Here is a 54,837-nt window from a genome sequence, read left to right as displayed (position 1 = left end):
GCCCGGACAATGCGTATACGTCCGGGGCCTCGAGCGCCGCGTCAGAGAACTGAAAAACTTCCCAGTTACCGGGTGTTCCGTCACCGATTGCAGCGAGATTGACACCATTCATTACCGAGCTGCGAGGACGGGATTCCAACTGACCCGCAAGCAGTCTGACCTTCAAGGCAGGGCCCTCATCCCAGACACCGACACTGGCGCGCCTCAGCGGTGTTTCGGTTACGCCGACCACTGCCCGTTGGGCAATGACATCGCTCAGGCGATAGCTATCGTCACTGGACGAGGAATAGACCGTTGCAGCCCCAGGCCATGGGTCTCCGGTAACCGCCAGATAGGGCGCGTGAGGGGCCTCGGCCCCGGTGATCAAGGGCAGGTCCAGAAAGACCGGCAGCACGGGAACCGGCGCGGCATACGGTCTGACCGTTGCCGGGTCGTCATTCAATTCGGATGCCTTGTACACGCCCTGCTCGATCCGGACCGCTTCAACCAGTTGCAGGTCAGCGGATTCCAACCGGTCAATCCGGTACACCGGCCCGGTTTCAGCGTCTGTCAAACGAACCAGATCTCCTGCCCCCAGGTGCACTTGAGACGGCGGAAGCGCAAACCGAACCGTATCGCGGGAAACTCTGGCTTCGCTCAACCAACGTTCGGCGGTTTGCCGCCCTTCGGTGCGGGTCATGGACAGGGGCATCTCATTCACCGATACGGAATGGGTGCGATCATCGGGCAAAACCGCCTCTTCCGCGACGACATCATGATCCGCGTCCGACTGAACAAAACGCAGGCGAACGCGCCCGGTCATCTCGGCCTCGGCCTCGCGCCGGTATTCGAGCGAGCTTTCAAGATCGCTGCTGATCGCCAGATGATCGGGGTTCAAGGCAACTGCGCCGTACCCGTCGCGCATCTGGAACTTCAACACTCCATCCCTTTCGATCGCATCAAACCCATAGCGCAGCATCAGCGGCTGCAAGGCGGAACGGGCGTTTGTTACATCTTCGATGACATACCCGCGGACCACACCGTACAGACCAGAGACATCGATATCCGTGACACCTGCGCCGTGGCAGATCTCGGTCACCACGGATGCCAACGTACGAGACCCGGACCGACCGTTCAGCCAGTGCCCTCTGGGATAGTTCTCGCCATCGCCCCACTGGCTTCTCAGGTTTGGAAAGGTAGGAAATGGACGGGTATCCCATGCCCAGACATACGCGTTTGCCATATCCAGCATCGGCGCGTTGTAGATGTCCGAGATCGGATTGACCTTCGGATCGCTCCAATAGCCAAGCATCGCGGCCAGATACTGAACCTGGATGAAGTCGTCGCGCAGCCCGATTGAATACGCAGGCAACAGCGATTCCGATGACTTTGGGTCCAGGAATTTGTTCGGCTGGTTCGTGCCCTTGTCGATTGCCGCACACCCTAACTCGGTGAACCAGATCGGTTTCGAGCCGGGCACCCAATCGGTCGGGTTGGGTTGACGCACGCCTCCGATCCGTTCGTGATGCGGATTCGACCACCAGTTGCGCAGGTCCTTGTATCGCCAGATCCACGGCTCGTCATGCCCCTGATCTTCGATCGGAGTTCTGATCTGCGCTTCCGCCTCTTCCGGAGAGGCGTAATACCAGTCATATCCTTCACCGCCTTCAATGTTGCGGCGAAGATAACTCAGGTCGTAGATCGAAGGCGCGCCGGCCTCGGCGTCCAGATGGTGTTCACCATCACGCCAATCGGACAACGGCATGTAGTTGTCGATGCCGATGAAATCGATGTTGCCGTCCGCCCAAAGAGGGTCGAGGTGAAAATACCTGTCGCCGGTGCCTTCTGGCTGGTATCCAAAATACTCACTCCAGTCCGCTGCATAGCCGATTTTCGTGTCCGGCCCCAGAATCTGACGGATCTCGGCCGCCAAGACGCGAAGCTGCGCAACGGCCGGAAAGCCCGAAGCCCCCCTGATCTGGGTCAGGCCCCGCATCTCGGACGATATGCAGAATGACGAAACACCGCCGGCAGCCTTGCACAACATGGCATAGTGCAGAATGAAACGCCGCAGGCTCCATTCCTGAGGGCCGGTGTATTTGATGATTTCTTTGGCCGTGACGCCGCTGTCCCCCAGCAACCCGCCAAGGTTACCGCCCCCTGTTACCCAGGTTAAACCGGTATCGCCTCTGTCATCAGGTCGGCCACCCGGTCTGGGCCTGACCAGACCACCCGTGCCGCCGCCGGTACCGCCCGATCCGTTCGAATCCTGGTTGATCGCAAAATCCTGTGCACGTGCTGATCCAAAGAACGCAGCGACCTGTGCATCGGCCCATGCCGTCTGGTCCGAAGAACCCGGGTGCCCCGGCGCCACATCCAGGGTAATCCGCCCACGCCATGGCAGGTGAGGCTGACTTGAAGCATCCGACCAGGGATCAGGCAGCCCGTTCCCCGGCAATTGCTCCATCAGGATGAAAGGATAAAACATCACCCGTTTACCGGATTGGTTCAGATGGCGGATCGCCTGGACCACTGCCGCATCGGCCGGAGTCCCCCCATAGACCGGTCGGCCGTTCTGCCGAGCCACAAGCCCCGCGTCGCTTCGGGCCTGATCAGACACGATCCAGGGCATATCGTTGCTGTCTATCTCACGCTGTTCGATCTTGGGCCGAATTTTGCATTGCCCGCATCTCAGATCGTCGCCGAACCACGACACCACCAGTGATGCGGCATCACAATTGGGCAACTCGCTTTCCAGAGCACGGGTCGAGGATACAAGATCCGAGGCACCAGACGCGGAATGTGCGTTGGCTGTCCAGCTTTTACCAGATTGTGAGTAATTCACCTGAGAGCTGGCCAGAGCGTATTCTCCGGTCCCCGGTATCATGGCGACCCCGCGCACGATCTGAGACACCGCGCTGTCATGATCGGGCATGTCTCGCTGCGTGGGGCGAACAATTTCAAATGAAAACTGCGGCACCCGGTTGCCGAAAGCGCCGAGCGGGAAGTCCTCGATCACGACATAGGCCGTTCCGCGATATGCCGGAACTGTTCCAGCACCTTCAATTGCCTCGATCAGCGGATCCGGCAACTGATCCCGCGTGCCATGATAAACCCGCATGTTGAGGCCGGATCGATCTTGTTCTTCTCCATCCGCCCAAATGCGCGCGACATCGGCAATCTCACCGGCGCCAACCGCAATTGCCAGCGAAATCGAGTAACTGTACGTGACGGTAGTCACCTCAGGGGTCTTGGGTTTTCCTTTGCCACCCCCGCCACCACCCTCTGTGGTCGTCGTCTGGGTCTCCAAAAAGTCCGAAGCCCAAATGACCTGACCACCTACACGCATACGGCCAAACACGGTGGTCACCGGCGCGCCTTCGCCGGTTTCCGTCAACCGAAATCGATCCATGCGGCCGGTTTCGACGACTTCACTGCCACTGCCCATAACGGACTGGTTAAAGAACTTCTGATCAAGGACCCGCCCGACCGTCGCACCGACGGCCCGACCGATAACTGCGGTTGAAAGGCCCGCGACCGTGCCCCCAATCGAACCGCCCAGCGCAGCCCCGGCTGCAGAAAGAAGAATAGTGGCCATCAATACATCTCCATCGGGAATTCGAAACAGGAAACGATACGACGGTACCAAGGCCTGCTCAGTGCGTTTTCCACCACGCCATGGCCGGAATACGCGTGAATAAAGCGGGGCTCGGGTTGCGTGGTACAAACGATGCCCAAATGCTTGGCGACGCTTGTGTCGCGCATCCGAAACAACAGAACGTCCCCCGAAGCCATCTTGCCTATTGGTTTTTCGACCAGATGCCGCCTGGCAGCCACCCACATACGTTCCTCACCCTGCGGCTCGGACCAGTCCATGCTGTATGCCGGAACAGATTCAGGTTCCTGCCCGATCACAGCGCGCCAAACGCCCCGCAACAGGCCCAGACAATCCGCACCGGCACCCTTGAACGAGGCCTGATGCACATAGGGCGTTCCAAGCCAATTGCGCGCCTCGGCCACAATATCCTCTCTACACGTCGTCACCGTATGCTGCCTCCGCTATTGGCTTTGCTTTTCTTGGGAACAGCCATGACCCAGTCTTCGCTCGGAAGATCTGGGAACCCTTGAAAATTCAGAAAGTTGTCGAACTTGAACTGGCAGGTTTCCATGCGCTTGTCGCATCCTGCCCGCAGTTTAACACTGTCGCCAATCGCCAGGCTTGCCCCGAATCCGGACCAAAGTGTGATCTCTCGCCCTGTTGCAGTCTGCCTGTCGTTCTTGATCGACGACCACAACCCCTTGGCAGAACCGGAAACAACATCAACGCGACCCCGTTCGAACCAGCCTTCTTCAATGGTCTGACCCCCTGCAACATGCAGAAGGGTGCCGCCATCGAAACCCGAGATCACACCTTCGAACCAATAGCCCGGTGTGTCGGTGTTGAACCGGCAGGCCCGATCCCCCAACACAGCCGTGCAGGGCTTCTGGTAAACACGCCCCAAAGGGCGGTTCAGCAAGTCGGTCAGGCCACGCAATTCCGCATGGAAAGCGCCGCCAGAGCGGCGCAACTCACCAATTGAACCACGGAACTGAAGGACGCGCTGATCCAGATCGGCCCAGTTGACCAACCAGGCGCGCACCTCGGCCCCGTCAAAACGTCCTGCCTCGATATCCTCGTCGCGAATGGCCGCGTCAGACAGAGCGCCCATTGCTTCCGTGTTGTCGATGGACAGGCCCGTGGCCTGCTCGATGGCAGCGGCCGTCAGGCCGGTACTGGCCTTGAAGGTCAACCCGTCAAAACTCAGCTCCATGTCGTGGTCGGTAAAACCGTATTCCTGACCGTCCTTGCGTTTGATCGCCCAACAACGGCAGACCGTTGTCATCCCGCTCTGCAAATGCGTGTGCAGGCCCTGTATATCTTGAGCCATCAGATGCGCACCTCGATCACGGGAACGTTCGGTACATCACCGGCCTGAAAACTGGCGACACTGGTCTGGATTTTGTCGGTGTCAAAGCGCACCGGCACATCAAACTCAAAACCCGCGGTGATATCGATCTCTTCCGGCGGCGGGTCCGCAAACGTGACCTTGCCCGTCGGCAGTTCAACATCAAAATCCACGCCCTCGCGGACCTCATCCTGATCCAGACCCAGACGCACTGTACCCAATACCGGCTTTACGATAGGGCGCGCATAGCTGACCCCGCCCGAATGGTAGGTCTTGATCAACTGAAACTCGGTGCGTGTACCGTCGCCTTTGGCGATCACCTGATCTCCGAAACTGGTGTCCACCGTGGCCTTGCCGGATTTGAAATCCGACCAGTCTTTCCAGCGAAAGCCGAACATCTGACCCTGTCGTGCTTCGAAGAACGAAATCAGCGTCTCGATATCGTCCAGCGAACGCATCCCCAACCCCGCATCATATCGGCGGCGCGAATGGGCCCAGGGCGTGTTGCGCTCTTCAAAGCCATTGGCCAACGTCACAATGTCCGTCCGCCGTTCCGGGCCGCCGACCGAGCCAAAGCTTAGACTGGCGGGAAATCTCACCTCGTGGAAATTCATCAGCTTCTCCCTGATTTATCTATTGCGATTGCCACGCCCCAGCGCGCGGCTCATCTGGGCCGCTATCTGCCCCTGAGACCGGCGGAACCCTTGAACGTCCGGTGTTGAAATGTTCATCACCACATTCACAGCACGCCCAGCACCCTGCGTCCGCACGCCCAGCTTGCCATCGGCCCCACGCGTCAGCGGCATGATCGCCTCAGGCCCGGCTTCTCCCATCAGCCCGGTGCCGCCGCGCATGGGAAACGTTGTCGGGCCGCTGACCACACCACCATTGGCGAAGGGCATCACCCGGCCCTGGCTGAAGCTGCCGCCATCAGCAAAAGGCAGAATTCCCTTCACCAACCCGCCAACCGTGTTGGCTAGCATTCCGCCAAAGTGATCCGTCACCGGCTTGATCGCAGCCGCATAAGCCGTTTGGATCAAGGAGTTCTTCAGGACATCCAGCGCGCCGGAAAGACTCATCCCATCCAGAACGACACCATCGAAGGCCTTGCGCAATCCGCTGGACATGCCACGCTCCAGCGTGGCGACATCCTTGCCGGTCTCTTCAAATGCGGCACTGATGCGCTTCATCTGGCTGTCAAACGCCGCCGCCATAGTCGCAGCATCGCCGAGGGAATCGCCCAGCGCTTCTCCACGTTCTTGCAGGTCATCAAACCCGTCACGATCTGTCATCACGCTCTCCTTGTGTCTTGTCCGGATAAGCCGCCAGCAAAGCATCCAACCCCGCCCGGTTCATTGCGGACACGCCGGACCCCTGCCCCAGCATCAGCCGCAGCTCTGCCGGGGTCAGACGCCAGAATTGATCCGGCGTCAGTCGCAGCCCCAAAAATCCGGCCCCCATCAGGGCAGGCCAGTCGAACCCGCTCATATGCCCTCCGGCACCATGAAGGCGCGCGCCAACAATTCGGCTCCAGTTCTGGCTGCAGCCATGGGGCCGCCTTCGATCTCGGCATGCATCAGGTCGGCCCGGGCAACGTTCCAGCCACCGCCCCGCAGACCGGCAACGATGAGGGCCAAAACATCCGCACTGGAATACGCTCCGCCCTCAAACCGTTGCACCAGCTCAACCAGCGATCCTGCATTCAGCTCCTGCTCCAGCTCCGCCAAAGCACCAAGCGTCAGCTTGAGCACCCGCTGCTCGCCATCGATGGTCAGCGCCACCTCGCCTGTCCACGGATTGGCCATCGGATCAAAGCGCCGTAAAGGTCAGAGCACCGGCACTGGCCATGCTCATCTCATAGGTCGCCTCACCGTTGTGCGAACCTGCGTACTCAATGCTGGTGACCTGAAACCGACCTTCAACAACCCCAAAATCAGGGATGATGACCTGAAAGGCCGGAGTTTCACCATCGAAGAACAACTGCCGCGCACGCTCATCAGTGCCGGCATCCCTGAATACACCGGAACCGGAGATTGAAGCTGATTTGACCCCTGCCCCAGACAATAGCTCGCGCCATCCACCCTGACTTTCCAGGCTGGTGACATCCACACTTTCAGCATTGAAACTGATTCGCGTGGCCCGTAGCCCCGCGATCGTCTGGAACAGGCCGGTGCCGTTCATATCCACTTTGACCAAAAGGTCTTTTCCGTTCTGGGCAGCCATGTGCTCTCTCCGTTGATTGCTTAGTCATCTTCCACGCGAGCGCGGAATTTCAGGTCGATCTGGCGGATGGTGCCGCCGGTCCCGGTACGCCGGGCCGAAGCGCGCTCGAACCACAGTCCCACCAGCCGACCGCGATCCAGGTTAAGTGGCGCGTTTTCCAGCGCGTCACACACCGCGCCGGCCAGTGTCTTAGCAGCGCCAAATCCTGCCGACTCGGACACCACTGAAACGGTGAAACGGTGTATTGCGCCCGTGCCTGATCGGTCCGAGACGTCTCGCACCTCTTCCGGGCCCAGCATCACATAGGTCTGCGGCACGGTTCCTGCGGGTACTGCATCATAGATCGCGCCACCTGATTGACTGCTGACTGCTGCGTCCGCTGAAAGCTGCTGATACACGGCCGCCTGTAAAGCGGCAGAAACGCCATAGCTCATGCCGCCACCTCTTCATCTGCGAAACAGGTCAGGTACTTGCCGCGGGCGTCAAGTTCGGCCACGGCCCGGATTACAAAACGCCGATTGCCCTCGCGAAACCGCTGATCAGGCGCGGGACGCATCGAAGACCCCATGCGCGCCCCACGCACCACGATTCGATACCCGACACGCGACACGGATATTCCAGCGATCTGCCGTTCTGCTCCACTGCGCGCCGTCACTTCGGCCCACAGTGTCCCCATCGCAGCCCATGTTTCGGTATAACCCCCCGACCCATCAGCACTTCGCATTGGCGCCTCCAGCACCAGTTTACGGTTCAGATGCGGCGTTTTCATTGCGAAATCCCCGCCCCGAAACGCACCATGCGATAGCGCTGGATCAGGCTGGTGACACCAAAGGGCATACAACCCGCGCCCAATGAGGTTTCATCTCGGTATTCATAGTAATGCGCCGCCAGCAGTAATACCGCCTGCCCCAGATCAGCAGGCAACCCGCCCCAATCCTGAGCCATCCCCGCGACAAAAGAAATCTTAGCAGAACCACCCGTTTTGATGGCAGGCAGGCTGGATCCCATAGGACGCACCCGAGGCCGTTGGCTATCATGCTCCAGCCGATAAGTTGCGGCGTCTGCAACCGTTTCAGCGCCGCTCTTGTCGGTCAGCGTCAAAGCCAGCACTGAAACCACCGGGGCCACGGGCAACACCTCTCCCGATGGGTCGCGCCACCTGTACAAACTCCACGAGAAGTCCCGTGCGATCAGAACCGCGCCGGTGCATGCCTCGATCGCCGCAATGGCGGCTCGCAGGAACCCCTTCAACACTTCGTTCTGCACATCATCCTCGGCAAAACCCGTGCCCAATCTCAGATGCGCCTTGAACTGATCCACCGGCAGCGCCGCATCCGCGATGGCGGCCTCTTCGATCAACATCATCCACTCACTCCGCAATCTCGGACCCCTCCGGGGCCCCATCCTTGGAAAATGACGGGCACGCGCCGCCCCACGTTGCTCGGACGGAGGGGAGCAGCTAGACAACGCAGAGGATCTCACCCCGGCCCGCGCCCGCCGTCCGAGGGGCCAGCGCCCCCCGGATTCAGCCCGCGTTAGGCGGTGCCGAATTTCACCAGCTTGATCGCAGCGAAATCGCTGACATCGCCGCCGACGCGTTTGGTCGCATAGAACAGCACATGCGGCTTGGCGCTGAACGGATCGCGCAGCACGCGCAGATCAGGACGCTCGGCAATGGTGTAACCAGCCTGGAAGTCACCAAATGCAATTGAGAAACTGTCGGATGCCACATCCGGCATATCCTCGGCGATCAGTACCGGATACCCCATCAGACGCGCCGGCTCACCTGCGGCCAGACCATCGGACCACAGGAAGCGGCCATCGCTGTCTTTCAACTTGCGGATCAGACCTGCGGTCTTCGAATTCATCACGAAGGTGCCATTGACCCGGTATTGCGCGCCCAGTGCATAAACCACATCGACAATCGCATCCGCGTCAATACCTGCATCAATACCAGTCGCAACATAGCCCAGGCTGCCCCAGGACCACGCATCATTCGGTACGGCTCGGTGGATCATCAACCCTTTGGGCTTGTCGACGCCATCGCCGTTGATGAAAGCCGCCGCCTCAGCGCGTGCAAATTTGTCGGCAATGCGCCCGGCCAGCCAACCTTCGACATCGAAGGCGCTGTCATCCAGCAGACGCTGCGACGCCTTGGGCAGAGCGCTCAGCTCGTGCAGCTGGATCGAGATGCGATCGATCGACGGGGTTCCGGTTTCCGCCGTGGCCGAGTTTTCATCCGCCCAGCCCGCACCTACATCGGTGTGATCAATCAGCACGTCGAACGAATTTGCCTCGACATTCACAACCGATGCAATCGACCGGATAGATGCCGTCGAGTTCAAAACGGACTTGATCGTCTCGGCGGTCTGCGGATCAACCAGATAGCCACCATCGCTGTTGACCGCTGAGGACAGCGATTTGGCTTCCATCTCGAGGCCGCGCAGCCCGTCATCTTCGCCAGACCGCACATAGGCATCAAATGCCTTCTGATGTGGGGCTCCGTCCTCGATCGAAGCCGCAAGATGCGGGCGTGCCGCGATAGTTGATTTACGATCCAGCATGGTCAGTCGCTCTTCTGTCTGTTGCAGTTTGGTTTTAACTTCGGCTTTCAGGCCCTTGAATTCATTTACGAAGCCAGCCATCGCCTGCTTCACCTCCTGAACCAGGGGCGCACCCTCTCCGGTCGAGGCCGGGGTTTCGGTCTTGCTCATCAGCATGTCCTGTTCTGAGTGGTTTTGAGGCGCGCTAGTTCCGCGCCAGCTCCTGCCGGGCATCGTTGAATACGTCGGCAACACAGCGCAGGGCCTCCTCGGCGTCAGGGTTTCGCCCCTTCGCCGCCACCCGCGCACTGGGCAGCATCGGGAACGTCACCAAGGACACCTCCCACAGCTCCAGTTCGGTCAGGACCCGCTGGCCCTTGTCATTCTTCACCGCCCGCTTGGTGCGATAGCCAATCGACAGACCATCCATCGCGCCTGCCCGGATCAGCTCCGCCGCCTCGCGGCCCTTCTGCGTGCTTTCCAGCAGACGCCCCTTGACCCACAGGCCCCGGTTATCCTCACGCACCTCGTCCCACACGCCGATGGGCTGCGCCGGATCGTGCTGCCACAGCATCTTGACCCGCTGACCCGCCTTGACCAGCCCGTCAAGCGAGCTTTGATAGGCCCCGCGCTGCACCACATCGCTGCCCTGATCGACCTGACCGAACAGGCTGGCATAGCCCTCGATCACTGCGTCCTCGGACACCGACAACCCGTCGCCAAACCGCGCAAACTTATGCTCCAAATCCATGAACTTCTCCATGTAACCCATTGAACTTATGGCGCCACCACCAGCAGAGACTGAAACGCCTGTGCCAGGATCACCGCCGCCACGCCATAGACCGTCAGCCACAACCGGCGTTCCAGCCGCTCCATCATCTCTTCGATCTGATCCAGCCGCCGGCACAAATGCGCATGCTGAATCTCGGCCACCCGCTCATGCGCGGCCAGCCGCAGGCCCGGCGCGCACTCGAACGGAGGATACCCCTCAGCCATCAGCACGCTCCGGCAGGCCCAACAACACACGTTTTTCTGCGTCCGAGAGGAACTCAGCCCGACTGACCCGCGTCCATTGCGCATCGCGTTCCGCCGACAACGCAGGCACCTGATCCAGATCGGGCTTCAGCACCAGTTCCTCGCCGGTAAAGCCCTCCAGCCATTCCGACACCGCCGCCGCCACCCGCGTCACCAGAGGCAGCACGGTCAGGCGATAAAACGCCCGGTTGGCCTCCTGATAATTCGAATAGGTCGCGTCGCCCTGGATCCCCAGCAACATCGGCGGGACCCCAAAGGCCAGCGCAATCTCGCGGGCGGCGGCTTCTTTGGTCTTCTGAAATTCCATATCGGAGGGAGAGAAACCCATCGGCTTCCAATCCAGCCCCCCTTCCAAAACCATCGGTCGCCCGGCATTCCGCGCCCCGCGATAGTTCTGCTCAATCTCGTCCGAGAGACGCCGAAACTGATCCTCGGCCATCACCCCATGGCCATCACCGCCCTTCCAGACCAGCGCCCCCGAAGGCCGCGCCGCATTGTCCAGCAGTGATTTCGACCACCGAGACGCGCTGTTATGCACATCAATCGCCATCGCCGCCGCCTGCATGGGCGAGAACCCGTAATGATCATCCTGCGGGTGGAACGATTTGATATGACAGATATTTTCCGCCGCAAACCGGTGCTTCTTGCCGCCGACCGCGTAATCATACGCCTTAGGCCATCCATCCGCCCCCGGCACCACGCTCATCCGGTCCGATCGCAGTACGTGCATCTCAACCGGCAGCCCCGCGTCAGCCTGAACCGCCTCCACATAGGCATTGCCCGACAACAACAACTGCCCGAACAAAGCCTCCATCAACTCCGCCCGCCCCTGCGCCGCGTTCGGACGTCTCAACAGACTGAGGATTGGATGCGCATCAAACCGCTGCCCCTGATCCTGCAGCACCAGAGGCAGTGCCGCAGCCGCCTCGGCAATCAACTTGACCGAGCGAAACCCCACCGGGTTCCCCGAAAACCCCGTCCGCGTCAGCGACACCGTATCCCGAGGGCTCCACGCCACGCGCCCGCCCGTCTGCCACGCCACCACAGGCCCCGCCGCGCTCGCCTTCGCCTCGGGCGCTGCCTCAGCCGATCCACGACGCAAGAAATCGAATACCATCTGTGCTCCTTTCTGCCGCCGCTCTGCCCGGCTTGTTGAAAGGAGTTATGACGGAAAGAAGTTTAAGCCTCGGGAACGGGGCGTACGGCGGCAGGGCAACGGTCTAACTTCCGAGACTACAACGGATTGATTGCGCCACCATCAACCCAATGATATTAAAAGTCAATTTTAACGAAACCTTCAGCACCAACTTCCCTTTCCCAATTCAGAAATAGAATGAATACGATGCCTTGGATTTTGCACGAGAGTGTTTCGGACGACAAAGATGTGACTTGGGCTTTGCGCGATCTGACGACCGGCGCTGACAGAACAACCCCTAAAATTCACATTCCGACATTTGAAATTTCTGAAGATCAAAACCCATTGGACTTCCAGCAAACCTCATCGCACACAGAGTTAACTGATTTCATGAGAGGCGGAAGTCTGGGTGTTGTACTTGTCAGCCAAGCGTTCCGCGATTTGATCGAAGAAATGGATTCGGGGCACAGCCTTTACTATCCAGTGGTCCTGCATTGCGATGATGGGCGCATTATCAAGGACGAGTATTTTCTTCATAAGTTCTCAGACTTTGTCGACGGTGGAGTCATCGTTGACGAGTCAGATGTCCAGCCAGTCGTGCGTAAAGGGAAGATTAGATTTTATAGCAGTTCGGCTTGGCCCAAGCTGGTTTGGCGCAGCGACAAAATTAAGGGCCGTCACGTATTCGCCGACAGATATTTGCGCCGCCGTTTCTGTGCTTCCGATGCGTTTCTAGAAGCTGCTGAAGATAGAGGATTCGAAGGCTTCCAGAAAATCAAGTCTTTCATCCACTACGTTTCCTAGAAATCTAAGCCACATGTTCCTTGGTTGCGACGGAGCCGTTTACAATTTCAATTGGCTACAAACTCCGCACCCTAGGCCGCCGATACGCCCCCGCAGGCCCCACCACCAATTCATGCAGCGCCCAGACCAGCGCGTCGACCCTGTCGGGCGAGCCCTGCCCCTCGAACCCGCGCGCTGTTATCTGGCACATCTGCTCCTCCAGCGCCTCCAGCCCGGAGACATGCGAAACCCGCCCCTGCTCGTACAGGGCCGCCACAGGTTCGGCCCGCGCTACCTTGCCGCGTGACGCCCGCACCGCGCGATAAGGCACCAGAGGGTCCACCTGCCGCACGACCTCTTCCACCAGCTGCCCGCCCTGATTGACCTCGGCCACCAGCCGTTCACCCCCGAACTCATCCATCGCATCAATCGCCGCCTGCGCCCAGCCCGCCGGGCCAACGCCCTGCACCGTCCGGTCGGCCAGCACGAACGCCCGACACTCCTCGGGCGGCCCCTGCACCTGAGCGCCCACGACCACGATACCGCAAGCATCCGCATCTGAACCGGAGGTCACCGCCAGGTCCAGCGCCACGACGATGCGATCCAACACGGGCACGCGGCTCACCCGCGCCGCCTCCAGCATCGCGCCCGTCCACAGCGCGCCTTCAGCATCCGACAGCAGCACCCCGTCCAGCTCCTGCCGCCCCAGCCGTGTGCCCGCATAGCGCGCGCGCACCTCGGCCAGAAACGAATCCGCCAGATTGGCCCGGTTTGCCTCGGTCGGCGCATGGGTCTGCACGGTGGACGGCGACGCCAGCAACGCCTTCAAAACCTTCACGTTGCGCGGCGTCGTGGTCACACAGACCCGGGGCCGCGCTCCCAAGCGCAACGCAAATTGCAACATATCCCATGTCTCACCGGCCTTTTTCCACTTGGCCAACTCATCCACCCAGGCTGCATCGAACTGCGGCCCACGCAACCCCTCAGGATCATGCGCCGAAAACGCCTGCGCCTCGGCCCCGTTCGGCCAGACCAGCTTGCGTTCCGTCGCCTTCCAAACAGGCCGACGATCCGGCGGCGAACACTGCAGTATCCCGCTATCGCCAAAGATCATCACATCGCGCACCTGATCAAAGGTCTCTCCAACCAGCGCCACCCGACTGGCCTCACCCCGATCCAAAGGCAACGACCCCTCGACCACCGACCGCACCCATTCAGCCCCGGCGCGCGTCTTACCTGCCCCGCGTCCGCCCATGATCACCCATGACCGCCAGTCGCCCTCGGGCGGCAATTGATGCGGCAGCGCCCAGAACTCGAACAGGAAAGGGAGGGCGCACAGCCCCCCCTCCCCGATCTCACTTAGAAATCTGTTCTGCACCGCAACAGGCGCGGAGGCGAGCCAACCTGCACCCGACTTCAAACCGAGCTCGGTCAAGATCGAGCGCGTACCCTCCTTGGGCAATTCCGGCTTGTCTGTGATGTTGTTCGACAAAGCTTGTCTCCACTTTCTGACAACTTCGGATCAGCCCCTCTAACTGCCCGAGTTGCTTGGCTGAACCAGCAAGATCTGCATCCTCCCCGGCTCCGATCTGTTTGCGCAGTTCTTCCGCTGCTTGCCGCAGATCTCGAATGGACCTCTCAAGCGACTGCAACAAGTCAGCCGTCTGGGAAATCCGCTCTTCCGGGGTAATCAAAGTCATGTTTGCCTGTGACCTCATGCGTGAGTTTTCTCCGCACGAGAGAAGCGAAAAACGGCCACCGGGTCGCCCCGGGGCCGTCGCCCGCCTCTTCTAGCATGACATAACCAATACGGAATTACGTACGTAATGTCAATAAGTTACGCAACACGAGCGCAACGCAGGGCGACCGCTGTGTTGAGTATTCCTTTACCTGATGCTCTCAGCCCTGGCCTGTCAAATCCTGCGCCAACATCAGCGCATTCCTGTCCGGATCATAGAACGTGGCCGTGCTGACCATCCCCTCAATCGTTTCCGTTTCACCGTCAAATTCCACTCCAGCCGCCTCCAACTTTCTGCGCGCATCCACGATATCCGCGACTTCGAAGACAGGCACGCAGTTCCCCGGAGAGGCTTCGGCCTGTTCGCCCAGCCCCAAAGTGACTCCGTCGACATTCGTCCGCATTTCGCTCCACCCCGCTTCATCAATGTGGTGGATAAGCTCAAACCCGAGATTGACGGCATACCAATCTGCGCTGGCATGTCGATCCTGCACGGACATCGCAAGTGTGATAGTGTTTTTCAATGAAACGAGAGGCATAAGGCTTCCTTTTGCTCAAAAATATAGCTACTGTAATTTATGGACATCAATACACTTGTCAAGCTGACATCTCGGGCTTGGTCACTGAACATTCTTGCCCTGCTGCACGCCAAAGTTCCGGGCCGACAAGCCCCGCTTTTGGCCGCAACCAACGCAAGCCGAACGGCCTTTGCAACCAGCCTTGCTCATCTTATTGATCTAGGAATGATCGAAAGAAATCCCGGTCACGGGCATCCTCTACGTTCAGAATTTCGACTGACGCCAACCGGAATCAAAGCCGCGTCAGTCGCCAGCAAGATAATTATTACCGCCCGAACTGAGGATGAAACCAGACTTCTGCGAAAAACATGGACTGTGCCAGTTCTGGCGCTGGCAGGCACCCCTCATCGTTTCTCGGCAATCAAATCGGGCCTCACGATCATTACAGATCGGGCGCTGTCCTCATCCCTTCACCAGCTGGAAGAACGAAACTGGATCCGGCGCAACATTGACACTGCCGAGAGGATGCCATTTCCAACCTATCAGGCCGTGAATGCTGGAAAAGAGATCAGCAGGGCTGTTGGCTTGCCACTGTAATCACCTACTGCCTAGTGCCTTTTTCAACCCGGAAGATCACCCGAATTTTTAACCGCGCTTGACATTCCACCACCGAACCCTCATGTGCCTACTATCACAGCGCTGTAGCGTGAGCCCGAGCGGACCTGGTCCGCCCCACAGCGCCAGTTTATCATTCCAGTTCCCCATCACGCAGGGTTCTTGACGCGACGGCCGGATGGCGCAGGATGCACCTGCTCGTTCCGAGGTCTCGCACAACCCCTGCCGGTCGCCCACGAGCGACCCTTCATGACCTGTCCGCGGGCCAACGCTCCGGGCTGTAAAGGATAGTTATTTGTTCGACTTTGATATGCTGGGCCTTGCCCCGGCACTGAACGAGGCACTTAAACGCGCCAATTTCACTCAACCCACACCGATCCAGAACCAGGCGATTCCGCTTGCTCTGAATGGTCACGACATTCTGGGACTGGCTCAAACCGGCACCGGCAAGACACTGGCTTTTGGCCTGCCTCTGATCGATCACCTTCTGGCCCAGTCTGGTAAGCCAGATCCGAAAACCTCCAAGGCGCTGATCCTGGCGCCCACCCGCGAACTCGTGAACCAGATCGCCGACAGCCTCCGTACCCTGACGAAGGGCACCAAGCTGCGCGTGGCCACCGTTGTAGGCGGCCAGTCGATCAATAAACAGATAATGTTTCTCTCTCGTGGCACTGATATTCTGGTCGCCACACCGGGTCGCCTGATAGACTTGATGGAACGTGGTGCAGTAAATCTCGGAGCGGTACGCCATCTGGTGCTGGACGAAGCTGACCAGATGCTCGACCTTGGCTTTATCCATGCACTACGCAAAATCGCGCCGGCACTGGGCACTCCACGCCAAACCATGCTGTTTTCGGCCACCATGCCGAAGCAGATGGAAGAACTCAGCCGGGCCTACCTGACCAACCCGCAGCGGGTGCAGGTCTCGCCTCCGGGCAAAGCGGCGGACAAGATTACGCAGTCGTTGCACTTCGTTTCCAAACCCGGAAAACCAATCAAGCTGCGTGAAATCCTGTCGAAAGATGTGGATGCCCTAACACTGGTCTTTACCCGCACCAAACATGGTGCAGAACGGCTGATGAAGGGCCTTGTAGCTGACGGCTATAACGCCGCATCCATCCACGGCAACAAAAGCCAGGGTCAGCGCGATCGCGCGATCAAGGCGTTCCGCGCGGGTGAAATCAACATTCTGGTGGCCACCGACGTTGCGGCCCGAGGCATCGACATCCCGGGCGTCGCCTACGTGATCAACTTTGACCTGCCCGAGGTGCCTGACAACTACGTCCACCGTATCGGGCGCACCGCCCGAGCTGGGCGTGAGGGCGAAGCCATCGCCTTCTGCTCCCCGGAAGAAGTTGATCTGCTGCGTCAGATTCAAAAGCTGATGAAGATCGAGATCCCAGTTGCCAGTGGCTCGATGCCCGAAGCTGTGCAACCTGAAAAACCGGCGCGCCGCCCGAACAACCGCCGCCGGGGGTTCAAACCCAAACCCGCCAACGGGGAAGGAAAACCCGCAGCAAACAAACGGCGTCGCCCACGCGGCAAACGCCCTGCGGCGTAAGGTCGGCCTGCACAATAAAAGGCCAACGCCGGGTCACAAGCCGGCGTTGGCGTAACACTAAGAACGAAACCAGTTTCGTTCCGGTTAATTTCCCGAATTCCGCTCTGCTTCAATCTCGCGCCATTTGGCGACATTGCGATTGTGTTCCTGCAAAGTCTCGGCAAACGCATGGCCGCCCGTACCATCGGCAACGAAGAACACGAAGTCCGTGTCATCTGGCGCAACAGCAGCTTCAAGGCTGGCCAAGCCCGGATTGGCAATCGGCGTCGGCGGCAGGCCGTCGATCTGGTAGGTGTTCCATGGCGTTGGCCTGTTCAGCTCGCTGCGACGTAGCCCGCGGCCCAACGTGCCTTGCCCTTTGGTAACGCCATAGATGACGGTCGGGTCCGTCTGCAGCCGCATCCCCTGTTTCAGCCGGTTCACAAAAACGCTGGCCACTTGCCCGCGCTCTTGCGGAACTCCGGTTTCCTTTTCGATGATCGACGCAAGGATCAGCATTTCTTCGGGGCTTGCCAGCGGCAACCCGTCCTGGCGGCTTTCCCAAACGGCGTTGATCCGCAATTGTTGCTTGTCCTGCATCGCCTGCAGAATGTCGTTACGGTCCTGACCAGCCACAACATCGTAACTGTCAGGCGCCAGCATACCCTCAGCAGGTATTTCGCTCACCTCACCTGTCAAAGCGTCAAATGCCTTCAACGCCTCGACCACCTGCCACGAGGTCACACCTTCGGCCAGTGATACGCGGTAACGCGTGTCCGCTTCATTGCGTTTCTCGTTATAGGCCTCAGGCACCTCTTCTCCCGACGGATCAAACGACGCGATTTCGACGAAATCCAAGGTCGCAGGGTTCAACTCGCGAACACGGGTCTGAGCGCGCGTCACACCGATACGATACTCAATCTCAGACCCACAGGTGCTGGCACCGCTGCTGGTGATCTCGTCGATGATCTGCTCCATCGACGCACCTTCCCGTACGAGAAAGCTACCGGCTTTCAACTGCTGCGCCCGATCCGTGTAGTCAGCGGCCATCCGAAAGATCGTGGCACTGCTGATGGCGCCCTGCTCTTCCAGCTGCTGACTGACACGGGTCATGTTCGATCCGCTTCTGACCTGAAGGCAGATTGCGGTTTCAAGCGGGCCCTCGGCCTTGTACTGGCTCTGCCCCCAAAGGATCAGCCCGCCCATCATGAACAGGCCGACCACCAGAATGGTCAGCGCGTTCGAAGCAATGGCCCGCCACATTTAGCTGGCCTTTCCGAAGATCACGCTGGCATTGGTGCCGCCAAACCCGAACGAGTTCGACAGGGCCACATTGATCTCACGCTCGCGTTTTGCGTTCGGAGCCAAATCGATCGGGGTCTCCACTGCTGGATTGTCCAGATTGATTGTCGGCGGGGCTACCTGATCACGGATCGCCAAAATCGAGAAGATCGCCTCGATCGCGCCCGCAGCACCCAGCAAGTGACCGGTTGCCGACTTGGTCGAGCTCATGGTCGCATCCCCGGCATGATCCCCCAGCAAACGCTCAACCGCGCCCAGCTCGATCGTATCTGCCATGGTCGAGGTGCCATGCGCGTTGATATAGTCCAGATCTTTTGGCTCCAGCCCCGCACTGCGCAGCGCCGCCCGCATCGAGCGTTCAGCCCCGTCGCCATCTTCTGAAGGCGCGGTGATGTGATAAGCGTCACCCGACATACCATAGCCCAGCACCTCAGCGTAAATCTTCGCACCGCGGGCCTTGGCGTGCTCATAGTCTTCCAGAATGACGATGCCTGCACCTTCGCCCATGACGAACCCGTCACGGTCCACGTCATAAGGGCGGCTGGCCGCCTTGGGGTTATCGGCATATTTGGTCGACAACGCCTTGCAAGCGTTGAACCCGGCGATGCCGATCTCGCAGATGCAGCCTTCGCCGCCACCTGCGACCATAACGTCTGCGTCACCTGCACGGATGATACGGCTGGCGTCGCCGATAGCATGGGCCCCGGTGGAACACGCCGTCACGACGGAATGGTTGGGTCCCTTGAAGCCATGACGGATCGACACCTGACCTGACGCCAGGTTGATCAGAGCACCTGGAATAAAGAACGGCGACACCCGGCGCGGGCCCTTGTCACGGATCAGATTGGCGGTGTTGGCGATCGAGCCCAAACCACCGATGCCTGAACCGATCAGAACACCTGTTCGCAGGCGGTCCTCTTCATCTTCGGGCAACCAGTTCGCATCCTTGCAGGCCATTTCTGCGGCCGCGATGGAATACAGGATGAAGTCTTCAATTTTGCGCTGCTCTTTCGGCGGCATCCAGTCATCGGGATTGAACGTTCCGTTGGTACCATCCCCGCGCGGCACCTCACAGGCGTAGGTCGTGGTGACGCCACTGCCTTCCGCATCAAAATGCGTGATAGGACCAGCGCCGGACTCTCCGTCCAACAGCCGCGACCAGGTTTCCTCGACCCCGCTGGCCAAAGGAGTGACCAATCCAAGACCGGTAACAACGACTCTGCGCATGAAGTGCCTCTTGCCTGCTTCCTGTTATGAGAACCGCTCTTACCCCGGCCCGGGGTGCGGGGGCAAGAGCAACGGCGATTTCAAGGAGGCTTCCCGCCGCCTATCACCCGAAACTATACTGTTTTCAACGATTGGAAGAGGTGCCCGCCCTTTCACGCGTCCTGCTGAAAGGGCGGAGCGGTTTATTGGAACTGTGCCACCGGCTCATGTGCCGATTTTGCCATTTCCAGAGCATCCGTCAGGTCAAGTGTCTTGTGAAACAGTGCACGCCCTACGATCGCACCCGAGATATTGGGAATATACGCCAACCGCGAGATATCGTCTGCAGTGCGCACAACCCCGCTTGCGATCACCGGAGTGCGCGAATGTCCGGCAAGCCCCGAGATCAAACCAAGCTGAGCCTCGACGTCATCCATGTCGCTGTCGATATCCGTCACCACGATGGCGGCAAACGGCGCACCTTCGAACGCGTCGATAAACGCTTCGGGCGTGAATGCGCTTTTGCTGCGCCAGCCATCCGTCATCACAAAACCTTGCCAGACATCAACCGACAGCACGATTTGATCCGGGTAAAGCTTGGCCAGTTCCTTGACCAGATTCGGCTCGCGCGCTGCCAGCGTGCCGATCACGACACGACCGACCCCCTTGTCGATCCAGCGTTCCACCTGTTCACGTGTCCGCATACCACCCGCCAACTGAACCGGAATTTCGGCCGCACGGATAATCTCTTCAATCAATTCGACGTTGGTATCTTTGCCCTCAATCGCGTCGAAATCGGTCAGGTGCATCCATTCGGCACCCGCCTCGGCCCAGCTTCGCGCTGTCTCAACCGGGTTTACATGCCAAATCATAGCGTTGTCCAAACGACCTTTGTCCAACGTGACACACCGGCCGTTTTGCAGTTCCATAGTGGGGTATATCCTCATGAGCTCGGTCCTCCGCTCAATCGCTCTGAAAATCCTCGGCAGCATACACCTGGAACGCCCTCCCAATATTACCGGGATCGGCACAGTTTGGCCATTTTGCGGCATACTGTTGAAGTGGCGGATTTACGCGAACGCAGGTGGGCCGTTGCGCCTTAACAAGTGCACCGGGGTTTCATTATACACCCCTTCACGCATCAATACATAGCCCAGCTTTTTGGCAAGCTTCTGCGACGAGGAATTCGACGCGTTCACCATCGCGACCAAAGGCCCGGGAATCACCCGGTCAAACCAGTCATGAGCAGCCTTCGCCGCCTCATATCCCAAGCCCTGCCCCTGTACCTCAGGGGCCAGAACCCAGCCTGCCTCGGGAAAGCCGTCGAAATCCTCTCCCATCCGACGGTTTCCGTAAAAGAAACCGGCCTGTCCAATCAGCTTTCGATTCGACTGCTGAAGCACACCCCATTGACCAAACCCGGCCATCTGCCAATGACCGGCGTTGCGCAAAAATGAATCCCACGCCTCGCCACGTGAACGGGGTGAGCCGCCGATGTGCTGGACAACGCACGGGTCCCGCCAGATCTCGGCGAACCGGTCAAAGTCCTCCGGGCGCATGGCACACAGTGTCAAACGCGCGGTATTTATCATGGGAGTGGATCTTATCATGCCCTGTCCACTTTGAATTTTGCCTCAATGGAAACAGTGCGTATCCGAATATAAACGCGCAAGCATGAATTTTGAGCGGGCACAAAAAAACGGCGCCTCCGTTGCCCGGAAGCGCCGCTTTTAATCAGAAGGAAACGCTTAGGACGCTTCGCTGATGAACTTGACCGCGTCGCCGAAGGTCTGGATGGTTTCGGCTGCATCATCGGGGATTTCGATGCCGAACTCTTCTTCGAAGGCCATGACCAGTTCAACGGTGTCCAGGCTGTCTGCGCCCAGATCATCGATGAAGGACGCGTTTTCCGCGACTTTATCTTCTTCAACACCCAGGTGCTCAACAACGATCTTCTTAACGCGATCTGCGACGTCGCTCATGTCTATTCCTCATTCCTTTACAGGGCGGTCTGCCCGATTCTGCCCTTGCCCGCACGGGTTGGCTTTGATTTGCCCGTTTCGGGCGGTTTGGGTCCCGGCGAACCGGGAAGTCGAAGGCCGACCTGAACAACCGGCCCCGCATAGATGCGCCGCCTATAGCATAGTCGACGCTAGAGGCAAACGCTTTCGCGCCGCCCCTGTGGCGATCACAACATGGCCATACCGCCGTTCACATGCAAGGTGCTTCCAGTAACATAGCTGGCTTCTGGACTGGCAAGATACAGAACCGCCGCCGCAATTTCTTCGGGATCACCCATGCGACCCGCCGGAACCTTCAACAGCAGACCCTTTTTCTGTTCCTCGGTCAGCTTCTCGGTCATTGCCGTCGTGATAAAACCCGGCGCCACGGCGTTAACCGTAATTCCGCGGGTTGCAACTTCGTGCGCCAAGGCCTTGGAAAAACCAATCATTCCGGCTTTTGACGCCGCATAGTTCGCCTGACCCGGATTACCGATTACGGCCACCACGGACGAGACATTCACGATCCGACCCCAGCGTGACTTCATCATGCCCCGGATCACACCTTTGCACAGTTTCATCGTCGAGGTCATGTTCACGTCTATCACGCTCTGCCATTCCTCATCGGACATGCGCATGAACAGGTTATCCCGCGTGATACCGGCGTTGTTCACGAGGATGTCCACCGATCCCATTGCTTCGATCGCTTGCTTTGGCAACGCCTCAACGGCTTCCGGATCGCTCAGATTGCAAGGCAACACATGCGCGCGTTCGCCCAGTTCATCTGCCAGAGCCTGCAGAGGTTCGACCCGTGTACCGGACAATCCAACCGCTGCGCCAGCACCATGCAACGCGCGTGCAATATCGCCTCCGATGCCGCCCGAAGCACCAGTGATCAGCGCATTCTTACCTTTCAAATCAAACATTCGGTTTTCCTCTTGGTGCGCCGGCCACGACGCGTTTTGAGCTTACGATTCGGCCTGAATGGCCTTTTGAACATCTTCCGGGGTGCCGACAGCCTTGCCTGAAATGGCACGATCGATCTTGCGGATCATGCCGGACAGCGCTTTGCCAGCACCGATTTCCCATGTCTCAGTCACGCCTTGCGCCGCCATGAATTGCACGCTTTCACGCCAGCGAACCGAACCCGTCACCTGTTCAACCAACAACTGGCGGATCAGATCCGGATCACTGACTGCTTCGGCGCGTACATTGGCCACCAAAGGCACCGAGGGCACCTTTACTTCGACGGCAGCAAGCGCTTCCGCCATGACATCTGCCGCAGGCTGCATCAGCGCGCAGTGAAATGGGGCACTTACAGGCAACATAACGGCACGTTTTGCGCCTTTCTCTTTGGCAATCTCGGCGGCACGCTCGACAGCAGCCTTGGAACCGGACACAACGATCTGAGTTGGATCGTTGTCATTGGCAGCCTGACAGACCTCTCCCTGCGCGGCTTCTTCTGCAACGGCGCGTACCGCCTCCAGATCCAATCCAAGAATGGCCGCCATTGCACCCTCGCCTACGGGTACAGCACTTTGCATCGCCTGACCACGGGTGCGCAACAGGCGCGCGGTGTCCGCGATCGACAAAGCCCCTGCAGCTGCAAGAGCCGAGTATTCGCCCAAAGAATGGCCCGCCACAAAAGCCGCCTTATTGACCGAAACACCTTCGGTTTCCAGCGCTCGCATTGCCGCCATGGATGTTGCCATAAGAGCCGGCTGAGCATTCTGAGTCAGCGTCAAATCGGCGATGTCGCCTTCCCAGATTACGCTGCTCAGCTTTTCTCCCAGTGCCTCGTCCACCTCATCGAAGACGGCCTGTGCCGCCGGATAGGCATCGGCCAGTGCTTTGCCCATACCGATGGTCTGGGCGCCCTGCCCCGGAAAAACAAACGCGAGTGTCATTGCAACCTCATGGATAATGTCAGGTTGCGGCGGGGTGTAAACTGACTGATCGTCTGGCACAAGCACTGCCTGTGTTCTGCATTCTGGCACCTTGGCTGTGCACAAGCGCTTACTTGTGCCGACCTCCGATAACCTTAACTTGGGCGCAGCACAGAATCCCGGAGCGTTGCACCCATGGCCTCGACCAATTCCTTCTCAAGCTACGGAAGTGTCGCAAAGACGTTTCACTGGCTCACCGCGTTGCTGATCTTCACGGCCCTGCCGCTCGGCTGGATCGCGGACAACCTGGCCTACGCCGTATTGCATGCCCCCACAGCCCCAAGCGAGGCCGAAATCGCACGCGCGGCGCGCATATTCTCATTGCACAAAACCGTTGGCGTCACCGTGTTCTTCGTTGCTTTGGCTCGGATAGTATGGGCCTTCACGCAAACCAAGCCCGGCCTGTTGAATGCCGACAACAAGCCCGAGGCTTTCGCCGCCGAAACTGTCCACTGGCTTCTCTATGGGTCACTGGTGCTTGTGCCACTCACCGGTTGGGTGCACCACGCCGCAACCGAAGGGTTTGCTCCAATCCTCTGGCCCTTCGGCCAAAATCTGCCTTTTGTACCGAAATCAACCATTGTGGCCGAGGTGACAGGCGTTCTGCATTGGCTGTTCATGTGGACGCTCGTCGGCGCGCTGGTCCTGCATGTTGCCGGAGCGTTGAAGCATCACGTCATAGACAAAGACAGCACGTTACGCAGGATGTTGCCGGGAGGGTCTGACGCACCGGAGCCTCCACGGCAGCACCATTCCCTTGTCCCCGCCGTCGCCGCGGTGGCCGTTTGGGCGCTTGCCCTCACCGGCGGCTGGGTCTCTGGCGAGTTTGCACGTGAGGCCGACGATGATGACGCCGATGTCCAACTGGCCGAGGTGCAATCAGACTGGCAGGTTCAGAACGGCACCCTGTCCATTACGATCTCGCAATTGGGCAGCCCTGTCACCGGCTCGTTCTCCGACTGGACGGCCGCAATTGCTTTTGACGAACCCACTGACCCCGGCCCGGCCGGGTCCGCCGAAGTCACGATTGCAATAGGATCTCTCAGCCTCGGAACCGTAACTGAACAGGCCATGGGGGCGGATTTCTTCGACAACGCCCAGTTTCCGACGGCCCAGTTCACAGCTGACCTTTTCAGAACCGAAAGCGGATACGAAGCACGCGGACCGCTGACAATCCGTGACAAGACGATCGATATCACACTCCCCTTTTCGCTGGACCTTCAGGACGGCACCGCGACCATGGCTGGCTCGGTTGACCTGAACCGGTTGGATTTTGACGTAGGCACATCACAGCCCACAGAAGACTCGCTCGGCTTCACCGTAACAGTGACCGTAGAACTCGCTGCGTCTCGCGGACAGTAATGCAAAAAAAACCGCCGGTGATCCTATCACCGGCGGTTTTATTGTTCGTTGTCTTGCGATTATTCGGCTTTTTGCGCTTCGACCGAGATCTGCACCTGCACTTCGTCGCTGACAAACGGTGCGAACTGGCCCAAATCAAACTCACTACGGACCAGAGTTGTGGTGGCGTTGAAACCGGCCCATGGCTTGTTTGCCATTGGATGGGTATCAACCTTGTTCAATTTGGCATCCAGAACAACGGACTTGGTCACGCCGTTCATGGTGAGGTCGCCGGTGATCTTGGCAGTGTTTTCACCCGTCACTTCGATACCCGTCGAGGTAAAGGTGATCAGATCGCCCTCGGCCGCACCAAAGAAATCCTCGGTCATGAAGTGATCTTCACGCGGTTTCCAGCCAGTGAACATTTCCAGTACCGGCATGGATACGCTTACGCTGGAGGCGGCGGGATCCTCCTGATCAAACATGATTTCGCCCTCAAAACCCGAGAACATGCCGGTTGTGGTTGAAAAGCCCAAGTGGTCATAGCTGAAGACAACCTGACTGTGGCTCGAGTCCAACACGTATTTCTCGGCGCTGGCGAATGCCGTGGTCGCCGACACGGCCAGTGCAGCAGCAAGAAGGGTGGATTTCATAACAATCTCCGCGTTTTTGTGAATGCAAACCGTCTGGGTTGCTTACAAACAAAATGTGCCGCCTATTGGCGGCACACAACCTTTTTCGAGTCACAGCATCTGTTCCTTTTTGAACAGAATAAAATTCAGCCGAAAATTGTTACGCTCTTGCTCAGCTGTCCCTTCAGCGCTCGGCTGACATCCGCCGATTCAAGGGGAAGCTTCATCAAAAGGCTTCCGTCCACATCAAACAGGTGAACTTCGTTTTCTTCAAAACGTGCGCCACCCAGCGACTCATAGCTGCGGCGCAACACCGTCTGCGGGCGCCCGTCCTCGTTCTTTTGCAGAACACGGACTTCACGACGTATCGGATCAAAATAGGCATCCGGGCGCTGATCAAGGACTTCAATCGTCAGCAAACTGACACCGACGATCAGAAACAGCATCGAGGCCACCATCTTGATCGGCCAGACATCTGCGCCAACGATCGAACCCGGCATGAGCCACATCGAAAACGCCGAAAAGATCAGGAACGCTCCTACCAACCGCGCCAGGATCAAACGGGCCTTCCAGTTTGGCGCAAAGGCGATCATTACCGGCACCGAATGCTCAAAGCGCGAGCTTGCCGCTTCTTCCCGGTATGTGTTTGTATTTGTCGCGGTCATAACACTTCACCCTTTATCAGGTTACTGTCGAATTTCAGTTTCGTTCCGGGTAACGTCCGGTATGCAAAACAACTTTGAGCCGAAAAGCGTCAGCAATTGGGCGGCCCAAAGGAAAATGGGCGGCGTCTCAAAGGCACATGTGGCGGGGCTTGCTCCTGTAGTTCAAACGTGTATACGGGGCCATCCTTCGCAATCAAATGAATCGCGCAGCCTCTCGTGGCAGGGTCGCGAAGGACCGGATGGCCCCGCCTATGAAATGCGCCTTGATATAAACAGGAGTGCACATGCCACTGTATGAGCATGTAATGATCGCGCGTCAGGATCTGTCCAACGCGCAGGCGGAAAGCCTCGTCGAACATTTCGGCACCGTTCTGGCTGACAACGGCGGCAAGCTTGTCGACAGCGAGTATTGGGGCGTCAAGACGATGGCCTACAAGATCAACAAGAACCGCAAGGGCCACTATGCCTTTCTGAAAACCGATTCCCCCTCGGGTGCGGTTCAGGAAATGGAACGCCTGATGCGTCTGCATGACGATGTCATGCGCGTTCTGACCATCAAGGTCGATGGCCACACCGATGGCCCGTCGGTTCAGATGCAGAAGCGTGACGAGCGTGGCGACCGCCGCGAGCGTCGTTGATCAACGCCTGAGAAAAGGACACTAAACCATGGCCGCAAAACCATTTTTCCGCCGCCGCAAGGTCTGCCCGTTCTCGGGTGAGAACGCGCCGAAGATCGATTACAAAGACACCCGTCTGCTGCAGCGCTACATCTCTGAGCGTGGCAAGATCGTTCCATCCCGCATCACCGCCGTTTCGGCGAAAAAGCAGCGTGAGCTGGCCCGTGCTATCAAGCGCGCCCGCTTCCTCGCCCTGCTGCCCTACGCCGTGAAGTAAGGAGAGATTGACATGCAAGTTATCCTTCTCGAACGCGTTGCGAAACTGGGTCAGATGGGCGACGTCGTTGACGTAAAGTCCGGCTACGCCCGAAACTTCCTGCTGCCCCAGGGCAAAGCCCTGAGCGCATCGGACGCCAACATCGCGTCGTTCGAAGCCCAGAAAGCGCAGCTGGAAGCACGCAACCTGGAGACCAAGAAAGAAGCTGAAGCACTGGCTGAAAAGCTGGACGGACAGCAATTCGTAGTGATTCGCTCTGCATCAGATGCAGGTGCTCTGTACGGCTCGGTTACCCCGCGTGACGCCGCAGACGCTGCAACCGAAGCCGGATTCACCGTCGACAAAAAGCAGGTTATCCTGATCAATCCGATCAAGGAGCTGGGCCTGCACTCTGTTGCAGTCAAGCTGCACCCCGAAGTCGAAGTCGAAATCAAAATGAACGTGGCGCGTTCGGAAGAAGAAGCCGAACTGCAAGCCTCGGGCAAATCGATCCAGGAACTGGCCGCAGAAGAAGAAGCAGCCGCTGAATTCGAGATTGCTGAACTGTTTGACGACATCGGCTCGGCCGCGTCCGAGGACGAAGAGCTGGCTTCGGAAGCAGCCCCTGCTGAGGAAGACGAAGCCAAAGCCTGATCCGGCGACGCTTCGAATACTATTAAGGCCGTGCTTCAGCGCGGCCTTTTTTGTGTTTCCGAGCCAAACCAGCAAATTTCAGCCCAACTCCATCCACAATCTTGCAGCAAAATACTCAGGCCATATCATTGCCACTCGAAGTCCGGAGAAATAAAATGCCCTCGTTCACCCGTCGCAATTTCTTGGCACTCTTATTGACAGCACCGATGGCTGCTTGCAGTGCAGGAGTAGTATCCAAGGCAGAAACACCGCTATTCAACCCTCCGCTTTATCCAAACGAAACGCCGGAACTTCGCGCGTCGATCAACAAATGGGCAGACCACTACCAGCTTCCTCGAGAGCTTGTTCACAAGCTGGCTATTCGCGAAAGCACACATCGCCCCTGGGCCGTCAACCGCCCCTATTACGGCCTGCTACAGATCCTTCCGGCTACCGCGCGCTCGATGGGATACACCGGAAGCGCCAAAGGCCTCTTGGACGCGGACACCAACCTCGAGTTTTCCGGGAAATACCTTCGCGGCGCCTGGCTTCTGTCTGATGGCAATCAGGATCGGGCCATTTTTCTCTATGCCAAAGGGTTTTACCCCGAGGCCAAAGCGCGCGGATTGTTGGTGGAAACTGGACTGAAATCCGCCAACTGACGGTGATTGGCGTCAGAAAGCCGCGTGATTTTAGCACTTTTTACCGAATAGTGACAAAAATGTTCTATTGAATGTCTCAATATTTTGAAATGCGCAGACAATTAGTACCTCGCCTTGTCATGTTTAGGAAAGTGTGGTGTTCTGACTCGGTGAGGTAAACGGGTTCCACTCTGTGTTATATGCATGCTCGACGACACCATCGAGCTGTAAGATGGGCCGCAGCTAGTAGGCACCACATGGAAATTGTCGATCTGAGCACACTGCCGGATTCCGAGGTTCGTTACACCGAATTTCTAAGGCAAATCTGTGAGAAGCATGACATGGATCATGCCGCTTATGCCGGCATGAACCCTGCTGCTGGCACGGTGGCCGGCTTTGTGACGTATGACGATGCCTGGAATGAGCACTACACAAACCAGGGTCTGATCATGATCGACCCAACCATCCATATGGCCCGCCGCAGCATTGCGCCAGTGGATTGGAGCCGCTTGGAGCGCAGCCCTGACTTCCAACGTGTATTCCGGGATGCCCATGATTTTGGACTGCCCAACCAAGGCGTTACAATACCCGTGCGCGGTCCCTACGGGGATATCGGCCTGTTGAGCGCAACGCGCAACTGCAGCAAAGAGGAATGGCGCAAGCTATACACGCATGTCATCAGTGACTTGCAGTCCATGGCGGTGCACATCCATGACAACGTCGTTTCGTCGGACGAATTGACCAGCGCGCTGTATCATCCAACGCTCTCCAGACGTGAAACAGAGATTTTGCAGTGGGTCGCGGCAGGGAAATCGCAACAGGACATCGGCGATATTTTGTCTATTTCGCACCGAACCGTAGAAGTGCACTTGCGTTCCAGCCGAGAAAAGCTTAGTGCGCTGACCACCCCTCAGGCTGTTGGCCGGGCGATTGCAATTGGGCTTATTACCCCAAGTTAAACAAAAAAAACGCCAAATTTCGCCAAAATACGGGAAACCCCCAATAGAAAAACTCCCCGAGTCCGGTAACTTCAAGGTTACCGAACAACCACTCGAAGGGGGAAGAAATGATCATCGTGGTAGATGGCCTGAACAGACATTTGTTCAGCGAAGTTCTTGACGAAATGTTCGAGTTGAGAGCACGTGTTTTTGGGGGACGTCTAGGATGGGACGTTAACATTCAAGACGGAAAAGAAATCGACGAGTTCGATCACCTGGACCCGGCATATGTAATCGGACTCGACGACGAGGGGAATGTCGTCGCAGCCGTGCGTGCCCTCCAGACCACCGGACCTCACATGTTGTCGGATGTCTTTTCGTCGATTCTTTGTGGCGAAGCACCACTTCGCAGCGCAACCATGTGGGAATCGACCCGCTTCTGCGTAGACACGCAACGTCTCACTCGTGGCAAAGAAAAGAACTCGGTCTCATACGCAACGTGCGAGTTGATGATAGGATCTTTGGAATATGCAAAGAATGCAGGTATTCAGGACATCATCACCGTGATCGATCCGGTCATGGATCGGGTGCTGAAGCGTTCGAACTGCGCTCCATACGACTATGTCGGCAAAACAGTGCCAATGGGCAAAGTTCATGCCTTGGCCGCTCTGCTGGACTGCACGGAAGAACGCATCGCCGGCCTGCGTGAGTTTGCGGGCATTTACAACGATGTCTTTATGGACGAAGAAGAGGCGTTGGATCTGTTTGCCGCGAAGAAAGCCGCAGAACAAAACCCGGCGAACCAGGATCACAAACCACTTACCGACCTCGAGAAATACTTTGTGGAACAGATGAGCGCTGCAAAAACGGAAGCTGAACGGCAGGACGTCCTTAAGCTGATCGAAGCGCTCACGGATACTTTCACGCCAGAGCAAAGAACCGCTCTTTTAGAAACCCCCCGTGCTTTTGCTCATGAGGCCTGACCCCCTCACCTCATAGATACAAAAGCCACCCATGCGGAGCCGTCTGATTTCAGGCGGCTCCGTTTTTTTGTCCCTTCTCCTGATGAAGGGAAGGAAGAGGATTATTCCTCTTCCAGTGCCTCAACAGCTTTCTGCAGGTCGTCCTTGCTGACTTCCTTGTCAGTGACCTGAGCCAGTTCCAACACGTAATCGACAACCTTGTCTTCAAAGATCGGCGCTCGCAGTTGCTGTTGCATCTGCGCGTTCTGCTGCACGAACTCAAAGAACTGACGTTCCTGACCCGGGTACTGGCGCGCCTGGTTCATGATCGCCTGTGTCATCTCGGCGTCGGTTACTTCAACCTCGGCCTTCTGACCCAGTTCAGCCAACAACAGGCCCAGACGCACGCGGCGCTCGGCCAGCTTGTTGTGCTCGTCCGTGGGCTCGATCGGATCGTGGTCGTGGCCTTCGACTTCAGGATTTTCTTCGTGCCACAGCTGATGCGCAATCTGCTTTGCTTCGGCTTCAACCAGCGACGGCGGCAGATCGAACGAGACTTTCTCATCCAATACGTCCAGCAGAGCACGCTTCATCACAGCGCGCGACGCGCCGGCATATTCGGCTTCCAGACGTTCTGCGATCTGGCCTTTCAGGGCTTCCAGGTCTTCGGCGCCAAATTTCTTAGCCAGTTCGTCGTTCACTTCCGCTGCAACCGGTTCTTTAACTTCCTTGATGGTGCAGGTGAAAACAGCGTCTTTGCCGGCCAGATGCTCGGCACCGTATTCCTCAGGGAACGTGACGTTGACGTCTTTTACTTCCTCGGCTTTCACGCCAACCAGCTGCTCTTCGAAGCCAGGGATGAAGCTGTTCGAGCCCAGAACCAACGGGTAATCTTCTGCCGAACCACCTTCGAATTCCTCGCCATCAACCTTACCGACGAAATCGAACACGATCTGGTCTCCGTCCTTGGCCTTCGACCCCTTGCGGCGCGCTTTGAAGTCCTGAGCGGTTTCGGCCAGGTTGTTCAGCGCTTCTTCGACGCCCGCATCATCAGCTTTGACGATCAGTTTTTCCAGCTTCACTGATTTAAGGTCGACTTCCGGGATCGCTGGCAGCGCCTCATAGGACATGGCGACTTCAACGTCATCGCCTTCTTTCCAGTCCTCATTGGTCATCTTGACCTCGGGCTGCAGCGCGGGGCGGTCACCGCTGTTTTCGAAATGCTTGTTCATGGCGCCATCGATGGTTTCCTGCATCGCCTCGCCCAAAAGGCGTTGGCCAAACTGCTTTTTCAGCAGCGCCATTGGCACTTTACCTTTGCGGAAACCTTTCATTTCGATTTCCGGCTGCGCTTCAGTCAGCTTTTCGTTGACCTTCTCGTCCAGCTCGGCTGCGGACACAACGATGTTGTAGCCGCGTTTCAGACCTTCGTTCAGCGTCTCGGTAACCTGCATTATGGTAGTCCCCATAGGATTCGGGGCGCGCAAAAAGGGCGCGCCGGGCAAATTTGACGCCTTCTATTTGCCCAGCCGCCCACGCGCAAGGGGCAAAGGCTGAATCCAGTGGTATTTGATCACCAAAACCGCAAAAAAGAACGCCCCAGAAACCAGGGCGTTCGCGTTTGGATCAGTCAGACGATCAGAACTTCCAGCGTGCGCCCAGAACCCATGCTTCGTTGTTGTCAAAGGATGTGCCGTCATCGAAATCGTGGTTGCGGTATTTCAGGTAAACATCCGTATTGAACGCCTCGACCTTCTGCACGACCGCGATACCCCAGGCTTTGGTATCCGAGCCGTTGCTCTCGAAATCCGAGCCATCATAATAGTCGATGCCGACGCCGGTCTTGCCCCAGGACACCCAGTTGCCTTCGTACGAGATCTTACCATACCAATAGTTCGGATCCGTAGCACCGGCCTGGTCATCGTCGCGCGTACCGCCTGCAACCGTAAAGCCCAAACCGCTGGGCAGCAGAACAGACGCCGAACCAATGGTGTCTTTGCGGTCGCCCGAATTGTCATCGCGTTCGCGCACCGAATAGGCAACGGCTGCCGCGAATTCCACACCGCCAGCAAAGGTGTTTTCATAGAACAGGCCGACGTCGTAATAATCGTCATCATCGCTGCTGGACAAAATGTTCTGACCATAAGCAAAACCGGCCGAAAACCCGTTGATGGCTGGGGTATCATACCGCACCCGTCCACGGCGCGCGCCGTCAAAGTTGCTTGAGCTGTCGCCAACCGTAATACCGCTCAGAAAACCGGTCGTGTCGCGATAGAAGAACCCTGCATTTTCATCGTTGGTAAACGAATACAGCGCGGTTCCGACATATGACAGATCAACCTCTGCGGCTCCATCAGCGACCATGCTGCCCTGACCTGCCGAAAACTTGCCGTAGCCACCTTTCAGCGAAAAATCCACGTGGCGAATGTCTTCACGATTCCAACCATCTGCGTTGGTTCCGAATTGATCGGCCGACGCCGAACCCGGCAGGCCAAGGCCTGTTTCAAACCAAAATTGGAACTCGTTACTTCCATATGGCTGCACAAGACGCAGGCCGACACGGCTGTTCGACAGATCGTTGTCGAGAACTCGGGTCTCGGTATCCTGTCCGTCATCCACCGAGATCAAGGCAGGGTGCAGCTGTCCATACAGCAGTACATATCCGCCGCTATTATTTTCGTACTTCATTTCCGCCGCAGCCGGGATGGCGGTCGTCGCAGTCAGAACAGCGGCTACTGATATCGGTTTAATGTTAAGGTTCATTTCACTCACCATGAAAGGTTCGGGGTTCAGGTACTGTCCAATTGTTTACAAACTGCGAGCGTTCCAGTGGTCCGCATTCACTCCCTCGCAAACATTGCAAATTCGCAACAGATCTCATCGAATACGCGACCATTTAACATTATAAATCATACAGTTACGAATCTTGCCACAAGTTTACAGCAAATTGTGCAAATGAATTGTGGCCTCCGGCTATGCGTCTGGCAAACATTCGGTCTGCATTGACGCGGACCTTGACGGCGAATTTCCGCCGACTCGCCGTGAATTGAGCCGTTCCACGCCCAACCCACTCAGATATTCAACTTTTTCAAAACGTCCGGCACCTGTTCCGGCAAATCTTCCGCGATCAAACCCGGCCCGAACTGGCGCGCGCATTCCACATGTAACCACGCCGCAGTTTCCGCCGCCTGTATCGGCGAAAAACCTCGCGCCAGCAGACCTGCGATGAATCCTGCAAGCACATCGCCGGCCCCAGCGGTCGCCAGCCAGGGGGCCGCTCTTTCGTATACGGCCGCGTTGACCACGCATCGTCCGTCTGGCGCAGCGATCACCGTGTCCGGACCCTTGAACAGAACCACGCACCCAGCTCGTTTTGCAGCAGCACGCGTTGCGTCCACCTTGGAATACGCCGGTCCCTTGGTCGGGTGCGCGTTCATCTCCCCGGCAACATCCGGAAACAACCGGGCGAATTCCCCGCCATGCGGGGTGAGTACACATTTGCCGTGCAAATGCGCGAACAGGGTGTCGGGATCCTCGGCAAAGGCTGACAGAGCATCCGCGTCCAACACGGTTGCCCGCCGTGCGGCCAAGGCCATAGGCACAAGTGCCTGCGCCCTCGCCAATCCAAGCGCAGGCCCCAGGCAAAGCGCATTCAGGCGCGTATCCTCCAGTATTTCGGACAAATCATCGGTCCCGTCCACCCGCTGCAACATGAGGGCCGTGATCTGGCTGGCCGCTTCCGTCTGCGCTGACGGCGGCACGCCCAGCGTCACCAGACCCGCCCCAATCCGCAAAGCCCCCCGCGCCGCCAATCGCGCAGCACCTGTTTTGCCCGAGCCTCCGGACAGGATCAAAGCGTGGCCATGCGAATATTTGTGGTCGACCGAAGCTTTCAAAAGCTTCATCCTGTCGGGATGGGCCATGTGAACGATCTGACTGTCCTCCCATGTTTCGAGGCCAATCGACTTGGTTCGTACCGTTCCGCAGGTTACCGGACCATCACCCAGCACATGCCCCAGCTTTCTGCTGTGAAACGTCACCGCCATGTCTGCAACTATCGCATTGCCAAGAATGCGACCACTGTCGGCGCACAAGCCGCTTGGCGCGTCAATTGCGACGACCTTTACGCCTCGATCTCGCAGCAGGGTTCTAGCCGATGCGTTGGCCAACATGGAAAACACACCCGCAAATGGTCGGGTGAGACCCGTGCCAAAAACCCCGTCGACCACCAGGTCAATTTCATTCGGAAACCGAAGAAAATCATCCTCTAACGGGGCGGGGTCGACGGCGAATACGCGAACTTCGTTCTTTGTTTCCCATCTCTCATAATTCACTCGCGCATCCGGTGGCAGCTTTTCCGGGTTCCCGTAGAGAAACACCTCAACCTCCCACCCCAGCTCCTGCAAAAGCCGCGCCACAACAAACCCGTCACCTCCGTTGTTGCCTGGTCCGCACAGCACCACTGCGCGCAGCGGATCCTCTTCATCTGGCCCCAAATACCCCGGGGAGCGCGAGGGGCTGGCCCCTCGCCTGTCCAACACCGGCCATTCCTCGAAAATCGCGTCAACAACACCCTGCCCGGCCCGCTCCATCAGCTCCAGACCAGTCACCTCACCGGATGTGATGGCGGCTTGCTCGATGGTCCGCATCTGTGCCGCTGTCAGCAATTCCATCCTTTCACCCCTCGCTCGATTCTATTTTGATTACTTTTTGTGCATATCGCTCAAAAATTAGCGCCAAGCCGTTTTTCCAAGCGTTCCGACCCGCACGATATCGCAATCACATTGCCGCCCGATCTTAGACGTGATCACTGCCCCTGAGACAACCATTCAAGGTGAACCGGGATGAAAAAGATCGAAGCGATCATCAAGCCGTTCAAACTGGACGAAGTGAAAGAGGCATTGCAGGATGTGGGCGTCCAGGGCCTCAGCGTCATCGAGGTCAAGGGTTTCGGTCGCCAGAAAGGCCATACCGAGCTGTATCGCGGCGCCGAGTATGTCGTCGATTTTCTGCCCAAGGTTAAGGTCGAGGTCGTATTGGACGACGACCAGGTCGACGCCGCCGTCGAGGCCATCGTGTCGGCCGCCAAAACCGACAAGATCGGAGACGGCAAGATTTTCGTGTCCCCCGTCGACCAAGCCATTCGTATCCGGACCGGTGAAACCGGCTCGGACGCACTATAACCCACAAGATTACTGACACATCTATCAGAAGGACCAAGGGAATGAGCGTAGACGCAGTTCTCAATACAATCCGCGAAGAAGACGTCGCCTATGTCGACATCCGGTTCACTGACGTGCGCGGCAAGCTGCAGCACGTGACGGTGGACGTCGATCTGGTCGATGAAGACTTCCTGGAAGAAGGCTTCATGTTTGACGGCTCGTCCATTGCAGGCTGGAAGTCGATCGAAAACTCGGACATGAAACTGATCGCCGACACGACATCGGCTTATATCGACCCGTTCTATGCTGAAAAGACACTGTGTCTGCACTGCTCGATCGTTGAGCCCGACACCGGTGAAGCCTATGGCCGCGACCCGCGCGGAACCGCGCAGAAAGCTGAAGCCTACCTGAAGTCCAGCGGTATCGGTGACGTTGCCTACATGGGCCCCGAAGCTGAATTCTTTCTTTTTGATGACGTTCGTTTTTCAAACAGCATCAACAAAGTATCCTTCGAAGTTGATGCAACAGATGCGTCGTGGAACACCGACACCGAATACGAGATGGGCAACATGGGCCACCGTCCGGGCGTCAAGGGCGGCTACTTCCCGGTCAACCCCATCGACGAAGCTCAGGACCTGCGTTCGGAAATGCTGTCGACCATGAAGCGCCTAGGCATGAAGGTCGACAAGCACCACCATGAAGTGGCCTCGTGCCAGCACGAGCTAGGCCTGATCTTCGACAGCCTGACCAAGCAGGCCGACGAGCTGCAGAAGTACAAGTACGTCATCCACAACGTCGCGCACGCCTACGGCAAATCGGCCACGTTCATGCCGAAGCCGATCGCAGGTGACAACGGCACCGGCATGCACGTGAACATGTCGATCTGGAAAGACGGCAAGCCGCTGTTCGCTGGCGACAAATACGCCGACCTGTCGGACGAGGCGCTGTACTTCATCGGCGGTATCCTGAAACACGCCAAGACCCTGAACGCCTTCACCAACCCGTCGACCAACAGCTACAAGCGCTTGATCCCCGGGTTTGAAGCCCCTGTTCTGCGCGCCTATTCGGCACGCAACCGTTCAGGTTGTGTGCGTATTCCATGGACCGAAAGCCCCAAGGCCAAACGTGTCGAAGCGCGCTTCCCCGATCCGGCAGCCAACCCCTATCTGGCGTTTGCCGCCCTGCTTATGGCCGGCCTGGACGGCATCAAGAACAAGATCAATCCCGGCGAGGCGATGGACAAGAACCTGTACGACTTGCCCGCCGAGGAACTGGCTGACATCCCGACCGTCTGCGGCAGCTTGCGCGAGGCTCTGGAAGCTCTGGCATCCGATCACGACTTCCTGCTTCAGGGCGATGTGTTCACCAAAGACCAGATCGACGGCTACATCGCGCTGAAGATGGAAGAGGTGGAAACCTACGAGCACACGCCGCACCCGGTGGAGTACGGTATGTACTACAGCTGCTAAGCTGAGTACTGGAACGAATTGTCAGGGCGCCCGTTTGGGCGCCCTTGTCATTTCCGCCCACAAGATTTGACGCACCGCCTTTATTCCAACAGACTGGTGAGAAAACTCCCGATCGGAGACAACTGCATGCCTCGCGATACTTCACCTTTCTCGAAATTCTCAAACCTCGTGACATCCGAACAGGAACTGAGACGGATCTCTGGCCATCCGCTGCCACAGATCGTTGCCAAGGAGTTGTCCTCACTCGATCAGATGTGCCGCGATTTCATCGCGATCTCACCGTTTTGCCTGATCGCATCGGCCAACCCGGACGGGCACCTTGATGTTTCCCCCCGTGGCGACCCGCCCGGCTTTGTTCAGGTGCTGTCCGATACGCTGATCGCGATCCCCGATCGACCGGGCAACAAACGCGTGGATACGTTCCACAATGTTCTGAAGGACCCGCGCGTCAGTGTAATCTTCTTTGTTCCAGGCAAGATGGAGACGCTCCGCATTCGCGGCACAGCCCGCATTTGTACCGCCCCCCAGTTGCTGGATAGTATGGCCGTTGACGAACACCCACCCAAACTTGCCCTGCTCATTCATGTCGAGACTGCATTCGCACACTGTCCGAAATGTGTGATCCGCTCGCACCTGTGGCAGCCCGAAGACTGGCCGGACTCGACCAACCTGCCAAACATGAATGCAATGATGGTGAAACACGCCCACATCAAGGCCACCCCTGAGGAATGGTTCGAAACGTTAAGGGAAAAGGGCGAGTTGGACCTTTACTAACCGCTTTGCCCGAGACGCAGCCCACGCTAGGCTAACCGCAGATTTCAATTTCATCGGATTACGCCCATGTTTCGCCTAGCCACCATTCTTGCCCTTTGCCTGACCTCCCCGGTTCTGGCCGCACCCTGCGGGAACACCAGCGCAGGGTTCGAGGCTTGGAAGGCAGATTTTGCCAAACAGGCACGCAAGGCGGGGGTAAAAAAGAAGGGGCTGCAAGCGCTGTCTCAGACACAGTATGCTTCGCGGACGATTGCTGCGGATCGGAATCAGAAGAGCTTTAAATACTCGCTGGACAAATTCATGCGAGTTCGGGGGGCCGATACAATTGTCGCACAGGGCCGCGAACGCAAAGCCGCCAATCCGAACTACTATGCAGCCTTTGAGCGGCAATACGGTGTACCTGCCGGCGTTCTGATCGCCATTCACGGCATGGAAACCGGCTTTGGCAATTTCATGGGCGACAGTCAGGTTGTTTCCGCAATCACAACACTGGCCTATGATTGTCGCCGATCCGAGTTCTTCATTCCCCACGCAATTGGGGCACTGAAACTGGTCGACATGGGCAGCATTACGATGGCGACAAAAGGGGCAAAACATGGCGAGCTGGGCCACACACAATTCCTGCCAGGCAACGCCCTGGCCTATGGTGTCGATGCCACCGGGGACCGACGCGTGGATTTCTACAACATGACAGATGCACTGGCCTCAACCGCTAATTTTCTTCGAAAGAAAGGGTGGAATCCAGGGCGCGGCTATCAACCCGGAGAACCAAATTATCGCGTCTTGCAGCAGTGGAATGCAGCCTCTGTCTATCAGCAATCCATCGCAATCATGGGCGCCCGAATCGACAAATAGCCCCGCCGCACCGGCAACACGTGCTGCGCCCGATTTCGCCACATTTCCGCCACAGTGACAAACAAAAGCCTTTAGTTGCTTGGTTTCCAAAGCGTAACCAATCGCCGGGAAATTTCACTTTTTTGCATTTTTCGCCCAATTCTCTCCAAGAAGGGGTGCTAGCCTCTAGCTAACAGAACGTAATAAAGGACGGGGCAGTGGCTCGGAAGCACAGCTACCATGGCGGCCTGCAATTTGACGGCGACGCAACCGGCGCGATAGAGCGCTTTGGATCTATCGTTGCCACGACGCTGGAAGACTACGGTCATCTGGTCGAACGCAAGACCCTGCTCAGCGCAACCGAGGCCAGCATCGTCTCGAGCCAGTATCTTGTACGTATGACTCTGGATACCGGCGCCTCCGAACGGCAAGACCGTTACGAGCGCATGGATCGCGCCGCGGGGTTGAAAACCATGGCAAGGCCCCGCGTGTCGCATCCGCAAAACAGATTGGTACTAACGATCACGCCAGTCTCGCCACTTTTGGATGACGCCGAGATATCCGAACTGATGCTGGTGGTTACACTGTATCGTATGGTCGATATCTGTTCGACCCGGCGGGTCGAATGGTTATCACCGCACACGGTTCTTACCGTTGAGCATTTCATGAGCGCCTTTGACACGCTGACACCAAGCAGGGCAACGCGGGACCGCAAGCAAATCTTTCAGTCACTGACCGGACAGTTCGCCGCGGTGAAACAGAAGGAACAGGATGACGCGATCAGCGCCCCTCTTGCTCCTGCCGCGCGTCCGATTCAACTGACGGATGAACAATTGCTCAGCATCGCTTTTCGAAGCGACGAAGCCGACCTGCCAGGCCAGAATGAACCCGGCGCTGCCATCACCGAGGAAGATGACAGGCCAAGCGACATCCTCCGTCTCAGCAGCTGGTGCATGACCGGAGTATTGGCCAGCGTTTCGGCACCGATTGCCGTATCGATGGCCGCAGTCAACCTGATCCGGGGCGAGGATTTCCGCCTCAACACACAGGTGCTTGTGTTCACTTTCGCCATTTTCGCGCTGAACGCTAGTAACGCGTTAGCAGATGTAGCTGGCGCCTTGGGCATGTAAAAGAATTACCGAAGACCCTCCTAGGAGGCCCCGCCATCAGGCGGGGTTTTCCGTTTCCGGGATCGCGTTTGCGGCCAGAACGTATGTGTGGATGGAAAACACGATCGCGTTGGTTTTCGGCAAACGCAATAACGTCTGCCGCTCGCTTCGCAGATAAGACGCCTGACGCCGGTCCCGTATTTCGCGCGGCTCACTGGCACTGCGAGGCTGGAAAAGCTCCGGGTCTTCGTACCACAGGGCATTGAAGCGCCAAAGCGGGCGGCCGGGTTGAATACCGTCAAATAGCCTCTGCACCCGCTTCGCGAGATTGGCATCATAACTTTCCACGGGCACGTGGATATCAATCAGCGGTCGCATGAATTTCTCAGACAAACGCCAACTGGCGGGAAAACACAGTATGGCACCCGTTAGTACATGTTCATCTGCCCGTTTCTGCAGGATGCAAAAATCCTCCTGTACCAGCCTGCACAGCGTATCAAGCGGACGATCCCGGTCGATCGCGACTGATACACCGTCCGGTCGTACGACCTCTGCACCGGCCGTGGGGTAGATCTGCATCAGCACCAGATCCAGTAATTCCACGGCAGCAGGCTTGGCCTGAGGATCGAGCGCGAGAACGTCGTCACGCCGCTCAGCCAACACTTCCTCGCGGCGCTGCATCTGGTCGGCAAAGGCCTCATCCTGATGCAGCCAGCTTTCCATGGTTGCAGGTTGAATACCCGGCAAAGCGCGTGGGTTGCCGACATCATATGGGATTTTGTTTTGTAGAATACGCTTCATACCAGTGGCTTAGCACGCGCAGCTTTTCTTGTCGGTCGAAAACGACAACCTCGCCGTCGCATTTTTCTCAGACGATTGTTTCCGGCAGATGAATTGTAGTTGGAACAAGCAATGAGGCCAGCCATGAACCAGCACTACCGAGACACGCGCAAGATTGACCCCAGCCAAGGCGCGACGTTGGGCGATGGTACGCCAAACGAAAATGACAGGATCGAGATTGGGCCGACGCAGCTTGCGTTTGACGAATGGGCTGCAGCGGGGCTGGAGCTTCCCAATCTGGCACGGATGCGGGAACACCGCTGGAAGCGGCTGACGCAGGCCATCGTGGACCGCGGCTTTGGTGGCTTGCTGGTTTTTGACCCGCTGAATATCCGCTATGTCACCGACAGCACGAACATGCAGCTGTGGAACACCCACAATCCGTTTCGGGCGGTCCTGCTGTGTGCGGATGGCTATATGGTGATCTGGGATTACAAGAACTCACCCTTCCTCAGCACCTTCAACCCACTTGTACGCGAGCAGCGCTCTGGCGCTGACCTGTTTTACTTTGACCGGGGCGACAAGGTTGACGTGGCCGCGGATGTATTCTCGAACGAGGTGCGCGTGCTGGTCGAAGAACACAGCGGCGGCAACAAGCGTCTGGCTGTCGACAAAATCATGCTGCACGGATTGCGCGCGCTTGAGGCGCAGGGGTTCGACATAATGGAAGGCGAAGAGCTGACCGAAAAGACCCGCGCCGTCAAAGGGCCCGACGAAATCCTCGCCATGCGCTGCGCCAGCCATGCCTGCGAAACTGCCGTTGCTGAAATGGAAAATTTTGCCCGTGCCAATGTTGGCGATGGCAAGACCTCAGAAGATGATATCTGGGCTGTTCTTCACGCCGAAAACATCAAGCGTGGTGGAGAGTGGATCGAAACCCGCCTGCTGGCTTCGGGTCAGCGGACCAACCCTTGGTTCCAGGAATGCGGCCCACGCATCACCCAGCAGAACGAGATCATCTCGTTCGACACCGACCTTATTGGATCTTACGGGATTTGCGTCGACATTTCCCGCAGTTGGTGGATTGGCGATCAGAAGCCGCGCGAAGACATGATCTACGCCATGCAACACGCGCATGAGCACATCATGACCAATATGGAAATGCTCAAACCCGGCGTGATGATCCCTGAACTGACTGCAAATTCCCACAGGCTGGACGAAAAGTTTCAGGCGCAGAAATATGGCTGCCTGATGCACGGCGTCGGCCTTTGCGATGAATGGCCGCTGGTTGCTTATCCGGACAAGGCGGTTGAGGGGGCTTACGATTATCCGCTGGAACCTGGAATGGTCTTGTGTGTCGAGGCCTGCGTGGGCGAAGTCGGCGGCGATTTCAGTATCAAGTTGGAGGACCAGGTTCTCATAACCGAAGACGGATATGAAAACCTGACGAAATACCCCTTCGATGCCCGATTGATGGGACTCGATTGAGGCCAAAGCCTCATTCTTACCAATGCGACCGGCGAACGTTGCCGTGCCAGTCTTCGACAGTTGGACTTACCTGATCCTGAGGCCCGCTGAAGACAACGGGCCGGGACTGCCCGACGGCGAAGCCCAAAAGGCCAGCCAGAACAATCGCCAGGACTGTACCTGGAAGTATCTTGGGAAGGTGTGCGGCGGCGTCTGCATGTGTCATCTGTGTCTCCTTTATCAATTGCTGTGGTCAGTAGATGGGCCTGGCAGCACCATAAGTGAAACGAATGTTTGTTGCAGTAAACATCACAATATTTGATGTTTCTCCAACCTACCCCAGAGTTACGACCGCTTCTGCCACTCACCTCAGGCATCTGTCAGATCGCAAACCGCTCGCTTCGTTCTCACCTTCACGTGACGCGTTTGACATAAGGGTTGTGACCCGGCGGCCTTGAACACAGTATTGGGGATGTTTCCCGGAACCGCTCAAGGAGCCGACATGCCCACGGAACGCATCACTTTTGCCGGACATGACGGCAGCCAATTGGCCGCGCGGCTGGATTTGCCGGATGGTCCGGTCCTTGCGACGGCCCTGTTTGCCCATTGCTTCACCTGCTCCAAGGACATACCTGCGGCCCGGCGCATTTCGGCCCGTCTGGCGGCCATGGGAATTGCAGTGCTTCGGTTCGACTTTACCGGCCTGGGTCACTCCGAAGGAGAGTTCGCCAACACCACCTTCACTTCGAATGTCGAGGATCTGATCTCGGCCGCGCAATATCTGGCCGGACGAAACATGGCCCCTGCCCTGTTGATCGGTCACTCGCTTGGCGGCGCAGCGGTTTTGCGGGCGCGTGCCGGAATTCCGACGGTTAAGGCCGTAGTCACCTTGGGCGCACCGGCCGATCCCTCTCATGTGTCCCATCATTTTGAGGATGCCCTGCCCCAGATCGAACAGGACGGCAGCGCCGAGGTTACCTTGGGCGGACGCCCGTTTCGAATTGGCAAAGCGTTTGTGGACGACATTGCGGGATCGGCCCTGTCTGCCTCGATCGCTGATCTCAAGGCCGCTCTGCTGATCCTGCACGCCCCTCGGGACGAAACGGTCAGTATCGACAACGCAAGCACCATCTTTCTGGCGGCAAAGCACCCAAAAAGCTTCGTCACCCTCGACGATGCCGATCACCTGATCACGCAGGCCTCTGACGCTGAATATGCCGCGGATGTCATCTCGGCTTGGGTCTCGCGCTATCTGAAACTTTTCCCACCTGCGCCACCTCCTGGGGCACCGGAAGGTGTCGTTCGCGTGACAGAGGCGGATCCGAATGGCTTTATGCAGGATATTCAGGCAGGTCCGCACCATCATGCAGTTGCAGATGAACCGGTGTCCTATGGCGGCACGGATAAGGGCATGTCGCCCTATGGCTTTGTCTCATCCGGTCTCGGCGCCTGTACGTCCATGACGATAAGAATGTATGCGCGACGCAAACACTGGCCACTGACCAGTGTCAGCGTCGATGTTTGCCATGACAAAGTTCATGCTCAGGATGCCGGTTTGGCAAATGAGGGCAAAGTGGATCAGTTCCGCCGCAAGATCCGCCTGAGTGGCCCGCTTGATCAGGAACAAAAACAGCGCTTGTTAGAGATCGCAGACAAATGTCCGGTTCACCGGACACTCGAAGGCTCGGCACATATAACAACCGAACTTCTTCCTTGAATGGAAGGCCGCCAGACTGGCGGCCCTCATGCCATCAGCGGCGTGGCGATGGCCGATGTATCGGCGGGCGCGCGGCAGGTGGCCGTGCCGTTGGGGGCCTTGGCCGCGCAGGCGGTTTGGCAACCGGTGGTTTCGGACGATCCGGGCGCGTTGGTCGATCTGGACGATTTGGCCGGTCCGGTGGATTGATATCCACATTGATGTCACGGCGGTAGTAATCGTTCCACAGCATCGAGTCATAGAACGGGTCATACCCGTATCCGACGCCAACTGTTACACCGTCACAGGCCGACAGCGACAAAGTCGCAGCCCCCAGCCCCAATGCGAGGGAAATCCGTTTGATCAGTTTAAAGCTCATCTTACCCCCCCTCACTGAAGCGACTGGAACGACGCGAATACGGCATTCAGATCGTCTGCATAATCCGGGTTTGCCCCGTCTCGCAAAATAGCAACGGCTATGGCGACGCGGTTGCGCGGCAAGTCAATGATGGTGGCCGTAAAGCTCACTCCCTTGCCATCCCTGCGCCCGGTCCCGCGATAGACCCGGGCGGGCAACCCGCCGATGCGGGTGTCGCTGGTGCTGGTGATGGTCGGGTCTTTAACCAGAAACTTGTCGATATCCTGCAAGTACCGGACACCATCCTGGATGGTTGCAACTCCGGCAGGCGAAACAAAGCCCATCCAGACCATATCGTCCGTTACGGGACGCAGCCCCATAACCCGTGCCACCGCACGCGGATCATCCAACCCGGTGTCTTCGATCTCTCGCGGGCCGCCTGTGCGCAGCACCCAGAAATCGGGCACGTCGAACCGAAACAGCGCGCGACCATCATCGGTATACGTCACCGGAGTGTCGGCCAATGCTGATCCTGCCCCACCCAGCCAGACAGCGGCGCAAGCGGCAAGAATTGGAGATGATAAAAAACGCATATCTCAATAACCTGATAATTTCTTCGCCTTCAGCTTGACCCCTGAAAGAGCGACTTGTCCAGCACTGCGTTGCAAAGACCCAAGAAAACCACGTTCAGGTATTGCCGTTCCCCACACATGTTGTCTGACTTTTGCAAGCATCGCACCCCAACTTGCAGACAAACGCATGATATCTATTTCGCATAGACCCCGACGGTCTGGCCGCCCGCATCATCAACGAAACGGATCGCTTCCCCATTTCGCCAGACGTCGTAGCAAGCCCACAAATCGGCAGGTGGCCATGTCGAGCAGTATTGATCCCCTCTCACCGCCCAGCGCCCGACACTGGGCCCGCCCGAGAAATACTGCGTGGTCATGCTGGCTTCAAAAACCTGCCAAACACCCGCGCCGTATTCCAGCTTCTTGCCCGCCAAGGTCGTCAGGATTTCCTCTCCAGACAGTTTCTGGAAGTCTCCGGCGACCAAAACACCCGGCCAGAGGGCGAAAAACAGGGCAAACCGTCTCATACCTGCTCTCACATCTTGTTCCCTTGCGCACAGGCGGCTAAACCCCGCGCCAACGCCTCATCCCAATCACAAAAAGGTGCTGCCGCCAATGATTCCCCGTTATTCCCGCCCTGACATGGTTGCCATCTGGTCGCCCGAAACCAAGTTTCGCATCTGGTTCGAAATCGAGGCCCACGCCTGCGATGCCATGGCCGATCTGGGCGTGATCCCGCGTGAGAATGCAGAAGCCGTTTGGAAAGCCAAGGATGTGGAGTTCGACGTCGCCCGCATCGACGAGATTGAAGCCGTCACCAAACATGACGTCATCGCCTTCCTGACCCATCTCGCTGAACATGTTGGCAGTGAAGAGGCCCGGTTTGTGCACCAGGGCATGACCAGCTCGGACGTGCTGGACACGTGCTTCAACGTCCAGCTGACGCGCGCGGCCGACCTCCTGATCGCCGATCTCGAAGGGCTTCTGGCAGCGCTCAAGCGCCGCGCGATTGAACACAAGGACACGGTACGCATCGGTCGCAGCCACGGTATCCACGCAGAGCCCACAACAATGGGCCTGACCTTTGCCCGGTTCTATGCCGAGATGGACCGCAACCTGTCCCGCATGCGCGATGCCCGTTCGGAAATCGCAACTGGCGCGATCAGCGGCGCCGTCGGCACCTTCGCCAATATCGATCCCGCAGTCGAGGAACATGTCTGTGACAAACTGGGTCTTGTGCCCGAACCGATCAGCACCCAGGTGATTCCGCGCGACCGGCACGCGGCGTTCTTTGCGACGCTTGGCGTCATCGCCAGCAGTATCGAAAACATCGCTATCGAAATCCGCCACATGCAGCGGACCGAGGTATTGGAGGGCGCAGAATTCTTCTCGATGGGTCAAAAAGGCTCCTCGGCCATGCCGCACAAGAAAAACCCCGTGCTAACCGAGAACCTGACCGGGTTGGCGCGCATGGTGCGCGCAGCTGTGATCCCGGCAATGGAGAATGTGGCCCTCTGGCACGAACGCGATATCTCGCACTCGTCGGTCGAACGCATGATCGGGCCGGATGCCACGATCACTCTGGATTTTGCGCTGGCCCGCCTGACTGGCGTGATCGACAAGATGCTGATCTTCCCCGAAAACATGCTGGAAAACATGAACAAATTCCCAGGCCTTGTCATGAGCCAGCGGGTTCTGCTGGCCTTGACCCAAGCAGGGGTCAGCCGTGAGGATGCCTATGCCATGGTCCAGCGCAACGCGCTGAAGGTTTGGGAACACCGCACCGATTTCAAAGAGGAACTGCTGGCGGACGCCGATGTGACTGCCGCGCTCAGCCCCGAAGAAATCGAAGAGAAATTCGACCTCGGCTATCACACCAAGCACGTGGATACGATCTTCGCCCGGGTATTCGGCGAATAAGGTACGTGTCGACGCCCCCTTCGCACGGCCCGGTCTGTAATGCGCAGGCCGGGCCTTGTTTTTGCCAGACCGCCCGAAATCGGCTATTCTGTGGACGATCTTTTGGGGAGAGGCACCATGATCCGTACCGTTCTTTGCTCACTTGCACTTATTTGCGTGGCATCTGCCGGCCTTGCATGCAGCGCGCATTCCAAACAGACGCAATCCTGCGCACCGGGCACAACCTGGGACACTGAAACGCAAAGCTGCACGAAATCGGTCAACAGCTGACGAATTTCTGTCCGACTTGTGAATAAAAGCAACCGTTCAACTGTTAGCTTTTTTGTAGATCGCACTATGATTTTGAGAGCAGCCCCGAGAACGGAGTAGGATTATGCGCCTTTTGTTAGCTTCAGCCCTTGCTTTGCAAGCCTTCGCCTTTGCCCCTGTGGTCCATGCCGCAGGCGGCGACAGCAGCAGCCCGCCGAAACCGACGAATACGACCAAGAAGTGTTTGTTCGGTCGGGTCTACGACGAATCCAGAGGTCGGTGCGTCAAACCCAACAAAACCAATCTATCGGATGATCAGCTATACGATGCCGTCCGCGAATTGGCCTATGACGGGCAGTATGGGCACGCTCAGGATATCCTGCGGATCATGGATCAGGACAATGACCGCGTGCTGACCTATTGGGGCTTTACCTACCGCAAGATGGGCGAGTCGGAGCTGGCGAACGCCTTTTATCAGAATGCCATCAATGCCAATCCCGACAATCTTCTGGCGCGCAGCTACATGGCGCAAGGCTTTGTAGCCGAAGGCAAAACCGATCTGGCAATCGAGCAATGGCGTGAGATCAAAGCCCGTGGCGGCGAAGGAACGTGGGCCGAGGCGTCCCTGCGCGACGCCATCCGGACAGGGTTGACCTACAACTACTGAGCTTCAGGGATATTTAACCCGACTCTCTCTAATCTGCCCGTGGTTCGGAATTTTTGGCACTACGGGCAGATGCAGGACACAAACGCATTGATACAAATGGCAAATGGGGGGTCAGCCCCTCTTGCTGCAGAGGATGACGGCGCGCCGCAAATTGTTCCGCGAACACTGACCGGCCGGCAAAAAGCGGCCGTTGTCGTGCGCCTTCTGTTGAACGAAGGCGCCGATATTCCACTTGAGGAATTGCCCGACGACCTGCAAGAGACGTTGACCCATCAGCTTGGGCAAATGGGCCTTGTGGATCGCGCAACTCTGGGCGCAGTGGCCCAGGAATTCAGCGATGCTCTGGACAACATCGGGCTGGCATTTCCACATGGGCTTGCAGGTGCATTGGACGCGGTGAACGGAAAGATCGCACCATCGACTGCCGCGCGCCTGCGCAAGCTCGCCGGGGTGCGCCAGATCGGCGATCCATGGCAACGCTTGCGTGACGTACCCATTGAGGATCTGGCGGCCATGGCTCAGGCGGAAAGCACCGAAGTGGCGGCTGTCATGCTTTCAAAAATGGATACCGCACAGGCGGCACAGATGCTGGGCCGCATGCCGGGCCCGGTTGCGCGACGAATTACCTATGCCATCTCGAAAACAACAAATGTCACCCCGGAAGCGGTTGAGCGCATTGGCTGGTCGCTGGCCGCGCAACTGGATCAGCAGCCTGCTCAGGCTTTCGACAATGGTCCCGGCGCGAGGGTCGGCGCGATCCTGAATCAGTCGCCGGCCACTACACGAGACGACTTGTTGAACGCACTGGACGAGGACGACGCCGATTTTGCGGATTTGGTGCGCCAGTCGATCTTCACCTTTGCCCATATCTCAAGCCGCATTGCTGCCCGCGATGTTCCCGCCATCCTGCGCGAAGTGGAACAGCCGGCTCTTGTCGCGGCGCTGGCGGGTGCCGCCGCTGATGATGACAAGGCTTCTGTTGAATTCATTCTGTCAAACATTTCGTCCCGCATGGCCGACAATCTGCGCGAGGAAATGGCCGAACGTGGTCGTGTCAAGCAAACAGAGGCCGAAGACGCCATGACACAGGTCGTTGCCGCCATTCGCACTCTGGTCGACGCCGGTTCAATTACTCTGATCGAAAAAGATGATGAGGAAGATACGGCCTGATATGTGAAACTAGGAGTTTTGCGCTGTCCGATCACCTGATGCAGGTTCAGGCATTCTGCCCGCCTGGGCGCTTGAGCTTGCAGGCATCGGGCTGTATGTCTGTCTCAGCAATTCGCAACACGCGGTGAGACACCTCCATGCCCGTTGAAAAGTCGGAGCTCAGCCGGTTTGAGCTTGGGAAATACTATGTCGCCAATCTGTTTCTACAGGGGGTCATCGGCGTTATGCGCATGATTTCCTACGAACGGCGTATTGCAACAATGGGCGCCATCGTGCGGTTTCTGGCACCTGTTGTCGGGTTTCGCAAACGTGTCCGTCGAAATCTGAAGCTGACGTGCCCAGACTTGCCTGAAGTCGAAGTCAGGCAGATTTGCCGCGATGTGCCGGACAATGCCGGTCGTGCGATCATGGAGCATTTTTCTCCGGAAGACTTTATCGAACGTCAGAGCAAGGCCAAGATTTCAGGACCAGGTATCGCAGCGTTTGACGCGGCTATTGCCGAGGGTCGTCCGGTCATGATGATTACGGCCCATTTCGGTCACTACCTTGCCGCGCGTATCGCCCTGCAAACCTACAGCGGTCAGCCCATCGGCTGCCTGTATCGGAGGATGGCCAACCCGTATTTCAACGACGCTTATGTCGAAGCCTTCTACAAGACAGGCGCCCCGATGTTCGAACAGGGACGGCGCGGAATGGTCGAAATGGTGCGCTCGCTGAAAAAGGGCGGGATCATTGCCATCGTATCCGATCTTCACGCAATGGGCGGTGAAGAGCTGACGTTTTTTGGCAAACCCGCCGTGACATCCGTGCTGAACGCCGAATTGGCGATAAAATACAAAGCCGAGCTGATTCCGTGTTACGCGGTACGGCAGCCCAACGGCATCGATTTTGAGATCGTTCTGCATGAACCGGTGCCACATACGGACCCGAAAACGATGACCCAATTCACCAACGACGATCTGGAAAAGATGGTACGGCAGCATATGGGGCAATGGTTCTGGATTCACCGACGTTGGAAGCATTGGAATGGATTGGGAATCAAGCCTGAAGAGATGCCCTGATCATTTGACTCGGGTCGCGGCAACAATCGGCCCATGACCTGCCCTTTGCACCAGAATGACAGCCGGCAAATCTGAACCAAGCTGAACCGCGAATGTTTGCGGTGCAGTTCCATCCCATTGCCCTGCAATCTGCCAGGCCTCAACGACATTGGCATAGTCCAACTCGTGCCCGGCCAGTTCTCCACGACGGATCGATGCGTGCCGCATAGGTGAGTATTGAACGACATGCACGTCATAGGTTTCTTCTTTCGGCAACTCAACTGGAGTGACATCCACTGTCACCACATCGGCTGAGCGAATGGCAGTCACCGACGCTTCGGGTGCTGCTTTCAGATGCGCTTCGATCAATTGGGCAAGTTCCCGGGCTTGCGCCCCGACAATATCGTGCTGCCCGTTGATCACCATCTGCGGTGTGTAGATCATCGATCGCCCCCCCTCGCGGGCATAAGCCCGCTGCCGGAGCGTATGATCAGGGTCTGCATATTCGTCCTTCCAGCCAATATAATCCCAGTAGTCGACATGCAAAGCCAGCCCTATGACGTCGTCCCGCTTGGCCAGATCATGCATGATCCGATCCGCCGGCGGGCAGGATGAACACCCCTGAGACGTGAACAGTTCGACCACCACCGGGTCTTCCTCGGCCGCGACCTGTGCCGCCACAAAACAGGAAAACACGGTGGTCAATGCAATGGATCTGAACATGAGAACTCTCGGGTTGAGCGGTTGGGTCTCAGGGATAACTGCTTTGACGCTCAACGGCCAATCAAGGTTTCTTGAGACATTGACACACGCCCCCAAGGGAAAAAGTGTACAATAGTATACAAATTTACCCCTCAATGCCTGTTCGACCTTGAACACGGGGCCTTGGTGATGCAGATAACACTCAGCAAATCCTAAAATCCAAGTCATTTGAGAGGGAGGCCACAGATGCCCATCAAAGTCGGACAGGATACCGCCAATACGCGTCGCAGTCTGAGCGTGAATGGTAAATCCATTTCCTATTATTCCATCCCCGCCGCGCAAGAGGCGGGCCTGGGCGATTTCTCCAAACTGCCTGCCGCACTCAAGGTAGTGCTGGAAAACATGTTGCGGTTCGAGGATGACGGGTTCTCGGTCTCGGTCGATGACATCAAAGCCTTTGCCGAATGGGGTGCCAAAGGCGGGAAGAACCCGCGCGAGATCGCCTATCGTCCGGCCCGTGTACTGATGCAGGATTTCACCGGCGTTCCGGCCGTTGTGGATCTGGCCGCGATGCGGGACGGCATCAAGGCGCTGGGGGGCGACGCGCAAAAGATCAACCCGCTGAACCCGGTCGATCTGGTCATCGACCACTCGGTCATGATCGACGAATTCGGCAACCCGCGTGCGTTCCAGATGAATGTGGACCGCGAATACGAACGCAACATGGAACGGTACCAGTTCCTGAAATGGGGTCAGGGCGCGTTCAACAACTTCCGTGTTGTTCCCCCCGGCACCGGTATCTGCCACCAGGTGAACCTTGAATATCTAGCACAGACCGTTTGGACCGATACTGACCAGAACGGCGACGAAGTCGCCTATCCTGACACTCTGGTTGGCACTGACAGCCATACCACCATGGTCAACGGCATGGCCGTTCTGGGCTGGGGTGTTGGCGGGATCGAGGCCGAGGCCGCAATGCTGGGTCAGCCAATCTCGATGCTGATCCCCGAAGTCGTGGGCTTTGAACTGACCGGCGATCTGGTCGAAGGCACCACCGGCACCGACCTGGTTCTGAAAGTCGTGGAAATGCTGCGCGAAAAAGGCGTTGTCGGCAAGTTTGTTGAATTCTTCGGCGAAGGTCTGGATCGTCTACCGCTGGCCGACCGCGCGACCATCGCCAATATGGCACCGGAATACGGTGCAACATGTGGCTTTTTCCCAATCGACGGCGAAACGCTGCGCTACATGCGCAACACAGGGCGCGACGAAGATCGTGTCGCTTTGGTTGAAGCCTACGCCAAGGAAAACGGTTTCTGGCGTGACGAGAACTACGCGCCGATCTACACCGACACCCTGTCCCTGGATATGGGCACTATTGTTCCGGCGATCTCGGGGCCCAAACGCCCGCAGGATTATGTCGCGCTGACCGACGCCAAAGCTGCTTTCACCAGGGAAATGACCGAGAACTTCAAGCGCCCGATGGGCAAACAGATTGAGGTCAAAGGCGAAAACTATGGCATGGAATCGGGTAAGGTCGTGATCGCCTCGATCACTTCCTGCACCAACACCTCGAACCCTTATGTGATGATCGGAGCGGGCCTTGTGGCGCGCAAGGCAGCCGCGCTGGGTCTGGATCGCAAACCTTGGGTCAAAACCTCGCTGGCACCAGGTTCGCAGGTTGTGTCCGCTTACCTGGAGGCCGCAGGCCTGCAGGAGGATCTGGACAAGATCGGCTTCAACCTCGTGGGATATGGCTGCACCACGTGTATCGGCAACTCGGGGCCAATCCAGAAAGAAATCTCGGAGGCAATTGCGGAGGGCGATCTTGTTGCCACCTCGGTCTTGTCGGGCAACCGCAACTTCGAAGGTCGGATCTCGCCCGATGTGCGGGCCAACTATCTGGCTTCGCCGCCTCTGGTCGTCGTATACGCGCTGGCGGGCACCATGGATATTGACCTGACATCCGAGTCGATCGGACAGGACAAGGACGGCAATGACGTCTACATGAAAGACCTCTGGCCTACCCAACACGAGGTCGCGGAATTGGTCGAACGGACCGTCACACGCGAAGCGTTCCAGTCGAAATACGCCGACGTTTTCAAAGGGGACGAAAAATGGCAATCGGTTGAAACCACTGATGCAGAAACCTATGACTGGCCACCGACATCGACCTATATCCAGAACCCGCCTTACTTCCAGGATATGAGCCATGATCCGGGCACGATTTCCAACATCGAAGGCGCCAAGGTTCTGGCCATTCTGGGCGACATGGTCACGACCGACCACATCTCACCTGCTGGGTCATTCGCGACGACTTCGCCCGCAGGCCAGTACCTGATCGAACGTCAGGTTCAGCCGCGTGAATTCAATTCATATGGTTCACGCCGCGGCAACCACGAGGTGATGATGCGCGGCACATTCGCCAATATTCGCATCAAGAACGAGATGCTGGACGGCGTCGAAGGCGGTTACACCAAGGGTCCAGACGGCGAACAGACGTCAATCTACGACGCCTCGATGGCCTATCAGGCGAATGGCACCCCGTTGGTGGTATTCGGTGGCGAGCAATATGGGGCGGGCTCAAGCCGCGACTGGGCGGCCAAGGGCACGGCGCTGCTGGGCGTGAAGGCCGTAATCGCCGAGAGCTTTGAGCGTATCCACCGTTCGAACCTTGTTGGTATGGGTGTCATTCCGTTCGAGTTCACAGGAGGCGACAACCGCAAAACCCTTGGGCTGAAGGGGGATGAAATCGTTTCGATACACGGGCTGGATACAATCGAGCCGCTACAGGAAGTCCCCTGCACCATCGTTTATGGCGATGGAACCGAAAAGACCATCACCCTGAAATGCCGTATCGATACCGCGCCCGAGATTGAATACATCGAAAACGGTGGCGTATTGCATTACGTCCTGCGCAATCTTGCAAAGGCATCATAACCGATAGCAAAGCATGCAATTCAAACCCCCGGCCATCTGCCGGGGGTTTTTTGTATTCTGGTCATTTATTCGAAAACCTGAAACTGTTAGGCAAGGTCATCAACGGAAACCAATCGCTATGAAGAAACCCAACGCCCTGCTGGTGTGTTCGCTCAGCGTAATTGCAGTGATCGGGATATGGGGCGTCGTGGACATTCAAAGTCTGGTGACCTGGGCCAGTGGCATCGTCCAACAGACCTTCCACAGCCGCGGCTGGTTCGTGATGCTCGCCGCTTCGGGCATGTTGATCGGATGCCTGTTTCTGGCCTTTTCACCCTATGGCAATATTCGCCTTGGCCGGGATGACGAGGAACCAGAGTTTTCCACGGCTACATGGATTTCGATGTTGTTTTCTGCGGGCATGGGCGTCGGCCTGCTGTTTTGGGCAGTGGCGGAACCGTTGACCCATTTCAACTTTATCAACGGTATGGCACCGGATTTCATCGCAGCGCAACAAGCCATGCTGGCGACGAACTTTCACTGGGGCTTACACGCTTGGGCCATATACGGATCAACCGCGCTTTCCATCGCCTTTTTCAGTTTTCGGCGCGGCACCGAGATGATGGTCAGCGCGCCGATCAAAAGCCTGTTTCCCGGCGAACGCTGGGCTGAACGTGTCGGATGGCTTTCGGATTTCATGGCGATCATCGCCATTGCCATTGGTGTCGGCGGTTCCATGGCCATGGGCGTATTTCAGGTGGCAGACGGCATCGCCGTTCTGGGCGGTCGTGAAACCGTCGGCGCCCTTCTGATTGGCGCCGTGTTTCTGGCAATGGTCGCGGCCTATATCCCGGCACTCCTGATCGACCTGGGTCAGGGTATGGCGCGCTTGTCCAATGCCGCCATGCTGATCGCAATCGGCCTTGTTGCCTACACGGTGGTCCTTGGCCCCACTGAATACCTTCTGAATACTATCGTTCAGGGGTTCGGGGACTATGTCACCAATGTCATTCCCAGGGGCTTTCAGACCTTTACGTTCTTCGGCGATGACGTCACCAGATGGTTCAGCGACTGGACACTTACCTACATGGTCTGGTGGATCGCCTGGGGCCCATTTGTGGGCGTCTTTGTCGCCCGCATATCTCGCGGTCGCACGATACGGGAATTCGTGATCGGAGTGTTGTTCGCCCCCACCCTGTTTTCAATCCTCTGGTTCGGTGCATTTGGTGGCATTGGCCTGTTCGAGGCGCTCAATGGCGCTGGCGAACTCTTGTCCTATACGCAGACAAATATTGAACGTGTAACCTTCGTCCTGCTCGACCGGCTTCCACTGTCTGTGATTACGACACTTGCCACGGTACTGGCCGCCTTTCTGTTCATTGTAACCAGCGTCGTTAGTGCGGCATTTGTTCTGGGCACCTTCTCGACGGGCGGGGACGAGAATCCCCCGCCGCGCGTCCGGCTGATCTGGGGGGGATTGCTTGGGCTGCTGAGTGTCGCGATGATCCTTTCGGGATCCGTGGACTCGGTGAAGATCCTCATCTCGCTTGGCGCATTGCCCTTTGTCTTCATTTCAGTCCTGCTGATGGTGTGCTTGTTCCGCGGGCTCAGAGAGGAGGGGCAACGCAATGCTGATCGGTGATCTCACGGACACTCTGATGAACCTTGTCACCTTTGCGTTCATCGCGGCAATGCTCTGGATATTGCTGCGCAAGTGACAGCATTTCGACAGCGCAAAAAACAACGTTGAATCCTGGG

58 protein-coding genes (1 of these 58 running past the window's edge) are annotated in these 54,837 nt (G+C 57.6%); 24 read left to right on the top strand and 34 right to left on the bottom strand.

All coding sequences use genetic code 11. From position 1 onward, the window contains the following. From AC2FFA_RS04305 to AC2FFA_RS04235, 15 genes are all read right to left on the bottom strand, one after another. Nucleotides 1-3,577: the 5' portion of a baseplate multidomain protein megatron gene (locus AC2FFA_RS04305; protein ID WP_496850158.1), read on the bottom strand. The gene continues 539 nt to the left of window position 1, outside the view; 3,577 of the gene's 4,116 nt are visible here — the first part of the coding sequence; the start codon lies at nt 3,575-3,577; its stop codon lies beyond the left edge, outside the window. Continuing rightward, complete coding sequence (locus tag AC2FFA_RS04300) at nt 3,577-4,023, bottom strand: NlpC/P60 family protein (protein ID WP_117868632.1); 447 nt, start codon at nt 4,021-4,023, stop codon at nt 3,577-3,579. Before AC2FFA_RS04300 ends, AC2FFA_RS04305 begins: the two co-directional genes overlap by 1 nt. Then, nucleotides 4,020-4,907: a phage/gene transfer agent baseplate hub protein gene (locus AC2FFA_RS04295; protein ID WP_496850156.1), complete on the bottom strand. Its 888-nt coding sequence runs from the start codon at nt 4,905-4,907 to the stop codon at nt 4,020-4,022. The genes AC2FFA_RS04300 and AC2FFA_RS04295 overlap by 4 nt, the downstream gene beginning before the upstream one ends. Beyond that, nucleotides 4,907-5,539: a phage distal tail protein, Rcc01695 family gene (locus tag AC2FFA_RS04290; protein WP_496850154.1), complete on the bottom strand. Its 633-nt coding sequence runs from the start codon at nt 5,537-5,539 to the stop codon at nt 4,907-4,909. Before AC2FFA_RS04290 ends, AC2FFA_RS04295 begins: the two co-directional genes overlap by 1 nt. 15 nt (nt 5,540-5,554) lie before the next feature. Continuing rightward, nucleotides 5,555-6,217, bottom strand: a complete 663-nt coding sequence (locus AC2FFA_RS04285; protein WP_117868629.1) for an RcGTA-type gene transfer agent tail tape measure protein — start codon at nt 6,215-6,217, stop codon at nt 5,555-5,557. Next, nucleotides 6,204-6,413, bottom strand: a complete 210-nt coding sequence (locus tag AC2FFA_RS04280; RefSeq protein ID WP_496718555.1) for a rcc01693 family protein — start codon at nt 6,411-6,413, stop codon at nt 6,204-6,206. Before AC2FFA_RS04280 ends, AC2FFA_RS04285 begins: the two co-directional genes overlap by 14 nt. Further along, entirely contained in the window at nt 6,410-6,730 is a 321-nt protein-coding gene (locus AC2FFA_RS04275; protein WP_496850152.1) for a gene transfer agent family protein, read from the bottom strand. The genes AC2FFA_RS04280 and AC2FFA_RS04275 overlap by 4 nt, the downstream gene beginning before the upstream one ends. A gap of 4 nt (nt 6,731-6,734) precedes the next feature. Then, entirely contained in the window at nt 6,735-7,148 is a 414-nt protein-coding gene (locus AC2FFA_RS04270; protein ID WP_117868626.1) for a phage major tail protein, TP901-1 family, read from the bottom strand. A 20-nt stretch (nt 7,149-7,168) separates the two neighbouring features. After that, nucleotides 7,169-7,582, bottom strand: coding sequence for a DUF3168 domain-containing protein (locus AC2FFA_RS04265; protein WP_496850150.1), 414 nt, complete (start codon nt 7,580-7,582; stop codon nt 7,169-7,171). Continuing rightward, a complete protein-coding gene (locus AC2FFA_RS04260; RefSeq protein WP_299894024.1) occupies nt 7,579-7,917 on the bottom strand; it encodes a phage head closure protein in 339 nt (112 codons plus the stop codon). The genes AC2FFA_RS04265 and AC2FFA_RS04260 overlap by 4 nt, the downstream gene beginning before the upstream one ends. Further along, on the bottom strand, nt 7,914-8,513 hold the full coding sequence (locus AC2FFA_RS04255; protein WP_496850149.1) for a head-tail connector protein: 600 nt from the start codon (nt 8,511-8,513) through the stop codon (nt 7,914-7,916). Before AC2FFA_RS04255 ends, AC2FFA_RS04260 begins: the two co-directional genes overlap by 4 nt. A 170-nt stretch (nt 8,514-8,683) precedes the next feature. Continuing rightward, entirely contained in the window at nt 8,684-9,862 is a 1,179-nt protein-coding gene (locus tag AC2FFA_RS04250; RefSeq protein WP_496850147.1) for a phage major capsid protein, read from the bottom strand. 34 nt (nt 9,863-9,896) lie between these two features. Beyond that, on the bottom strand, nt 9,897-10,454 hold the full coding sequence (locus AC2FFA_RS04245; RefSeq protein ID WP_496850145.1) for an HK97 family phage prohead protease: 558 nt from the start codon (nt 10,452-10,454) through the stop codon (nt 9,897-9,899). A gap of 14 nt (nt 10,455-10,468) precedes the next feature. Then, nucleotides 10,469-10,687 carry a GTA head formation protein, RCAP_rcc01685 family gene (locus tag AC2FFA_RS04240; RefSeq protein ID WP_496850143.1) on the bottom strand — a complete coding sequence of 73 codons (219 nt, stop codon included), beginning with the start codon at nt 10,685-10,687 and terminating at the stop codon, nt 10,469-10,471. Continuing rightward, complete coding sequence (locus AC2FFA_RS04235) at nt 10,680-11,843, bottom strand: phage portal protein (protein ID WP_496850141.1); 1,164 nt, start codon at nt 11,841-11,843, stop codon at nt 10,680-10,682. The genes AC2FFA_RS04240 and AC2FFA_RS04235 overlap by 8 nt, the downstream gene beginning before the upstream one ends. Before the next feature lie 225 nt (nt 11,844-12,068). On the opposite strand from AC2FFA_RS04235, the gene AC2FFA_RS04230 reads away from it, so the two are divergent. Continuing rightward, nucleotides 12,069-12,665, top strand: a complete 597-nt coding sequence (locus AC2FFA_RS04230; protein ID WP_496850139.1) for an imm11 family protein — start codon at nt 12,069-12,071, stop codon at nt 12,663-12,665. Between the two features lie 55 nt (nt 12,666-12,720). Here the strand turns inward: AC2FFA_RS04230 and AC2FFA_RS04225 are convergent, their stop codons facing one another. Together AC2FFA_RS04225 and AC2FFA_RS04220 are read right to left on the bottom strand one after the other, a co-directional pair. Beyond that, nucleotides 12,721-14,022, bottom strand: coding sequence for a DNA-packaging protein (locus AC2FFA_RS04225; protein WP_496850377.1), 1,302 nt, complete (start codon nt 14,020-14,022; stop codon nt 12,721-12,723). A gap of 521 nt (nt 14,023-14,543) precedes the next feature. Further along, on the bottom strand, nt 14,544-14,921 hold the full coding sequence (locus AC2FFA_RS04220) for a VOC family protein (protein ID WP_117868619.1): 378 nt from the start codon (nt 14,919-14,921) through the stop codon (nt 14,544-14,546). A 39-nt stretch (nt 14,922-14,960) separates the two neighbouring features. Between AC2FFA_RS04220 and AC2FFA_RS04215 the strand changes: the two genes are divergently transcribed. Continuing rightward, nucleotides 14,961-15,497: a winged helix-turn-helix transcriptional regulator gene (locus AC2FFA_RS04215; protein ID WP_299894043.1), complete on the top strand. Its 537-nt coding sequence runs from the start codon at nt 14,961-14,963 to the stop codon at nt 15,495-15,497. A gap of 313 nt (nt 15,498-15,810) precedes the next feature. Next, nucleotides 15,811-17,076 (top strand): DEAD/DEAH box helicase, encoded by a 1,266-nt coding sequence (locus AC2FFA_RS04210; RefSeq protein WP_299894046.1) that lies wholly within the window; start codon nt 15,811-15,813, stop codon nt 17,074-17,076. A gap of 84 nt (nt 17,077-17,160) precedes the next feature. Here the strand turns inward: AC2FFA_RS04210 and mltG are convergent, their stop codons facing one another. The 7 genes from mltG to fabD form a co-directional block, all read right to left on the bottom strand. Next, nucleotides 17,161-18,318 carry an endolytic transglycosylase MltG gene (mltG, locus tag AC2FFA_RS04205; protein WP_496850136.1) on the bottom strand — a complete coding sequence of 386 codons (1,158 nt, stop codon included), beginning with the start codon at nt 18,316-18,318 and terminating at the stop codon, nt 17,161-17,163. Further along, a complete protein-coding gene (fabF, locus tag AC2FFA_RS04200; RefSeq protein WP_299894052.1) occupies nt 18,319-19,584 on the bottom strand; it encodes a beta-ketoacyl-ACP synthase II in 1,266 nt (421 codons plus the stop codon). 182 nt (nt 19,585-19,766) lie between these two features. Beyond that, nucleotides 19,767-20,510: a 1-(5-phosphoribosyl)-5-[(5-phosphoribosylamino)methylideneamino]imidazole-4-carboxamide isomerase gene (locus AC2FFA_RS04195; protein WP_299894055.1), complete on the bottom strand. Its 744-nt coding sequence runs from the start codon at nt 20,508-20,510 to the stop codon at nt 19,767-19,769. Nucleotides 20,511-20,633: 123 nt separating this feature from the next. Further along, nucleotides 20,634-21,173 carry a GNAT family N-acetyltransferase gene (locus AC2FFA_RS04190; RefSeq protein WP_117868613.1) on the bottom strand — a complete coding sequence of 180 codons (540 nt, stop codon included), beginning with the start codon at nt 21,171-21,173 and terminating at the stop codon, nt 20,634-20,636. Between the two features lie 138 nt (nt 21,174-21,311). After that, nucleotides 21,312-21,545, bottom strand: coding sequence for an acyl carrier protein (locus AC2FFA_RS04185; RefSeq protein ID WP_008756330.1), 234 nt, complete (start codon nt 21,543-21,545; stop codon nt 21,312-21,314). Between the two features lie 206 nt (nt 21,546-21,751). Continuing rightward, the gene (gene fabG / locus AC2FFA_RS04180) at nt 21,752-22,489 is read right to left on the bottom strand and encodes a 3-oxoacyl-[acyl-carrier-protein] reductase (protein WP_496850134.1); all 738 of its coding nucleotides are present in this window, start codon (nt 22,487-22,489) and stop codon (nt 21,752-21,754) included. A gap of 42 nt (nt 22,490-22,531) precedes the next feature. Then, entirely contained in the window at nt 22,532-23,470 is a 939-nt protein-coding gene (gene fabD / locus AC2FFA_RS04175; RefSeq protein ID WP_496850132.1) for an ACP S-malonyltransferase, read from the bottom strand. 174 nt (nt 23,471-23,644) lie between these two features. On the opposite strand from fabD, the gene AC2FFA_RS04170 reads away from it, so the two are divergent. Then, the gene (locus AC2FFA_RS04170; RefSeq protein WP_496681030.1) at nt 23,645-24,871 is read left to right on the top strand and encodes a cytochrome b/b6 domain-containing protein; all 1,227 of its coding nucleotides are present in this window, start codon (nt 23,645-23,647) and stop codon (nt 24,869-24,871) included. A 59-nt stretch (nt 24,872-24,930) separates the two neighbouring features. Here the strand turns inward: AC2FFA_RS04170 and AC2FFA_RS04165 are convergent, their stop codons facing one another. Then, on the bottom strand, nt 24,931-25,503 hold the full coding sequence (locus AC2FFA_RS04165; protein WP_496671375.1) for a YceI family protein: 573 nt from the start codon (nt 25,501-25,503) through the stop codon (nt 24,931-24,933). Nucleotides 25,504-25,628: 125 nt separating this feature from the next. Then, on the bottom strand, nt 25,629-26,147 hold the full coding sequence (locus AC2FFA_RS04160; protein WP_117868609.1) for a hypothetical protein: 519 nt from the start codon (nt 26,145-26,147) through the stop codon (nt 25,629-25,631). A 284-nt stretch (nt 26,148-26,431) separates the two neighbouring features. Between AC2FFA_RS04160 and rpsF the strand changes: the two genes are divergently transcribed. The 6 genes from rpsF (at nt 26,432) to AC2FFA_RS04130 (ending at nt 30,215) form a co-directional block, all read left to right on the top strand. Further along, on the top strand, nt 26,432-26,785 hold the full coding sequence (gene rpsF / locus AC2FFA_RS04155) for a 30S ribosomal protein S6 (protein WP_117868608.1): 354 nt from the start codon (nt 26,432-26,434) through the stop codon (nt 26,783-26,785). Nucleotides 26,786-26,813: 28 nt separating this feature from the next. Further along, nucleotides 26,814-27,041, top strand: a complete 228-nt coding sequence (gene rpsR / locus AC2FFA_RS04150) for a 30S ribosomal protein S18 (RefSeq protein WP_005608650.1) — start codon at nt 26,814-26,816, stop codon at nt 27,039-27,041. Between the two features lie 12 nt (nt 27,042-27,053). Further along, nucleotides 27,054-27,674 carry a 50S ribosomal protein L9 gene (gene rplI, locus AC2FFA_RS04145; protein WP_117868607.1) on the top strand — a complete coding sequence of 207 codons (621 nt, stop codon included), beginning with the start codon at nt 27,054-27,056 and terminating at the stop codon, nt 27,672-27,674. 155 nt (nt 27,675-27,829) lie between these two features. Beyond that, nucleotides 27,830-28,315, top strand: coding sequence for a transglycosylase SLT domain-containing protein (locus AC2FFA_RS04140; protein WP_496850129.1), 486 nt, complete (start codon nt 27,830-27,832; stop codon nt 28,313-28,315). A 236-nt stretch (nt 28,316-28,551) separates the two neighbouring features. Beyond that, complete coding sequence (locus AC2FFA_RS04135) at nt 28,552-29,253, top strand: autoinducer binding domain-containing protein (RefSeq protein WP_117868605.1); 702 nt, start codon at nt 28,552-28,554, stop codon at nt 29,251-29,253. Between the two features lie 107 nt (nt 29,254-29,360). Continuing rightward, nucleotides 29,361-30,215: an acyl-homoserine-lactone synthase gene (locus AC2FFA_RS04130; RefSeq protein ID WP_496850127.1), complete on the top strand. Its 855-nt coding sequence runs from the start codon at nt 29,361-29,363 to the stop codon at nt 30,213-30,215. A gap of 101 nt (nt 30,216-30,316) precedes the next feature. Here the strand turns inward: AC2FFA_RS04130 and tig are convergent, their stop codons facing one another. From tig to AC2FFA_RS04115, 3 genes are all read right to left on the bottom strand, one after another. Beyond that, nucleotides 30,317-31,648, bottom strand: coding sequence for a trigger factor (gene tig / locus AC2FFA_RS04125; protein WP_496850125.1), 1,332 nt, complete (start codon nt 31,646-31,648; stop codon nt 30,317-30,319). Between the two features lie 184 nt (nt 31,649-31,832). Beyond that, nucleotides 31,833-32,957, bottom strand: coding sequence for a porin (locus AC2FFA_RS04120; RefSeq protein WP_299894080.1), 1,125 nt, complete (start codon nt 32,955-32,957; stop codon nt 31,833-31,835). Nucleotides 32,958-33,265: 308 nt separating this feature from the next. Further along, nucleotides 33,266-34,867 (bottom strand): NAD(P)H-hydrate dehydratase, encoded by a 1,602-nt coding sequence (locus AC2FFA_RS04115; protein ID WP_496850124.1) that lies wholly within the window; start codon nt 34,865-34,867, stop codon nt 33,266-33,268. A gap of 171 nt (nt 34,868-35,038) precedes the next feature. On the opposite strand from AC2FFA_RS04115, the gene AC2FFA_RS04110 reads away from it, so the two are divergent. The 5 genes from AC2FFA_RS04110 to AC2FFA_RS04090 all read left to right on the top strand — a co-directional run bounded on the left by AC2FFA_RS04110 (nt 35,039) and on the right by AC2FFA_RS04090 (nt 39,563). Further along, the gene (locus tag AC2FFA_RS04110) at nt 35,039-35,377 is read left to right on the top strand and encodes a P-II family nitrogen regulator (RefSeq protein ID WP_117868601.1); all 339 of its coding nucleotides are present in this window, start codon (nt 35,039-35,041) and stop codon (nt 35,375-35,377) included. Between the two features lie 41 nt (nt 35,378-35,418). Then, nucleotides 35,419-36,825 carry a type I glutamate--ammonia ligase gene (glnA, locus tag AC2FFA_RS04105; protein WP_117868600.1) on the top strand — a complete coding sequence of 469 codons (1,407 nt, stop codon included), beginning with the start codon at nt 35,419-35,421 and terminating at the stop codon, nt 36,823-36,825. A gap of 126 nt (nt 36,826-36,951) precedes the next feature. Continuing rightward, nucleotides 36,952-37,599 (top strand): MSMEG_1061 family FMN-dependent PPOX-type flavoprotein, encoded by a 648-nt coding sequence (locus tag AC2FFA_RS04100; RefSeq protein ID WP_496850122.1) that lies wholly within the window; start codon nt 36,952-36,954, stop codon nt 37,597-37,599. Nucleotides 37,600-37,665: 66 nt separating this feature from the next. Next, nucleotides 37,666-38,454, top strand: coding sequence for a lytic murein transglycosylase (locus AC2FFA_RS04095; protein ID WP_496850120.1), 789 nt, complete (start codon nt 37,666-37,668; stop codon nt 38,452-38,454). A gap of 197 nt (nt 38,455-38,651) precedes the next feature. Next, complete coding sequence (locus tag AC2FFA_RS04090) at nt 38,652-39,563, top strand: hypothetical protein (protein WP_496850118.1); 912 nt, start codon at nt 38,652-38,654, stop codon at nt 39,561-39,563. A gap of 36 nt (nt 39,564-39,599) precedes the next feature. Here the strand turns inward: AC2FFA_RS04090 and AC2FFA_RS04085 are convergent, their stop codons facing one another. Beyond that, a complete protein-coding gene (locus tag AC2FFA_RS04085; protein ID WP_496681058.1) occupies nt 39,600-40,343 on the bottom strand; it encodes a heme-dependent oxidative N-demethylase family protein in 744 nt (247 codons plus the stop codon). A 123-nt stretch (nt 40,344-40,466) separates the two neighbouring features. On the opposite strand from AC2FFA_RS04085, the gene dddP reads away from it, so the two are divergent. Beyond that, nucleotides 40,467-41,810 carry a dimethylsulfonioproprionate lyase DddP gene (gene dddP, locus AC2FFA_RS04080; RefSeq protein ID WP_496850116.1) on the top strand — a complete coding sequence of 448 codons (1,344 nt, stop codon included), beginning with the start codon at nt 40,467-40,469 and terminating at the stop codon, nt 41,808-41,810. 16 nt (nt 41,811-41,826) lie between these two features. On the opposite strand, the gene AC2FFA_RS04075 is transcribed toward dddP, so the two are convergent. Then, nucleotides 41,827-42,015 (bottom strand): hypothetical protein, encoded by a 189-nt coding sequence (locus AC2FFA_RS04075; RefSeq protein ID WP_496850114.1) that lies wholly within the window; start codon nt 42,013-42,015, stop codon nt 41,827-41,829. Nucleotides 42,016-42,291: 276 nt separating this feature from the next. Between AC2FFA_RS04075 and AC2FFA_RS04070 the strand changes: the two genes are divergently transcribed. Both AC2FFA_RS04070 and AC2FFA_RS04065 read left to right on the top strand, forming a co-directional pair. Continuing rightward, a complete protein-coding gene (locus AC2FFA_RS04070) occupies nt 42,292-43,506 on the top strand; it encodes a bifunctional alpha/beta hydrolase/OsmC family protein (RefSeq protein ID WP_496850112.1) in 1,215 nt (404 codons plus the stop codon). Further along, nucleotides 43,507-43,695: a hypothetical protein gene (locus tag AC2FFA_RS04065; RefSeq protein ID WP_496718574.1), complete on the top strand. Its 189-nt coding sequence runs from the start codon at nt 43,507-43,509 to the stop codon at nt 43,693-43,695. It begins immediately after the preceding gene. A gap of 180 nt (nt 43,696-43,875) precedes the next feature. On the opposite strand, the gene AC2FFA_RS04060 is transcribed toward AC2FFA_RS04065, so the two are convergent. Together AC2FFA_RS04060 and AC2FFA_RS04055 are read right to left on the bottom strand one after the other, a co-directional pair. Then, complete coding sequence (locus tag AC2FFA_RS04060; RefSeq protein WP_117868592.1) at nt 43,876-44,436, bottom strand: hypothetical protein; 561 nt, start codon at nt 44,434-44,436, stop codon at nt 43,876-43,878. Nucleotides 44,437-44,609: 173 nt separating this feature from the next. After that, a complete protein-coding gene (locus AC2FFA_RS04055) occupies nt 44,610-44,942 on the bottom strand; it encodes a hypothetical protein (protein ID WP_117868591.1) in 333 nt (110 codons plus the stop codon). A gap of 88 nt (nt 44,943-45,030) precedes the next feature. Between AC2FFA_RS04055 and purB the strand changes: the two genes are divergently transcribed. The 4 genes from purB to AC2FFA_RS04035 all read left to right on the top strand — a co-directional run bounded on the left by purB (nt 45,031) and on the right by AC2FFA_RS04035 (nt 49,482). Beyond that, nucleotides 45,031-46,335: an adenylosuccinate lyase gene (gene purB / locus AC2FFA_RS04050; protein WP_496671415.1), complete on the top strand. Its 1,305-nt coding sequence runs from the start codon at nt 45,031-45,033 to the stop codon at nt 46,333-46,335. Between the two features lie 373 nt (nt 46,336-46,708). Beyond that, nucleotides 46,709-47,251, top strand: a complete 543-nt coding sequence (locus AC2FFA_RS04045) for a tetratricopeptide repeat protein (protein ID WP_496850108.1) — start codon at nt 46,709-46,711, stop codon at nt 47,249-47,251. A 96-nt stretch (nt 47,252-47,347) separates the two neighbouring features. Further along, the gene (locus AC2FFA_RS04040) at nt 47,348-48,421 is read left to right on the top strand and encodes a flagellar motor switch protein FliG (protein WP_496850376.1); all 1,074 of its coding nucleotides are present in this window, start codon (nt 47,348-47,350) and stop codon (nt 48,419-48,421) included. Between the two features lie 137 nt (nt 48,422-48,558). Continuing rightward, nucleotides 48,559-49,482: a lysophospholipid acyltransferase family protein gene (locus AC2FFA_RS04035; RefSeq protein ID WP_496850106.1), complete on the top strand. Its 924-nt coding sequence runs from the start codon at nt 48,559-48,561 to the stop codon at nt 49,480-49,482. Here the strand turns inward: AC2FFA_RS04035 and AC2FFA_RS04030 are convergent, their stop codons facing one another. Continuing rightward, nucleotides 49,483-50,184, bottom strand: coding sequence for a DUF1223 domain-containing protein (locus AC2FFA_RS04030; RefSeq protein ID WP_496850104.1), 702 nt, complete (start codon nt 50,182-50,184; stop codon nt 49,483-49,485). 225 nt (nt 50,185-50,409) lie between these two features. Between AC2FFA_RS04030 and acnA the strand changes: the two genes are divergently transcribed. Both acnA and AC2FFA_RS04020 read left to right on the top strand, forming a co-directional pair. Further along, on the top strand, nt 50,410-53,100 hold the full coding sequence (gene acnA, locus AC2FFA_RS04025; protein WP_496850102.1) for an aconitate hydratase AcnA: 2,691 nt from the start codon (nt 50,410-50,412) through the stop codon (nt 53,098-53,100). Nucleotides 53,101-53,218: 118 nt separating this feature from the next. Beyond that, on the top strand, nt 53,219-54,721 hold the full coding sequence (locus AC2FFA_RS04020; protein ID WP_496850100.1) for a BCCT family transporter: 1,503 nt from the start codon (nt 53,219-53,221) through the stop codon (nt 54,719-54,721). Nucleotides 54,722-54,837 lie beyond the last annotated feature (116 nt).

Source organism: Ruegeria sp. YTSB088, from assembly GCF_059609825.1.
Note: the sequence above shows the minus strand (reverse complement) of the source record. Positions and strands in the feature narration are given on the sequence as shown.

Excerpts from the sequence above, each read along its gene's own strand:
- dddP (WP_496850116.1), top strand. The coding sequence starts at position 40,467 with ATGAACCAGCACTACCGAGACACGCGCAAGATTGACCCCAGCCAAGGC.
- rpsF (WP_117868608.1), top strand. The coding sequence starts at position 26,432 with ATGCCACTGTATGAGCATGTAATGATCGCGCGTCAGGATCTGTCCAAC.
- AC2FFA_RS04110 (WP_117868601.1), top strand. The coding sequence starts at position 35,039 with ATGAAAAAGATCGAAGCGATCATCAAGCCGTTCAAACTGGACGAAGTG.
- AC2FFA_RS04140 (WP_496850129.1), top strand. The coding sequence starts at position 27,830 with ATGCCCTCGTTCACCCGTCGCAATTTCTTGGCACTCTTATTGACAGCA.
- AC2FFA_RS04285 (WP_117868629.1), bottom strand. The coding sequence starts at position 6,217 with ATGACAGATCGTGACGGGTTTGATGACCTGCAAGAACGTGGAGAAGCG.
- AC2FFA_RS04135 (WP_117868605.1), top strand. The coding sequence starts at position 28,552 with ATGGAAATTGTCGATCTGAGCACACTGCCGGATTCCGAGGTTCGTTAC.
- AC2FFA_RS04290 (WP_496850154.1), bottom strand. The coding sequence starts at position 5,539 with ATGAATTTCCACGAGGTGAGATTTCCCGCCAGTCTAAGCTTTGGCTCG.
- AC2FFA_RS04065 (WP_496718574.1), top strand. The coding sequence starts at position 43,507 with ATGGAAGGCCGCCAGACTGGCGGCCCTCATGCCATCAGCGGCGTGGCG.
- rplI (WP_117868607.1), top strand. The coding sequence starts at position 27,054 with ATGCAAGTTATCCTTCTCGAACGCGTTGCGAAACTGGGTCAGATGGGC.
- AC2FFA_RS04265 (WP_496850150.1), bottom strand. The coding sequence starts at position 7,582 with ATGAGCTATGGCGTTTCTGCCGCTTTACAGGCGGCCGTGTATCAGCAG.
- AC2FFA_RS04250 (WP_496850147.1), bottom strand. The coding sequence starts at position 9,862 with ATGAGCAAGACCGAAACCCCGGCCTCGACCGGAGAGGGTGCGCCCCTG.
- AC2FFA_RS04095 (WP_496850120.1), top strand. The coding sequence starts at position 37,666 with ATGTTTCGCCTAGCCACCATTCTTGCCCTTTGCCTGACCTCCCCGGTT.
- fabF (WP_299894052.1), bottom strand. The coding sequence starts at position 19,584 with ATGCGCAGAGTCGTTGTTACCGGTCTTGGATTGGTCACTCCTTTGGCC.
- AC2FFA_RS04260 (WP_299894024.1), bottom strand. The coding sequence starts at position 7,917 with ATGAAAACGCCGCATCTGAACCGTAAACTGGTGCTGGAGGCGCCAATG.
- AC2FFA_RS04060 (WP_117868592.1), bottom strand. The coding sequence starts at position 44,436 with ATGCGTTTTTTATCATCTCCAATTCTTGCCGCTTGCGCCGCTGTCTGG.
- purB (WP_496671415.1), top strand. The coding sequence starts at position 45,031 with ATGATTCCCCGTTATTCCCGCCCTGACATGGTTGCCATCTGGTCGCCC.
- AC2FFA_RS04160 (WP_117868609.1), bottom strand. The coding sequence starts at position 26,147 with ATGACCGCGACAAATACAAACACATACCGGGAAGAAGCGGCAAGCTCG.
- AC2FFA_RS04165 (WP_496671375.1), bottom strand. The coding sequence starts at position 25,503 with ATGAAATCCACCCTTCTTGCTGCTGCACTGGCCGTGTCGGCGACCACG.
- AC2FFA_RS04245 (WP_496850145.1), bottom strand. The coding sequence starts at position 10,454 with ATGGAGAAGTTCATGGATTTGGAGCATAAGTTTGCGCGGTTTGGCGAC.
- AC2FFA_RS04120 (WP_299894080.1), bottom strand. The coding sequence starts at position 32,957 with ATGAACCTTAACATTAAACCGATATCAGTAGCCGCTGTTCTGACTGCG.
- AC2FFA_RS04295 (WP_496850156.1), bottom strand. The coding sequence starts at position 4,907 with ATGGCTCAAGATATACAGGGCCTGCACACGCATTTGCAGAGCGGGATG.
- AC2FFA_RS04255 (WP_496850149.1), bottom strand. The coding sequence starts at position 8,513 with ATGATGTTGATCGAAGAGGCCGCCATCGCGGATGCGGCGCTGCCGGTG.
- AC2FFA_RS04270 (WP_117868626.1), bottom strand. The coding sequence starts at position 7,148 with ATGGCTGCCCAGAACGGAAAAGACCTTTTGGTCAAAGTGGATATGAAC.
- AC2FFA_RS04275 (WP_496850152.1), bottom strand. The coding sequence starts at position 6,730 with ATGGCCAATCCGTGGACAGGCGAGGTGGCGCTGACCATCGATGGCGAG.
- AC2FFA_RS04230 (WP_496850139.1), top strand. The coding sequence starts at position 12,069 with ATGCCTTGGATTTTGCACGAGAGTGTTTCGGACGACAAAGATGTGACT.
- AC2FFA_RS04280 (WP_496718555.1), bottom strand. The coding sequence starts at position 6,413 with ATGAGCGGGTTCGACTGGCCTGCCCTGATGGGGGCCGGATTTTTGGGG.
- AC2FFA_RS04085 (WP_496681058.1), bottom strand. The coding sequence starts at position 40,343 with ATGAAGCGTATTCTACAAAACAAAATCCCATATGATGTCGGCAACCCA.
- fabG (WP_496850134.1), bottom strand. The coding sequence starts at position 22,489 with ATGTTTGATTTGAAAGGTAAGAATGCGCTGATCACTGGTGCTTCGGGC.
- AC2FFA_RS04075 (WP_496850114.1), bottom strand. The coding sequence starts at position 42,015 with ATGACACATGCAGACGCCGCCGCACACCTTCCCAAGATACTTCCAGGT.
- AC2FFA_RS04130 (WP_496850127.1), top strand. The coding sequence starts at position 29,361 with ATGATCATCGTGGTAGATGGCCTGAACAGACATTTGTTCAGCGAAGTT.
- AC2FFA_RS04030 (WP_496850104.1), bottom strand. The coding sequence starts at position 50,184 with ATGTTCAGATCCATTGCATTGACCACCGTGTTTTCCTGTTTTGTGGCG.
- AC2FFA_RS04040 (WP_496850376.1), top strand. The coding sequence starts at position 47,348 with ATGGCAAATGGGGGGTCAGCCCCTCTTGCTGCAGAGGATGACGGCGCG.
- AC2FFA_RS04235 (WP_496850141.1), bottom strand. The coding sequence starts at position 11,843 with ATGGTATTCGATTTCTTGCGTCGTGGATCGGCTGAGGCAGCGCCCGAG.
- AC2FFA_RS04220 (WP_117868619.1), bottom strand. The coding sequence starts at position 14,921 with ATGCCTCTCGTTTCATTGAAAAACACTATCACACTTGCGATGTCCGTG.
- rpsR (WP_005608650.1), top strand. The coding sequence starts at position 26,814 with ATGGCCGCAAAACCATTTTTCCGCCGCCGCAAGGTCTGCCCGTTCTCG.
- AC2FFA_RS04240 (WP_496850143.1), bottom strand. The coding sequence starts at position 10,687 with ATGGCTGAGGGGTATCCTCCGTTCGAGTGCGCGCCGGGCCTGCGGCTG.
- AC2FFA_RS04045 (WP_496850108.1), top strand. The coding sequence starts at position 46,709 with ATGCGCCTTTTGTTAGCTTCAGCCCTTGCTTTGCAAGCCTTCGCCTTT.
- AC2FFA_RS04070 (WP_496850112.1), top strand. The coding sequence starts at position 42,292 with ATGCCCACGGAACGCATCACTTTTGCCGGACATGACGGCAGCCAATTG.
- mltG (WP_496850136.1), bottom strand. The coding sequence starts at position 18,318 with ATGTGGCGGGCCATTGCTTCGAACGCGCTGACCATTCTGGTGGTCGGC.
- AC2FFA_RS04035 (WP_496850106.1), top strand. The coding sequence starts at position 48,559 with ATGCCCGTTGAAAAGTCGGAGCTCAGCCGGTTTGAGCTTGGGAAATAC.
- tig (WP_496850125.1), bottom strand. The coding sequence starts at position 31,648 with ATGCAGGTTACCGAGACGCTGAACGAAGGTCTGAAACGCGGCTACAAC.
- AC2FFA_RS04170 (WP_496681030.1), top strand. The coding sequence starts at position 23,645 with ATGGCCTCGACCAATTCCTTCTCAAGCTACGGAAGTGTCGCAAAGACG.
- glnA (WP_117868600.1), top strand. The coding sequence starts at position 35,419 with ATGAGCGTAGACGCAGTTCTCAATACAATCCGCGAAGAAGACGTCGCC.
- AC2FFA_RS04115 (WP_496850124.1), bottom strand. The coding sequence starts at position 34,867 with ATGGAATTGCTGACAGCGGCACAGATGCGGACCATCGAGCAAGCCGCC.
- AC2FFA_RS04055 (WP_117868591.1), bottom strand. The coding sequence starts at position 44,942 with ATGAGACGGTTTGCCCTGTTTTTCGCCCTCTGGCCGGGTGTTTTGGTC.
- AC2FFA_RS04100 (WP_496850122.1), top strand. The coding sequence starts at position 36,952 with ATGCCTCGCGATACTTCACCTTTCTCGAAATTCTCAAACCTCGTGACA.
- acnA (WP_496850102.1), top strand. The coding sequence starts at position 50,410 with ATGCCCATCAAAGTCGGACAGGATACCGCCAATACGCGTCGCAGTCTG.
- AC2FFA_RS04020 (WP_496850100.1), top strand. The coding sequence starts at position 53,219 with ATGAAGAAACCCAACGCCCTGCTGGTGTGTTCGCTCAGCGTAATTGCA.
- AC2FFA_RS04195 (WP_299894055.1), bottom strand. The coding sequence starts at position 20,510 with ATGAGGATATACCCCACTATGGAACTGCAAAACGGCCGGTGTGTCACG.
- AC2FFA_RS04215 (WP_299894043.1), top strand. The coding sequence starts at position 14,961 with ATGGACATCAATACACTTGTCAAGCTGACATCTCGGGCTTGGTCACTG.
- fabD (WP_496850132.1), bottom strand. The coding sequence starts at position 23,470 with ATGACACTCGCGTTTGTTTTTCCGGGGCAGGGCGCCCAGACCATCGGT.
- AC2FFA_RS04190 (WP_117868613.1), bottom strand. The coding sequence starts at position 21,173 with ATGATAAGATCCACTCCCATGATAAATACCGCGCGTTTGACACTGTGT.
- AC2FFA_RS04185 (WP_008756330.1), bottom strand. The coding sequence starts at position 21,545 with ATGAGCGACGTCGCAGATCGCGTTAAGAAGATCGTTGTTGAGCACCTG.